This window comes from Amycolatopsis sp. NPDC021455 (genome assembly GCF_040640995.1).
Lineage (GTDB): Bacteria > Actinomycetota > Actinomycetes > Mycobacteriales > Pseudonocardiaceae > Amycolatopsis.
The window spans coordinates 1-50,941 of the sequence record NZ_JBFACT010000039.1 but is presented as its reverse complement, the minus strand read 5'-3'; the positions used below and the strand labels follow the sequence as shown (position 1 = coordinate 50,941).

Here is a 50,941-nt window from a genome sequence, read left to right as displayed (position 1 = left end):
CAACGAGCAGGCCTCCACGGGCGGTCACGGGAGCATCTTCCAGAACGAGCAGGGCTCGGGTGGCCACGGTGGGAACCAGTTCAACGAGCAGGCCTCCACGGGCGGTCACGGGAGCATCTTCCAGAACGAGCAGGGCTCGGGTGGCCATGGCGGGAACCAGTTCAACGAGCAGGCCTCGACCGGCGGTCACGGGAGCATCTTCCAGAACGAGCAGGGCTCGGGCGGCCACGGCGGCAACCAGTTCAACGAGCAGGCCTCGACCGGCGGCCACGGGAGCATCTTCCAGAACGAGCAGGGCTCGGGCGGCCACGGCGGCAACCAGTTCAACGAGCAGGCCTCCACGGGCGGCCACGGGAACATCTTCCAGAACGAACAGGCCCACGGGCACCACGGCCACGGCGGCGACCAGTTCAACGAGCAGGCGGCCACCGAGCACGAACACCACCACGAGCACGAGCACCACCACGGCGGCGGGCACGACCACCACGCCGACTACCACCACCACGACGTCGACCCGCACGTCTGAGCCGGCGTAAGCAGCAAGGAGCGGTCATGCAGGAGCCGAGCGGCGGGGGGCGCATCGCCCTCGACACTCTCGACCTCGCCGTCAAGGGTGCCAACGCCTACGGGCGGGACGACCTCGTCCAGCGACTCACCGACGCCCGGCGCCTGCTGTCCGAACCCGACGTCACCGTCTACGTGGTCGGCGAATTCAAGCAGGGCAAGAGCTCTCTCATCAACGCGCTGCTGACCGCCAAGATCTGCCCGGTCGACGACGACATCGCGACCGCGGTGCCGACCGTCGTCCGCTACGCGCCGGAGTCCGGGGCTCTGGCGACCTACGAACCGGCCGACCCGTCGTCGCCGCCGTGGACCGAGCGGATCTCCCTCGAAGACCTTCCTACTCACGTGAGCGAAGCCGGGAACCCCGGCAACGTCCGCAAACTCAAGTCGGTCACCGCGTCGATCAGCCGCCAGCTGCTTTCCGGCGGGCTGGTGCTGGTCGACACCCCCGGCGTCGGCGGGCTCGGCTCGCTGCACAACGCCGTCACCGTCAGCTCGCTGCCGCGGGCGCACGCCGTCCTCTTCCTCTCCGACGCCTCGCAGGAACTCACCGGTGCCGAGCTGCGGTTCCTCCGGACCGTGAAAGAACTCTGCCCGACCGTGTTCTTCGTCCTCACCAAGATCGACCTCTACCCGCACTGGCGGCGGATCCTCGAACTCAACGCCGGCCACCTCGACGCGTGCGGGATCACCATCGACACCGTCGCCGTCTCCTCCGAGCTGCGCACCGTCGCGGCCCGTTCGGCCGACCAGGAGATGAACGTCGAATCCGGCTTCCCGCAGCTGGTGAAGCGGCTGCAGGGCGTGGTCGGGGACGCCGAGCGCTCCGCGCTGAACGCCGTCGGCCTGCACGTCGGGTCCGCGGTCGGGCAGCTGCACGCGGCCCTGCGCGCCCGCCGCACCGCGCTCGCGCACCCCGAGCAGTCCGCCGCGCTCGTCGAGGAACTCGGCCGCGTGAACGACCGCGTCGACGCGCTGCGCAGCCAGTCCGCGAAGTGGCAGCAGCTGCTCTTCGACGGCTTCGCCGACATCTCGTCCGATGTGGACTACGACCTGCGCGCCCGCTCCCGCGGCGTGCTGCACGAGGCCGAAGAGGCCATCGAAGAGGGTGACCCCGCCAAGAACTGGGCGGAGTTCGAGAAGTGGCTGCGCCAGCGCCTCGCCAACGAGACGCTGGAGAACTACGCGGCCTTCGTCAAGCAGGCCCGCGGCCTCGCCGGCCGCGTGGCCGAGCACTTCGAGCTCGCCGAGTCCCAGGCCGTGCTGCCGCGCGAGGTCCAGGCGCCCGTCCAGGTGGTCGAGGAGATCGACATCGACTCCTCCTTCACCGGCGTCAAGACCCGCGGCGCCACCGGGATGGCCGCGTTCCAGAAGGCCTACAGCGGCTTCCTGATGTTCTCCATGCTCACGAAGATGGCCGCGCTGGCCATCCCGACCCCCTTCGGCGTCGCCGCCGGCCTGCTGATGGGGCGCTCCGGCTTCCTCGACGAACGCAAGCGGCAGCTGGAAAAGCGCCGCAGCCTGGCCAAGACCGCCGTGCGCCGGTTCGTCGACGAGTTCAACCTCCAGGTCGGCAAGGACTCCCGCGACGCGATGCGGACCGTGCAGCGCGAACTCCGGGACGCCTACGGCTCGCGTGTCGAAGAACTGCAGCGGTCCCTGACCGAAGCCCTGGCGAACGCGAAGAAGGCCGTCGTCGACGACGACGCCGAGGCGGCCGAACTCAAGCGGCTGGAGGCCGACATCGAAGCCCTCGAGGTGCTCGGCCGCCGCGCCGAGGAACTCACGGTGCGCAGCGCGCCCAAGCCCGTCCCGGCGGTGACGCGATGACACCGCCGCTGTACTTCCAGGTCCGCGGGTTCGTCGCCCGCGCGTGCGCCGGATACGCCGGCACCCCGGCCGAGCCGGTGCTGCGGCAGATCGCCGGCCGGCTGGCCGAGCCGCTGCGCGTCGCGATCGCCGGCCGGGTCAAGGCCGGGAAGTCCACGCTGCTCAACGCACTGGTCGGCCAGGAGCTCGCGGCGACCGACGCGGGGGAGTGCACCCGCGTCGTCACCTGGTACCGCAACGGCCCGACCTACCGGATCATGCTGCACCCGCTGCGCGGCATGCCGCGGCAGCTGCCGTTCGGGCGCCTGTCCGGCACGCTCGGCGTCGACCTCGGGATGGCGCCCGACCAGGTCGAACGGCTCGTCGTCGACTGGCCGTCGCCGGCGCTGCGCGCGATGACCCTGATCGACACGCCCGGGCTCGGCTCGGCCCGTTCGGCGGTCTCCGAACGCACCGAGGTGGCGCTGGTACCCGAGGGCGACGGCGTGGGCACCGCGGACGCGGTGATCTACCTGATGCGGCACGTGCACGGTGACGACGTCCGGTTCCTCGAGGCGTTCCACGACGACCCCGCGCAGCGGCGCCCGGTGAACACGATCGGCGTGCTGGCGAAGGCCGACGAGGTCGGGCACGCCCGGACCGACGCGCTGGACTCGGCGGCGAAGATCGCCGACCGCTACGCCCGTGACCCCCGGGTGCGGGGTCTCTGCCAGACCGTGGTCCCGGTGGCCGGCCTGCTGGCCAGCTCGGCGGCGTCGCTGAAGGAGTCGGAGCACCACGCGTTCCGGGTGCTGGCCGGCGCGCCCGAAGCCGAGGTGGCGCGGCTGCTGACGTCCGCCGACCGGTTCGCGCGCGCGGAGTCCGAAGTGGAACTGCCGGCCCGCGAACGCACCGAGCTGCTGGGCCGCTACGGGCTCTTCGGCGTCCGGCTGGCGGTCGAGCTGACCCGCGGCGGCCACGTGAGCGGCGCGCGGGCGTTGTCGGGCGAGCTGCTGGCCCGCAGCGGCCTGCACCGCCTGCGCGCGCTGCTGACCACCCAGTTCGCCGCGCGGGCCGACGTGCTCAAGGCCCGCTCGGCGCTGCAGGCCGTGGAACCGGTGCTGCGCGCCTACCCCGACCGCACCGGCGGGCTGCTGCACGAATGGGAGCGGATCGTCGCCGGCGCGCACGAGTTCGCCGAGATCCAGCTGATCGACTCGATCCGGCTCGGCGTCGTGCTGTTCACCACCGACGAGGCCCGCGACGCGGAACGGCTGCTCGGCGCGGCCGGGGTGGACGTGCCGAGCCGGCTGGGCCTGCCGGCGGACGCGGGCCGCACCGCGATCCGGCAGGCGCTCGGCGCGCAGCTGCTGAGGTGGCAGCGGCGTGCCGAGCACCCCGCGTCGCCGCGCGATGTCCGCGACGCCGCCCGCGTTCTCGTGCGCACCTGCGAAGGAATCCTGCTCAGCGAAGCGCGGGCGGAGGTCTTGTCGTGAACGAACTGCCGAAGAAGATCAAGCGGGCGGCCGGTGCCGTCGCCGGCGCCGTCGCGTCGGAAGTCGCCGGCAACCTGCTCACCCCCGGCGGACCGTCGCCGGCGCCCCCGCCACCGTCCCCACCGGAACCGGTCGCGGCGGAGACGGCGGCGCACGAGACCGGCGGGCACGAGTACGTGCCCGAGGTGGAGACCCACACCGTCACCCGCGGCGAAGACGGCTCGGTGGAAGCGCGGACGGGCACCGTCTGGCATCCGGAGACGACGAGCGGCACACCGGTCGAAGAGCTGCCGACCGTCGAGGAGTTCGAGCAGATCGACGTCCGCGAGGACGAGTTCGGGAACTTCATCATCGACGCGACCGAACGGTTCGTCGTGCACAACCACGGCCACGACGAGGTGTACGTCGACCACCAGCACCTCGTCGTGCCCGGCGACGGGACGCCCGGCGACACGGACATCGACATCGTCCAGGACGCCGGCATCGTGGTGCACGAGAACCCGGACGGCACGATCAGCGTGGAACACGAGGGCTCGCTGACCTACGAGCTCACGCCGGACGCGCCCGGGCACGGCGACATCGAGGTGTTCCAGGAGGAGACGGTCGTCCTCGACGAAGCCGAGACCGGTCCGCCGGGCATCGACGTCGGGATCAGCGTGGACGAGCAGGCGAAGGCCGAGGACCCCTTCGGGGAGCCGGCCGGGCCGGCCATCCACCAGACGGAGACCGTCGGCGACAAGGCCCGCGGCACCACGGTGACCACCTCGGTCACCGCTCCGGCACCGTCGCTGCCCGGGCCGCCGTCGCCACCGGTCGTCACGTTCGGCCGTCAGCCGTCCACAGTGGACACGACACCGCCTCCGGTCGCCGTCGAGACGACGACGCTGGCCGCCTCGAACTCGCTCGCCGAGCACCCGGCGCCGAAGCACAGCTTCGTCACCGAGCCCGAGCCGAAGCACCACGACGCCGGAGAGGTGACGGGCGCCCGGCCGCACCCGGCCGAGCAGGAGCACCCCTTCGAGCCACCGCCGCGGCACGAGCCCGGCCCCAAGCCGGACGTGGGCCACCTGCCGGACCACGGCCGCGTGCCGGACGAGCCGCCGCCCGAAGCCCCGCCGCCGCCCGAGCAACTGCCGTCGGCGGAGCCGCCGCCGGAGCACGAAACACACCACGACCACCTCGAAGACCCGGAACCGGTGCAGGTTCCGGAGGAACACCCGACTTTGGACCACGCGCACACCGGCGGCGGAGGCTGACATGGGCTACGGACTGGGCATCGACCTCGGCACGACCTTCACGGCCGCTGCCGTCGACAGTGCCGGCCACGTCGAAATGGTGTCGCTCGGCGACCGCACGGCGGCCATCCCGTCGGTGGTGCTGCTGCGGGCCGACGGCGGGGTGCTGGTCGGGGACGCGGCGAGCCGGCGTGCGGCCGTCGAACCCGACCGCGTGGCGCGGGAGTTCAAGCGGCGCCTCGGCGATCCGACGCCGGTGCTGCTCGGCGGCGCGCCGCATTCGGTCGCGTCGCTGATGGCCCACCTGCTCGGGTACGTGGTCCGGACGGTCACCGGGCAGCAGGGCGGCCGCCCGGACCGGATCACCCTGACCCACCCGGCGAACTGGGGGCCGTACAAGCGGGAGCTGTTCGAGCAAGTGCCGCGGCTGACCGGGATCGACCGCGTCGCCCTGATCACCGAGCCCGAAGCGGCGGCGGCGCACTACGCGGCCCAGGAACGCCTGGACGACGGCGCCGTCGTCGCGGTGTACGACCTCGGCGGGGGCACCTTCGACGCGACCGTGCTCCGCAAGCGCGGCGGCGGCTTCGAGATCCTCGGGACCCCGGAAGGCATCGAGGGCCTCGGCGGCGTCGACTTCGACGAAGCCGTCTTCGGGCACGTCGACCGGGCGCTCGACGGGAAGCTGTCGCAGATCGACCCCGACGACGCGGGGGCGGTGGCCGCGGTCGTGCGGCTGCGCCAGGAATGCGTGCTGGCGAAGGAAGCCCTGTCCGCCGACACCGAAACCGCCGTCCCGGTGCTGCTGCCGTCGGTGCAGACGGAGGTCCGGCTGACCCGGGGCGAGTTCGAGGAGATGATCCGCCCGTCGATCACCGCGACGATCGGCTCGCTGCACCGCGCGCTGCGCTCGGCGAACCTCCGCCCGGCCGATCTCGGCGCGGTGCTGCTGGTCGGTGGGTCGTCGCGGATCCCGCTGGTGTCCCAGCTGGTGTCGGCCGAACTCGGCAGGCCGACCGCCGTGGACATCCACCCGAAGTACGGCGTCGCGCTCGGCGCCGCCGCGCTGGCCTCCGGACGGTCGGGGCTGGTGCAGGCGACGCAGTCGCACCCGGCGATCCGGCCCGTCGCGCCGCCCCCGCAGCCCGCCGCGCCGCGCGTGCCGGCGCCGCGGGAGGAGACGCGGGTGCAGGCCGGCCCGGGGTTCGGAGCGGGCGCACCGCCGCCCTCGCTGGGGCGCGGCAAGGCCGGCGGCCCGACCCCGGGACGGCGGGCCTCGCGCCGCGGGGTCGTCATCGGCCTGTGCGCGGTGGCGGTCGTGGCGATCGGCGGGGTGGCCGTCGCGGTGAGCAGTTCCGGCGGCAGGCCGTCCGGCACCACGACGACGCCGGCCACGAGCGCGGAGAGCGAGACGCCGACCCTGGTGACGCTGGCGTCGCCGGAGGAACCGCAGACGACGCACGCGACGGTCGTGCCCCCGCGGACGAACCCGCCGGCGACGACCAGGCACAAGACACCGCCCCGGACCACCACGCCGACCCGCACCACGACACCCACGACGACCACCACGCCCACCACCACGACGGACACGACGAGCGCGAAGCCGACACCCTGAGCCAGTAGCCTCACGGCATGACCGCAGAGCACGTGATCGTGACGTCCACGACCGACTCGGAGCCGGCGGCGCGGGAGCTGGCCGCGCGGGCGGTGGAAGCCCGGCTGGGGGCCTGTGCCCAGGTCGTCGGCCCCATCACCAGCGTCTACCGGTGGGACGGCGCGGTGCGGACCGATCAGGAGTGGCGCGTCGAGATCAAGACGACCGCGGACCGCGTGCCGGCGCTCACCGAGCGCCTGGGGCAGCTGCACGGCTACGACCTGCCCGAGGTGATCGCCACCCCGATCGTCGGCGGCAGCGCGGAGTACCTCGCGTGGCTGACCCGCGAAACCCGGGACGCTGGCTAGGTTCGCGGCATGGAGCACGAAGGACTCAGGCAGCGCTTCGCGACGCTGACCACCGCCCACCTCGCCGACGCCTGCATCCGCGCCGGGCTCCCGGTGCGCTGCGCCCCGGCGCCGACCCGTGCGGTGGTCCCGGGCAGCCGCCTGTGCGGACCGGCCGTGCCCGCCCGGCACGTCGGCAGCGTCGACGTCTTCCTGGAGGCGTTCGAGGGCGCTCCCGAAGGCGGCGTGCTGGTGGTCGACAACGGCGGCCGCCTCGACGAAAGCTGCGTCGGCGACCTCGTGGTGCTCGAGGCACGCGCCGCCGGGCTCGCCGGGGTGGTGATCTGGGGCCTGCACCGCGACACCGCGGACATCCAGGCCATCGGGCTGCCGGTGTTCAGCCTCGGCTCGATCCCGACCGGCCCGCTCGGCCTCGGCCCGCGCGTCGACGGCGGGCTGGCCGAAGCGATCGTCGGCACCTGGCGGATCGGGCCGTCGGACCTCGTGCTGGGCGACGACGACGGCGTCCTCTTCGTCCCGCTGGCCCGCGCGGGCGAGCTCTTCGGGCTGGCGGAGGGGATCCGCGACACCGAGCGCCGCCAGGCCGACCGGATCCGCGGCGGCGAGCCGCTGCGCCGTCAGGTCCGGTTCGGTGAATTCCTGGCGGCCCGGGAAACCGATCCGGCCTTGACTTTCCGCGCGCACCTGCGCGCCGTGGGCGGGGCGATCGAGGAATAAGCCGCATCGAACCCGAAAGTGTGATCGCGCCCCGAATCGGGTATTCCGGCCTGCAGCGGGTGCGGGAGGCGGAACCATGAACACGCTCATCGGCTTCGGCAGGGACATCGAGTACCACTTCGCCCGGGGACTGCGTGCCTACCTCGCCCGGGTCGCCCGGGCCGTCGGCGTCGGCTTCGAGTCGTGTTCGCTCGACCTCGACGTGCCGACGTCGGGGTACATCGCCCTGGACCGCACCCTCCCGGACCGGCCGGGCCACGACCTGGCCCTGATCTGGGACGAGGTGCACGGCTGGTCGGCGGTCGCCGAGCCCGCGGGCGGGGGCGCGGCGAAGGTGTTCGCCTACCTCGGCGGCCCCCAGATCCTGCCGCCGCCGCGCGCGGTCGCCCGGTTCCTCGAGGTGCTGCGGATCGCCGGGCCACCGGCTGGTTCCTTCCGCCCGCCGGTGTTCCGGCGCGCGGGCCACCACGAAGACCTCCTCGACTGGCTGCCGGCCACCGGCCCCGAAGGGCTGTTGCGGCCCAGTTCGCCGGCGTGGTGATCCGCGGCACCGCACCGGAGGCGCCGAGCGCCTAGGATGGGCCGTCAGCCACCCGTCCAGTGAGGGAACCCGTGAGCAGCGCCGATGAGCCCGATTCCGTCCGCGTCCTCCTCGTCGAGGACCACGACATGGTGGCGGAGGCGCTGCAGCTCGCGCTCGACCGCGCCGACGGGATCACCGTGGTCGGCCGCGCCCGCTCGCGGGCGGAAGCCGTCGCCGACGCGCGCGAGCACGCCCCGGACGTCGTGGTGCTGGACCGGCGGCTGGCCGACGGCGACGCCCTCGGCGTCATCGCGGAGCTCGGCTCGGCCGGCGCGCGGGTGCTGGTGCTGACCGGCGACGCCACCCCGGCGGTCGCCGTGCAGGTGGCGCAGGCGGGCGGCGCGGGCCTCCTGCTCAAGTCGTCCCAGCTCGGCAAGCTGGAGGCCGCCGTGCGGGACGTCGCCGCCGGCGCCGTGGTCTTCGAGCCGGAGCTGCTGCCCGGCGTCTTCGACCGGCTCACCGGCCGGGGCCCCGCCGGCGGCTCGGCGCTGACCGCGCGCGAGCGCGAAACCCTCGACCTGCTCGCCGAGGGCGCGACGACCGACGAGATCGGCCGGCGCCTGGGCGTGTCCCGCAACACCACGCGCAACCACGTGCAGCGGGTACTGGAGAAGCTCGGCGCGCGGTCGAAGCTCGAAGCGGTCGCCGTCGCCCGCCGGGAGGGCCTCATCGGCTGATGCACCTGCACCAGGCGCGCGGTGGTGGTTTGCATCTCGCGCGGCCCGGCGCCGTCGGCCAGGCTGGGACCGTGAACATCCCTGCCCCGCTCACCGCGGAGTGCACCCTGACCGACGTGGCGGCCGAACTGGCCGCCGTGCGCCGGTTCACCCGGCTCACGCTGCTGGCCTGGGCGAGTGAGGTCTCGGTCGACGACGCGCTCTTGATCGTCACCGAGCTCGCGACCAACGCCCTGCAGCACGCGGGCGGGAACCCGGTCCTCCGGTTGAGTGTGACCGGCGCGGAGCTCCGCATCGAGGTCTTCGACGACAGCCCGGCGCTGCCCGCCCGGCGGCCCGCGGGCGCCGACGGCGGCTGGGGTCTCGCCCTCGTCGAACGCCTGTCTTCGGCGTGGGGTACCGCGCGCCACGGCCGGGGAAAGCTGGTTTGGTGTGCGCTGCCCGCCACGTCCGCCGAACTCGCCGGCTGAGCACCGGAGGCCATGGCGTGCCGGACCGGGCGCGATCCGGCAAAGTGACCGCATGGACGACGCGCGCCGGCCGGACGACGGCCGGTTCCGCCTGCTGGTGCAGGGAGTACTGGACTACGCGATCTTCATGCTGGACACCGAAGGCCGGATTTCGAGCTGGAACGCCGGTGCGGAGCGGATCAAGGGGTATGCGGCGGAGGAGATCATCGGGAAGCATTTCTCGGTGTTCTACCCGGCCGAGGACGTGGCCGCGGGAAAACCGGCGCGGGAGCTGGAGGTCGCGGTCGAGCAGGGCCGGCTGGAGGACGAGGGGTGGCGGCTGCGCAAGGACGGCACCCGGTTCTGGGCGAACGTGGTGATCACGGCGTTGTACGACGAGCAGGGACGATTGCAGGGCTTCGGCAAGGTCACCCGCGACATGACCGAACGCCGCATGGCCGAGCTGGCGCTGCGGGAGAGCGAAGAGCGGTTCCGCCTGCTGGTGCAGACCGTCCAGGACTACGGCATCTTCATGCTGGACACCGAAGGCCGGATTTCCAGCTGGAACGCCGGTGCGGAACGGATCAAGGGATACACGGCCGCGGAGATCATCGGGAAGCACTTCTCGGTGTTCTACCCGGCCGAGGACGTGGCCGCGGGAAAACCGGCGCGGGAGCTGGAGGTCGCGGTCGAGCAGGGCCGGCTGGAGGACGAGGGGTGGCGGCTGCGCAAGGACGGCACCCGGTTCTGGGCCAACGTGGTGATCACCGCGTTGTACGACGAGCAGGGCCGCCTGCACGGTTTCGGCAAGGTCACCCGTGACATGACCGAGCGCCGCAACGCCGAGCAGGCCCTGCGCGAACGCCGGCGGCTGGTCGGGCACCTGGTCGAGGCGCAGGAGGTGGAGCGGCGCCGGATCGCCTGGGACGTCCACGACGAGTCGATCCAGTCCATGGTGGCCGTCGGCATGCGCCTGCAGCTGCTGGCTTCCCGCCTGCCGGAACCGCAGGCGAGCGCCGTCGGCAGCCTCGACGAGTCGGTGCAGGCGGCCATCGCCCGCCTGCGCGGCCTGGTGTCCCGCCTGCGGCCACCGGAACTCGACCGGCACGGGCTGGTGGAGGCGGTGTCGGCCTACGTCGACGACGTCGCCGGCCGCTGGGGGCTGGCGCACTCGGTGCGTGACGAACTGACGGCCGAGCCGTCGCCGGAAGCGGCGATCACCGTGTACCGCATCTGCCAGGAGGCGCTCAGCAACGTCCACAAGCACGCCCGGGCCACCAGGGTCGGCGTCACACTGTCCACTGTAGACAACGGAACGCTCGTGCGGATCACCGACGACGGCGTCGGCACGGCCGGGGGAGACGCGGGCGCGGGCCACTTCGGGATGGTCGAAATGCACGAACGGGCCGAAGCCGCCCACGGCTGGCTTTCGGTGACCAGCACACCCGGCGAAGGGACGACGGTCGAGTTCTGGCTGCCGATCCTGCCCGACGCGACGGGACTCGAACCATGACCGAGCTGCGGGTGCTGATCTCCGACGACGACGTGATGATCCGCGACGTCCTCCGGGAAGTCCTGGACTCCGAGTCCGACATCGCCGTGGTCGCGGTCGCCGGCGACGTCGACGAGGCGATCCGGCTCGCCGAGCGGCACCGCCCCGCGGTCGCCGTCCTCGACGTCCGGATGCCGGGCGGTGGCGGTGCCAGGGCGGCCCGCGAAATCGCCCGGTGCAGCCCGGGTACCGCCATCCTCGCTTTCTCCGCCTACGCGGACCGGGCGTCGATCGCCGGGCTCGCCGCCGCCGGCGTCACCGAATACCTGGTGAAGGGCGCGCCGAACAGCGCGATCGTCGAGGCCGTCCGGCGGCTGGGTGGTCAGTCGTCTTCGTAAGGCGCGTCTTCGTAAAGCGCGTCTTCGCGAGCGGTCAGCGGACCGGCCGGACGTTCGAGACGCCGTCGAAGTCCGTCGGGAGCAGCGTGAACAGCCGCCGCACCGCGCGCGACTGCCCGGCGTCCACCGTGAGGTGTGCCCCGGCCGTGTCGGCGAGCAGCTGGGCCCGCAGCAGCGAGTTCAGCCCGGCGACCGAGAAGAACGTGACGGCGGAGAGGTCGATGACGACCTCGTCGACCTGGCTGCGGATGCGGGCCTGGAGGACCTCGTCCAGGCGGCGCGCGGTGCTGAGGTCGATTTCGCCGGTGACCTCGACGATCACGGTGTGGAGTCCGGGGCGCAGCACGCGCAGCGACATGTGACCGCCGGCGTTCAGCCAGTCGGTGGTGGTGAGCTCTCGGTCGGCCGAGCGTGGCTGGGGAACCATCGCGGCACACCCTTTCGTCGGGCAGCGGGGGCGGACCGGACGTGGCGGGACGGCGTGCCGGAGAGGCATCCTGCCGGCCCGGGCGCGGAACGTCCGGCAGCGGCTGACGGCTCAACCGTAGGCCTTCAGCATAGTGCATATGCACTAGATGGACCACCGGGGATCGCCGGGTGGACGGCTGGGATCCCGGTCCGGTGGGACGCCGCCCCGCGCGCGGTCGGCGTCCGGCGATGAAGACGGTAGTGCGGTGCGGGTGCTCGGAGGAAAGAGTCGTAGTGGTCATGGCAACGACGCTACCGAACAGGCGTGCGAATAAAAATCGCTGAATCCGGTGAAACGATCGAGGCGGCCTCCAGGCGCGCCGAAGACGTGATTTTCCTTGTGGGTCAAGTAAAGTGGCCGACATGGGCGCGTGGGAGCCCCCGATTTCCACTCTATCGCCGAGCACCGACAAAACCGTCCACGGAAGCACCGGGAATGCGAGGAGGGACGCCATGGCGACCACGGTCGTCAACCTGAAAGGGCACCGGGACGACCCGGAGTACGCCGACGTCGTCTACGTCGGGCGGGCGATGCACCGCGGTGGCTGGCACCTCGCAGGCTCGAAGCTCGCCAGCCCGTTCCGGCCGGGCCCGGACGGCTCCCGCGAGGAAGTTCTCGCCAAGTACCGCGAGTACCTCCTCGCCCGGCCGGACCTGCTCGCCCTGCTGCCGGAGCTGCGCGGCCGGCGGCTCGGGTGCTGGTGCGTGCCCGAACCGTGCCACGCCCAGGTGATCGCCGACCTCGCGGATCACGGCCCGTAACGAATCGCACCCCCTCCGCGAGTACTCTGACACGAAGGGGGGTGATCGATGGTGTCCGCACGACGACACCGGGGTTTCGACCAGGCCGAGCTGCCGGAAGCGCACCGGATCCGGTGGTGGCTCGCCGCGGTGACGGCCGGGCTCGTCGCGGCCGGCTTCGCCGTCGTGCCCTACCTGCCGTTCTTCCAGACCTGGACGTTCGTCCGGGATCCGAAGGTCGCCAGTGTCGTGACCTGGACCGTGCTCCAGACGTCCGTCGTGCTCGTCTCCGTCGTCCTCACGCTGTACTTCACCGGCCGGGCGCGCCTCGAAACCGCCGCCTACCGGGCCAACCAGATCGACATCCGGCTGTTCGTCGACGAACGGCCGCCGGACAGCCACGACCGCGAGATCGACTCCGCGGTCGAGCTGACCGCCACCTTCAAGCGGTTCCTCAACGACTCCCGCCTCTACACCCCGACATCCGTCCCGGGGGCGGGGACCTCGTACGACTTCATCCAGATCGTCGAGCACGCCGGCGACTCCGCGGACGGCTGGTGGAAGGCCGTCACCAAGCTGATCCGCCTCGCGCAGCCACCTGCCGCGTTCACCGTCACCGGCACCGTCCGCCCCGGCAACACCCCCGGCCGCCACCAGCTCATCCTGGAGCTCGTCCGCGTCCCGCGCTTCGCCGCGAGCCCGCTGGTGATCGAGGACGAGAACTGGCCGCGCGTGCTGCACCGCGCCGCGAACGCGGTCGCCGCGCTGGTCATCCCGCGCAGCGCCTACGTCCGCACGAACATCCACTGGGCCGCCTGGCGCGACGCGAAGATCCCCTACGAGCTCTTCGACGCCTACCAGCGCGCCAACCACTTCATCACCTACCGCCGCTACGACGAAGCCCTCGCCGAGTACTACCGCGCGGTCAGCCTCGACCCGTCCAACGTCTACATCAGACTCGAAATCGCCGCCCTGCAGGAACAGCTCGACCTGCACCTCGACGCGCTCGCCACGTACGACGACGTGATCACCGTCTGCAGCCGCGGTCACCCGGCCCTCGCCCGGTGGTGGATCGGCCCCGACTTCGCGCGCCAGCCCCGCCGCCACGGCCGCGGCCGCGACGTCGCCCTGCTGATCGCCCGCTACCGGCACGCGCTCGTCCTCGGCCACGGCGACTCCGTGGCCGGTTCGTGGTGGGTGCGGCGCACCACCGCGGGCACCCCCGGCGACGCGCGGGCCCAGCGCCGCGCCGAACTGCGGGCGGCGATCGAGCTGCGCTTCCGCCGCTACGTCGACCTGGACGTCCGGACCGGGCCGAAGGCGAGCCCGCGGGCGGACCGGCTCGAACTGCACCGCCGCGTGCTGCGTGTCCCGGTCGAGGAGCTCCTCGTCCACGAGGCGACGCCGGAGCAGCTGGCCGAGTACAACCAGCGCGCCGCCGAGATGCGGTCCTACTTCTGCGCGCTGTCGCAGTACGAAATCGAACGGCTCGTAGAGGACTACGGCCGGTTTTGGCGGCGCTGGCGCCGCAGCCGCCGTCAGCTGACGAACCGCGCGCTCGACCTGTCGCTGGTCTGGGCGGTGCTGCGGCGCGCGATGGCGGACGTCGATCCGGGCACCGGCGCGGTGCCCGAACCGCGGCCCGCCTACCCCGGCAGCCGCGTGCGGCTGGCCGACGCCTGCCCGGACCGGCGCTGGCCGCCGGATCCGCGGGCCCTCGACGCCACCGTCGAAGCCGCCGGGACCCGCAGGTCGTGGGAGGAGTGCTACAACGCCGCGAGCGTGTACGCCGTCGCCATGCTCGAGGTCGGTCCCCGTGGTGAACGGGATCTCCGCGACCACGCCCGCAACCCGCGTCTCGAAGGCGAAGCCCGCGACGAGGTGGCCCGCCGCGCGGTGCGCGAGCTGTACCACGCCGCGACGATCAGCCACAGCGGACGGCTGCCGGAACGGCGCTCGTGGGTGATGGGGGAGGACCCCGACCTGGCCGCGCTGCGCGGCCACGAGCTGTTCCGGGTCTTCGAGATGATCACCTTCTCCCCGGACCGCGCCGCGCCGCTGCGGCCGCAGCGCGCCCACGTCTGGGAGCAGGTGAGCTACGTCCGGCAGCTCGTCGGCGAGATCGCCGCCTGCCGCGCGCACTTCTGGCGGACCCGCGCCCTCGAGCCCGCACCGCCGGACGCCCGCACCCTCGACCGCTGGCGCTCGGCCGACCGCGACGCCTGGCGGAAGCTCACCCAGCTCGCCGCCGGCAAGCAGGACTGGTACACCCGCTACCAGGCGATCTGCGCGTTCCGCGAGTGGGCGGCCGAGTGCGGCTACCCGGGCTCGATCTCCGGGTTCCCGTTGTACTGCGAGGAACGGCTGCACGCCCAGCTGCGCGGCGCGGCCGGCCCGCGCGCGAAGACCGGCTTCGACGCGAACATCGTCGTCCGGGAGTACGTGCGGCTGTGCGACCAGCGCCTCGACCACCTGGTCGCCGACATCGCCGAGCTCGAAGCCGCGCTGGTCACCGACAGCGGCTTCGCGGCCCGCGCCGAGCTGTGGACAGAGCTCAGCGCGTGGTTCGACGACGACATCGCCGACGGCTCGTCGGCCGGCGAGCGGCGCGAACGGTTCCGCAAGCTCGCCCGGCCCTAGGACCGCCGCGTGTACCGGTGCTTCACCCCGGCCGGGAAGTACTCGGGATCGCCCGCGGGCCGCAGGACGACATCGGGCAGCTGCCGCTCCGGCGGGACGTAGTGCGCGAACTCGCTGTTGAGCCGCACCAGCTGCGCGCGCACGGATTCCGCGATCCGCCCGGCGTCGGCGCTCGCCCCCGGCGCGGTCTCGACGGTGATCAGCAGCCGCCGGTCCCGGTCGGTGTCCTCGATGGCCTCGATGACGAACTTGCCGGTCACGGTGTCGCTGATGCCGGGCTGTTCCAGGCCCACGGTGACGTTTTCCAGGTACACGTTCGCGCCGAAGAACGACACCGTGAACAGCGAACGGCCGAACACGTACACGAACGGAAGCTCCGGGCCGGCCGGCGGCGTGAAGCCGTGCCGGGCGCAGAAGGCGAGCAGCTCGGCGTGCGGCAGGATCCCGCCGTCGTCGGCGATGTGGTAGCGGACGAGCGGGATGCCGCCGTCGGCGGTGAGGACGAGCGTGCCCTCGTGCACCTCGAAGAAGCGGCTCGCCGGGTCGTACTGCACCAGCGTCGGCAGCCGCGCGTCGCCGAAGACCTCCCGCGCCAGGTCCGGGCGGCCGGCGAAGAACCGGCGGATGCCCGCGGACAAGGGGGTTTCGGTGCCGAGCACCCCCGCGTCGGCCGTGCCGTAGAGCGACGCGATGTCCCGGACCGGGTCGGCGATCCCGGCGCGCTGAGCCATCAGGTCCCGCCACTGCTCGCTGAACACTTCGCCCGCCAGCACCAGCTTGATCGCGTACGCGGGCCAGTCGACGCCCTCGGCGAGCCCGGTGTCGACGACGTCTTTGACGAACGGCGGGTAGCCGAGCAGCACGACCTGCTCGAAGTGCGGCGCCAGCTCGGGCAGCACCCGCAGGATTTCGGCCTTGTTGTTGCCCGGCGCCACCACGGTGATCGGGCAGCCCTTGGCCGCGAGGTGGCGCACGCACGCGGTGGTGAAGAGCCCGCCGACCCAGGTGCCGAGCGGGAAGCAGACGACGGCGAGGGTGCCGCGCCGGTCGGCTTCGAAGGCGTCCACGAGCACCTGCTCGAACCGCCGGGCCACGTGCAGCTCGTCTTCGAGGGCCCGCGGCCACACGGTCGGGTGACCGCTGGAGCCCGACGAAACGGCGATCATGTCGCAGCCCGCGAAAGTCCCGCCGCGGCACAGTTCCGGCAGCGGGTACTTCCGGTGGTAGCCCGCCTTGTCGACGAGCGGCAGCCGCCGGAAATCGGCCATCGTGGTGACGTTATCCGGCGCGATTCCGTGCTCCCGCAGGAACTTTCGGTACGCGGGCACGGTCTCCGCGGTGCGGCGGAAGAGGTCGAGGACCTGTGGTTCGGACGGGGGTTCCGCCGGCCCGAAGAAGGAGTCGAGCGCCTGCCGCACGCGCGTCTGCCGGCCGTGGTCCATGATCGGAGCATAGCCGCCGGGCGCCCCTGCCCGGCGGCGCGGAAGGTGCCATGATGGGCGGCGTGAGCACTTCCGCCCAGCAGCAGCCAGCCGGTGCGCCGTTGACCCTGTACCTGGTCAAGCGGCTCGAGCTGGTGATCAGGGCGCTGCTGGACGACGCGCTGCGGCCGCTCGGGCTCACGACGTTGCAGTACACGGCGCTGACCGTGCTCGAAGCCAGCGGGGCGCTTTCGTCGGCGCAGCTGGCCCGCCGGTCGTTCCTGCGCCCGCAGACCATGCACGAAATGGTGCTGGCCCTGGAAAAGCGCGGGCTGATCGCGCGGACGCCGAAGCCGGACAACAAGCGCGTCCTGCTCGCCGGTCTCACCGACGCCGGCCGGGCGCTGCTCGCCGACTGCGCGCCGCCGGTCGCGGAGGTGGAGCAGGCCCTGCTCGCCGACATGAGCCCGGGCCAGCGCGCGACGTTCCGGGAAGGGCTGCAGCACGGAGTCACCGCGCTCGGCGCGCTGTCCGGCCACCGCCGCTCTCAGGAAGCCTGATTTCGCCAAGACGCATCGCGGACCGGTCGACTGGCGGATCGTCCTCCGCCGACTGGCCGTGTCCCTCAGGGTTGCTGACACCGAAGGACTAGTCCGGACGAGTGGAAGCGACGAGCGGCCCGTAGCGCGGGTGTGGGGTGCCGCGTTGGAGGGTACGTCCCAGACCTGCTCAAGCATCTGGAGGTTCGCCAACGTGACCGGGGCTCGCGACGTGGGCGGCGCATCGGTCGCCGCGCGCCGGCTGCTGGTACTGGCCGGAGCCGTGGCGGGCTTCTGGCTGGTGTCATGGCTGACGTCATCCCACGCCGACGCGGCCACGCTGCCCGCCCTCCCGGACCCGATCGGCGTGGTGCTGGGTGAGCCGGCCCAGGCCGGAGGGACGGCCGCGGCCGCCGAGCGGCGAGTGGACGGCGGGACTGTCGGGCGGAGCGCGGCCGGTACCGCGGCGGCGCGCCCGGTTGTGACTCCGCGGGCCGCGGCTGCCGCGGTGGCGGGGCGGGCGGCGGGAGTTGTTGTCCCGCCTGGGATCGGCACCGGTGGTGCGGTGGTGGGTCCGGGGTCGGGAGCTGCTGTCCCGTCTGCGGTCGGCGCCTCGGTCGTGGGGGAGCCGGTGTCGCGCGTGGTGCGTTCCGCCGAGTCGGTGTCGCGGGCTGCGGGTGCTGCGGTTTCGCCGGTGACCGGCGCTGCAGGCGCGGTGGTGTCGCAAGTGGCGGCTTCCGCCAAGCAGGTTGTCGCGCCGGTGTCGCGGGCCGCAGGAGCTGTCGTTTCGCCCGTGGCCGGTGCTGCCGCGGCGGTGGTGTCGCCGGTGGTGGCTTCCGTGAAGCCGGTCGTCGCGCCGGTTTCTGGGGTTGTCGGTGCTGTGGCCTCGCCCGTGACCGGTGCGTTGGCGCCCGTGTCGGAAGTCGTGCGTTCGGTCGAACCGGTCCTCGCGCCCCTGACCCGGCCGGTGGCCGGGCTTGTCGCTCCGGTGACCGGCGCCGTCGGCGGGCTCGTCCGCCCCGTGCTCGGCTCCACCACTCCCGGGCTGACGGGCCTCCTCGCCCCGGTCGCCGCCGACCTGCCCATCGTCGCGCCGGTGACCGGCGTAACCGGCCCGGCCGGCCGTGAACCCGGCGCCCAGCCGGCCCGGCAGATCAAGCTGATCCACCCGGCCGATCCGGTGGTGCCCTCCGGTGGTGCGGCGGTCACCCCTCTGCCGTCAGGGAAGTTCGTTCGCGCCGCAGTCCAGCCGGCCGATGTGGCGCGGCCGATGGCGTCCGGACGGGACCGCGGGGCCGCCTCGCACCGCGCACCCGCCTCGGCACTCCGAACGGGAGGTCCTGCCGGCATTCCCGGGCACGTGCCGCCGCCGGCTCCGGTGCCGCCCGCGCCGTCCGATGTCGGCTGCGGTGGCGGGTCGCCGATTCCGCCCGCTTTCCTGACTTCCGGCCACGGGCCCCGCGACTTCAGGGTCTTCACGCGGGCGCACGAGGTCTTCGTGCCGCTCTGGCGGCCCTGCGAGCCGGGCACCGGCCCGGGTTAGTCCCGTCCCGTTCTTCCGCCCCGTCGTGCGCTCCGCGGCGTGTTTCGCGCTGCCCGCGACCGCAAGAACCCGAATCGGAAATCACGCTTGGAAGAGGGACGCAATGGAAGCGAAGGTGTTCGACCTGGGGAAGGTGCGAAGAGACGCGGTGGTCACCATCCGCCTGGACGCGATGGCCAACGTCAGGCTGCTGACCAAGGTCAACTTCCAGGCTTACCGGCGCCGGCAGTACTACCGGATGCACGGCGGGGTGGCCACCGCACCGATGTTCAAGATCCACATCCCGGCCAACGCCCACTGGTTCCTGGTGCTCGACGTCGAGGGGCTGGAAAACCTGCCCCTGCGCCCGCGGGTGACCGTCGAACCCGAAGCGGCGGTCACGGCTCGTGGACACGTCGGCCGCCGGTGAGTGTCGTCGCCCCTTCGCGGCTTCGATCCCGGTCGGGGCCGCGAAGGGGTGTGGGACACCGGCGGCCGGGTAACCCGGCGTCGATGCAGACGTTCCTGCCCTGTGCCGACTTCGCCGCCAGTGCTCGCACGCTCGACCGGCGCCGGCTCGGCAAGCAGCGCGTGGAGGCGCTGCAGGTCCTGCGCGCCCTGGTGATCCCCGGCTACGGCTGGCGCCACCACCCGGCGGCGAAGATGTGGACGGGGTACGAGGAGGCGTTGACGCGCTACGGCCTCGAGGTCTGCGCGGTGTGGTGCGCCTCGGGTGGAGCCGACACGTGCGCGGCGAAGCTGGCCGACGAGTTCACTCGGTCGGGGGGCACGGTGATCCGGACGCAGGCCGAGCTGACGGCGGCCGGAGACGTCCCGCCCTGGCTGGGTGACGAGGCGCTGCACCGCAGCCACCAGTCCGCGCTCGTGCGGAAGGACCCGGACCACTACCGCGCGCAGTTCCCGGGTGTGCCGCCGGATCTGCCGTACGTGTGGCCGCCGTCGGATCGTCCGCGCCGCGTGGCCTGGTCCGGGCGGCTCCAGCCGCGCGCCAAGGCCGATCGCGGGTCGAGGGGCTGAGCCGGGCGCCATCTCGCCGGGCCGAGGCGTTCGCGGCGCTTCGGAAGCGCACCGGACCTGCGGCTTCACTGGTCCGGTGCCACCGCGCGCACCGACCATCGGCGGATTTACAACGTTGTACCAACGATGCAAAAGTGCGTTGTCCGCCGTTCGGCTCGCCCGCCGTGGAAGGGGCCACCGATGTCCTCCCCAGAACGCGCTCACCTCACCCGCCGCGACCTGCTCCGCCTCGCCGGGGGCTCGGCCGCCGCCGTCGCCGCGGCGCTCTGGCTGCCCGGGGCCGCGGCCGCCGGGACCTTCAGCCCGATCCGGCCGCCCGCCACTCCGCTCATCGTCCGCTCGCCTTACCTGTCCACCTGGCAGCCCGCCGACAACCTCCCCGGTACCTGGTCGAGCTTCTGGACCGGCCACATCACCGCGCTGTGCGGCCTCGCCCGCATCGACGGCGCCGCCTACGTCTTCGCCGGTGCGCCCGCCCTGCCGTCCGGGCCCGCGCTCACCCCGATGACCCAGGTGAGCCTGCAGGTCACCGGCACGCGCTCGAGCTACGTCCTGAACGGCGGTGGCGTGAACCTCACCGTCACGTTCTTCTCGCCGGTCGATCCGGCGAACCTGCAGCGCCAGTGCGTCCCCTTCGGCTACGTGACCATCCAGGCCGCCAGCGCCGACGGCCGTGCGCACGCCGTCGACCTGCATTTCGACGCCTCCGCCGAGTGGGTGCACGGCAACACCTCGACCCCCGTCACCTGGACGCAGCAGCAGTCCGGCGGCTACACCCTGCTCAGCTGCACCCCGGCGAGCCCGGGAGTACTGCAGGAAAACGGCGACCAGGCGAGCTGGGGCTCGCTGGTCCTGGCCGCGCCGACGTCCGGCACCAGCTGGCAGATCGGGCAGGACACCGTCGTCCGCGCCGCCTCGGCCGGACAGGGTGTCCTGCCCGGCACGAGCGACACCGCGCAGCCGCGCGCGATCAGCGACCGCTGGCCCGTGCTGGCTTTCAACTCCGACCTCGGCACCATCCCCGCCGGTGGCACGTCGGCGCCCTTCACGGTGGCGATCGGGCACGTCCGCACCCCCGCGGTCCGCTACCTCGGCACCGAGCTGCGGCCCTGGTGGACGCACTACTGGGGCAGCTGGCAGGACATGGCCGTCTGGTTCGCGAACGACTACGCCGCCGCGCTGTCGGCCGCCACCGCGATCGACCGGCGCCTGCACGACGACGCCGTCGCCGCGGCCGGTGGCGGCAGCACCGGCGAGCACTACGCCGGGATCTGCGCGCTGGCGCTGCGCCAGGCGTTCGGCGGCACCGAGCTGGTCGACCGGGGCGGCGCGCCGTGGGCGTTCCTCAAGGAGATCTCCTCCAACGGCAACATGTCCACAGTGGACGTCACCTACCCGGCGTTCCCGGCCTACCTCTACCTCTCGCCCGCCTACCTGCGGCTGTTGCTGGAGCCGCTGCTGGACTACGCCGAGCGCGGCGGCTGGCCGATGCCGTTCGCCGAGCACGACCTCGGTACCCACTACCCGGACGCCACCGGGCACAACGACGGCAACGAGGAGAGCATGCCGGTCGAGGAGTCGGCCAACCTGCTGATCATGGCGGCCGCGCTGGTACAGCGCCTCCCGTCGGCCGAGGCCCTCGCCTTCGCGAACAGCCACTACCGGATCCTGCGGCAGTGGGCGGAGTACCTGGTCGCCAACACCCTCGACCCGGGCTTCCAGAACCAGACCGACGACTTCACCGGCTTCATCGCCCACAGCGCGAACCTCGCCTTGAAGGGCATCATCGGCGTCGGCGCGATGGGGATCATCGCCGCCGCGACCGGCAACGCCGCCGACGCGCAGCGGTACCGGTCGACGTCCCGCAGCTACGTCAGCCAGTGGGTGACCCTCGCCGAGGACGGCTCGCACCTGCGGCTCGCCTACGACCAGCCCGGTACGTGGAGCCTCAAGTACAACGGCTTCGCCGACCGCGTGCTCGGCCTCGACCTGGTCCCGCTCGGTGCCGCGGCCCAGGAGGCCGCCTGGTACCAGTCCCACGCGGGCGCCCACGGCGTCCTGCTCGACCCGCGCAACAACTACACGAAGGCCGACTGGGAGCTGTGGACCGCGGCGTGGCTCACCGACCAGCCGACCATCCGCACCACGCTGGTCGAGGGCGTCTACAGCTTCGCGAACACCACGCCGCAGCGCGTGCCGTTCACCGACTGGTACGTCGTCGCCGACGCCACCCAGCGCGGCTTCCAGGCCCGCCCGGTCGCCGGCGGCTACCTCGCGCTGCTCACCCGCCCGGCGGCGTCGGCGACGGTGTGGCGGAAGCTCCAGAACCAGCGGTCGGGCAAGGTGCTCGCCGTGTCGGAGATGTCGCTCGCCGACACCGCCGAGGTCACCCAGTGGTCGGACAACGGCACAGCCGACCACCTGTGGGCGGTCGTCGAAAACGGCGACGGGACCGTCCGGATCGTCAACCGCAACAGCGGCAAGGTCCTGGCCGTGCACGACCAGAGCCTCGACAACGGTGCCCACGTGCAGCAGTACCGCGACAACGGCACGCCCGACCACAACTGGCGCATCGTGGACGCCGGCGGTGGCTGGTCGAAGCTCGTCAACGTCCGCAGCGGCAAGGTCATGGCGGTCGACCGGCAGTCCACCGCGGACGGCGCCCAGGTGACGCAGTGGGACGACAACGGGACACCGGACCACCTGTGGCGGTTCGTCTGACGCCGTTTGCGACACTGGCGCCGTGTGCGCCGACCCCATCCGCCGGTTCCTCGACGAGCGGGACCCGCCGACCCCGTGCCTGGTCGTCGACACCGACGCCGTCGCGGCCCGGGCGCGCGAGTTCCGCTCGGCGTTCCCCGGCGCGCTGGTCCGGTACGCGGTCAAGGCGAACCCGGCGCCGCCGGTGCTCGACGCGCTGGTGGCGGCCGGGATCGGCTTCGACGTCGCCGGCCCGGCCGAACTCGCCCTGTGCCTCGGCCGCGGCGCCGACCCGGCCGACATCGCCTACGGCAACCCGATCAAGAAGCCGCGCGACATCGCCGCCGCGTTCGGGCGCGGCGTCCGCGAGTTCACTTCGGACGCCCCCGCCGACGTCGACCACCTGGGCCGGTACGCGCCGGGCTCGGCCGTGTCGATCCGAGTGGTCCTCGACGCGCCGGACTCCGCGACGCCGTTCGGCCGGAAGTTCGGCTGCGAACCGGCCGAGGCCCTGGAGCTGGTGGCACGCGCGGCCGCGCTCGGGCTGCGGCCGGGCATCGCCTTCCACGTCGGGTCGCAACAGCCGGACGTCACCGCGTGGGAGATCGGGATCGCCACGGCGGCGAAGCTGTTCGGCGAGGCCGAGGCCCACGGCGTCCGGATGACGCGGCTCAACCTCGGTGGTGGCTTCGCGACCCGGCACCGCACCGCCGTCCCGCCGCTGACGGCGTACGCGAAGACGATCGCCTCGGCGCTCGACGCGTCCTTCCCGGCCGGGCCGCCCCAGCTGCTGCTGGAGCCGGGCCGGGTGCTGGTCGCGGACGCGGGCCTGCTGCGGACCGAGGTGGTCCTCGTCGCGAACCGGGGCGGGCGACGCTGGGTGTACCTCGACATCGGCCGCTACAACGGGCTCGCCGAGGCCGAGAACGAAGCGATCGCCTACCGGTTCGACCCGGCCGGCCACCACGACGGCCCGGCCGGGCCGGTGGTGCTCGCCGGGCCGACCTGCGACGGCGACGACGTGCTGTACCAGCGGACGCCGTACGAACTGCCGCTGTCGCTGCGGACCGGCGACCGGCTCGAGCTGCCGGGGACCGGCGCCTACACCGCGAGCTACGCCTCGGTCGGGTTCAACGGGATCGAGCCGCTGCGGACCCACTGCGTCGGGCGGTGGGGCGATGTCTGAGGTCGGCCGGTTCGCCGGGCGGCACGTGCTGGCCGAGCTGCACGGCGTCGACCCGGGCCTGCTCGACGACACAGCGCGGCTGGGCGAACTGCTCCGGGCGGCGGTGACGGAAGCGGGCGCGACGGTCCTGGAGGTCGTGGCGAAGCGCTTCGCGCCGCAGGGCGCCACCGTGATCGCGCTGCTCGCCGAGTCGCACGCGTCCGTGCACACGTACCCCGAGCACGGATCGCTCTTCGCCGACGTCTTCACCTGCGGCGAACGCGCCGATCCCGAGCGAGCGCTGCGGTTGCTGGCGAAGTCGCTGGACGCCGCTTCGGTCCACCTGTCCGTCCTCCACCGGGGAGAACGCCGATGCCCTTGATCCACGAACCGGTCGGCGACGGCCTCACCCGCGTCTGGCAGGTCGGCGACGTGCGGTTCCACGCGCGCACCCCGTACCAGGAGGTGCTGATCGGGAAGACAGCGCAAGGGGTTTCGCTGTTCTGCGACGGCGAGCGCCAGAGCACCGAGGCGAGCCAGCTCGTGTACCACGAGGCGCTGATGGTGCCCGCGCTGCTGCTGGCCGAGCAGGTGCGGCGGGTGCTCGTCATCGGGTCGAGCGAAGGGGTCGCCTGCGAGCTGGCGGTCGCCGCGGGCGCCACGCTCGTCGACCACGTCGACATCGACGCCCGAGCCGTGCGCGCCTGCGCCGAGCACCTGCCTTACGGCTACACCCCGGCGGACCTGACGCGGGCCGAGCGCGGGGACGGCCCGATCCGGGTGTCCTATGAGGACGGATGGGCGTTCCTGGCCGCGGCCGGGGACCGGGGCGACACCTACGACGTGGTCGTGATCGACCTGCCGGACGAGAACGCCGATCCCGGCGCCCAGCACAATCGCCTGTACGGCAAGGACTTCCTCGGGCACTGCGCGCGGCTGCTGGCCCCCGGCGGGGTGGTGACCTGCCAGGCGGGCTGCCCGACGCTGTGGCGCAACGAGACGCTGCGTGCGGCGTGGCGGAGGTTCCGCGAGGTGTTCGCGACGGTGCTGTACTTCGGTTCGGACGAGCACGAGTGGGCCTTCCTGTCGGGCCGCGCCGACCACGTCGGGCAGCCGGGCGCGCTGGTGGCGCGGCGGTTCGCGGAGCGGGGGAGCGGGGCGGTGACGCTCGACGCCGCAGCGCTGCTCGGCGGGTCGACCCCGCCGTATTCGCTCCGGCACGCCATTGGTGCAGACCAGTCTTGACCTTGGATTCTCCGTTTATCCCGGCCCGCGAAACGGGAAATTGCGGGAAATGGATTTCCCGTACTCGGGCGTGTCGTGTTACTCCGTTCAGTGGCCGTCGGAAAGGTTGCGATCGCGCTACGATCCTCTCCGCGCGCGATCAGCATCACCACCTAGGCACCGTGGCCCATTTGGAGGAGCGTCATGCTCGGTATGTCGGTCGTAGCCGCCATGATTCTGTCTGCCCTCGTCGCACCCGTCGATTCTCCGGCGGCGTCGGTTCCGACCGAAAAAATCACGCTCGACATCAAGACCATCAACGGCTCCGGCTGCCCGGCGGGCACGGCCACCGCGTCGGCCGACGTCGCGTCGGACAACACGGCCTTCACGGTCCACTACACGAACTTCACCGCCAAGGCCGGCGGTGGCGCGTCCGCGCTCGAGGCCCGGAAGAACTGCCAGATCAACGTGCTCGTCCACGTGCCGCAAGGGTTCACGTACGCGATCGCCTCGGCGGAGTACCGCGGCTTCGCGCACATCGAGAGCGGAGCGACCGCGCTCGAGCAGGCCAACTACTACTTCACCGGGACGTCGCCGACCGCTCGCGTACGGCACACGTTCCCCGGCCCCTTCCACGGCGTGTGGCGGGCCGTCGACACCACCGACGTGGCCGACCTGGTGTTCGCGCCGTGCGGTGAGAGCCGTAACCTGAACATCAATGCGGAACTGCGTGCGGACGCGGGCGGCTCCTCCGGTGCAAGTTTCATCGAAATGGATTCCGAGCACGCGAGCGTGGACACGATTTACCACTTCGCGTGGAAGGACTGCTGAATTCCGCTGCCATTGTCCGCGAACGGCTTGCTCGCCGGAATCCATCCGGCGGGCAAGCCGTTCGTGCCGGCATAAGGCGGCTGACCAGCAAGATCGCGCCCCTTCGCCGCCGCTGAGCGGTCGCCCGTGTCGCTTTTGCCGTGCCACGCATGGTGTTCTCCTCCCTCGAACCCGGTCCGTCGCGCCGGATCTGCTCTGTCGGTCGCCGGCGGGCGCGCCCAGGTTCTCCGTGGAGGAAAATGAGACGTGGATCACATCATGATCGCGCCTACCTCGTGGCGGGCACGCGCTCGCGGTCGGCGTCGGCCACCAGGCGGCATCGTCGTTCGAACCGCTCCATCAGCACGGTAGTGATCAGGACGGCCACTGGGGTGCTCACCGCGATCCACATGAAAGAAGATCTACCCAGCCTCGCGGCCGCTCAATCGCCCGCGGACAGCCGCGTGATCAGGTCCAGCAGCCGGGCGCGAAAGGCGTCGTCGTCGACGCCGCCGAGAACGTCGGGTTCGGCGCGCACGGCCTGCTCGTGCACGGCCCGGCCGCGCTCGGTCAGCCGGGTCAGGTGACGGCGGCCGTCGGCCGGATCGGGCGTGCGGGTGACGAACCCGGCCTTGGCCAGCCGGTCCAGCGTGCGGCTCATCGTCTGGTCGGTCACCTGGCAGCGCTGGGCCAGCGATCGTTGGGGGAGCGGGCCGTCGCGCAGGGTGTGCAGGGCGATCAGCCCCGCGTGGGTGAGCCCCATTCCGTCGAGGACGGCCACCCAGCGTTGCTCCGCCAGTCGTGCCGCCACCGCCAGCAGCCTGCCGGTGGGCCAGGTGCTCAGATCGGGTTCGGGGGTTGTGCTCACCGTCACTCCGGGTCATCGTGCAGAATGTTCAGCTTGCTGAACAATTGGTCGTGTTCACGCTGGAAGGGACCTTAGCGACCATGAACGAGACCCCGCGCCGCCTCCGCTGGCTCATCCCCGCGCTGCTCGTGGTCGCCTGGCTCGCCCTGGGCGGCTTCGGCGGACCGTTCGCCGGCAAGCTCAGCGAAGTCGCGAAGAACGACAACGCCGCGTTCCTGCCCAACTCGGCCGAAGCGACCGAGGTCTCCGACGAGCAGAGGGCGTTCAGCCCGCGCCAGGTGCTGCCGGCGACCGTCGTCGCCGAACGCACGACCGGCCTGACCGCCGAAGACCGCCGGTTCCTCGACGCGAAGGCCCGGGAACTGGCCGGTGTGCCCGGCGTTGTCGGCCCGCTCGGCAAACCCGAGCAGGCTCCCCGCGACGACCAGGCCGTCCAGCTGGCCGTGCCGATCCTGGCCGAGGGCAACCCCGCCGACGTCGTCGAGGAGGTGCGCGCCCGGCTCGCCGGTGCCCCGGCCGGGCTCACCGTGCTGGTCACCGGGCCCGCCGGGCAGATCGCGGACCTGGTCAAGGCGTTCGGCGGGATCGACGGCATCCTGCTGCTCGTCGCGGGCGGCGTGGTCGCGCTGATCCTCGTCGCCGTCTACCGCAGCCCTTTGCTGCCGTTCCTGGTGCTGCTCTCGGCGGTGTTCGCGCTCGGGCTGGCCAGTCTCGTGGTGTACCTGCTGGCCGACCACGACGTCCTCGCGCTCAACGGCCAGAGCCAGGGCATCCTCTCGATCCTCGTGTTCGGCGCGGCGACCGACTACGCGCTCCTGCTGGTCGCGCGGTTCCGTGAACAGCTGCGCGACACGCCGAGCCGGTTCGACGCGCTGAAGCTCGCCTGGCGCGCGACGCTGGAACCGATCGCCGCCTCGGCGGGCACCGTCATCCTCGGCGTGCTGTGCCTGCTGTTCAGCGACCTCAACTCGAACAAGGGTCTCGGCCCGGTCGCGGCGATCGGCATCGGCGCGGCACTGCTGGCGTCCACCACGTTTCTGCCCGCGGCGCTGGCGCTGTGCGGGCGCGCCGCGTTCTGGCCGTTCAGGCCCGCACTCGGCTCGCCGCACCCGGAAACGACGGGAGTCTGGGGCCGCGTGTCGCGCCTGGTCGGCCGCCGCCCGCGCACGGTCTGGGTGGTGACGGCGCTCGTGCTCGGCATCGGCGTCGCGTTCCTGCCGCAGCTCAAGGCCTCCGGCACGGCGCAGTCCGACGTCTTCCTCGACCAGGTCGAATCCGGGACGGGGCAGGAAATCCTCGGCCGCCACTTCCCCGGCGGCCTCGGCGCGCCCGCGGTCACGACAGCCGACGCCGGCGCGCTGCCCGCCGTCCTGAAAGCGTCCGCAATAGACGGCGTGGCGCAGTCCTTCCCGCTGCCCGGCCCGGACGGACGGCCCAAGGTGGTCGGCGGCCGGGTGCAGATCCTGTCCGTGCTCGACGATCCGGCGGACTCGGAGGCGGCCGTCGTGACCGTCGGCAGGCTGCGCGACGCCGTCCACGCGGTGCCCGGCGCGCACGCGAAGGTCGGCGGCCCCACCGCCATCCAGCTGGACACGCAGCAGACGTCCGCGCACGACCGCGCGATGATCATCCCGATCGTGCTGCTGGTGATCTTCGCCGTGCTGGCTCTGCTGCTGCGGTCGCTGCTCGCGCCGCTGCTGCTCATCGCCACGGTGGTGCTCTCGTTCGCCGCGACGATGGGGGTGTCGGCGCTGGTGTTCAACCACGTCCTCGGCTTCCCCGGTGCCGACCCGGGTGTGCCGCTGTTCGGGTTCGTCTTCCTGGTGGCGCTGGGGATCGACTACAACATCTTCCTGATGACCCGGGTTCGCGAGGAAGCCCTGGTTCGCGGGACGCGCGAGGGCACGCTGCGCGGGCTGGCGCTCACCGGTGGGGTGATCACCTCGGCCGGGGTCGTGCTCGCCGCCACTTTCTCCGCGCTCGCCGTCATTCCGATTCTCTTCCTGGCGCAGATCGCGTTCATCGTCGCCTTCGGGGTTCTGCTGGACACCCTGCTGGTCCGGTCGCTGCTCGTGCCCGCGCTGACCGTCGACGTCGGGCGCCGCGTCTGGTGGCCGTCGGCGCTCGCCAGGAGAGCGGGCTCGTGACCTCCGGTCAGCCGTGGGCGCCGGCCGCGTCCTGGTCGGTGGTCAGCTCGGCCCAGAGGATCTTGCCGCCGGCCCGGCGCAGCTGGCCCCACGCCGCGGCGCAGCGCTCCACCAGCAGCAGCCCGCGGCCGCCCTGCTCGGACGGCGCCCGGCGGCGGGCCGGCTCGCCGCCGGCGTCCTCGACCTCGATCCGCAGCTTCGCGGCACCGGTGAGCAGGCGGACGTGGTAGGGCGCGCGGCCGTGGCGCAGCGCGTTGGACGTCAGCTCGTCCACCACCATGACCGCGGTGCCGACGATGTTCGCCGGGAGACCCCCGAGGACCGTGCGGACCCATTGGCGGACCTTGGCCAGCTCGGTCAGCTCGGCGGAGATGCCGAGTTCGTGCCGGATCGCGCGCAGTTTCACGTCCGCCTCCTTCGCCACGGTGGACCCGGAAGAAGAGCCCTCTCCTTCTTCATGCCCGGATCCGGGCCCGTCGACACGGGTATCGGAGGCTGTCATGGTTCTTCGCCCGCACGGAGTGCGGACGTCCGGGTGCGGGGCCGCGTCGCGTCGGTGGTCATACAGGGCTCCAGAATCGGGGACGGGGACGCGGGCTGGCGGCTCAACCTGCTCCGCCCGCAATCTACCAGCGCCGCCGGGCCTGGGCAGCGCGGTGCCGTTCACCGTCCTTTAAGGACTTCCCGGGGCCGCGCGGGTTCGGCCGCCGGCTCGGCGGGCGCGATGCCCGGCGGCACGATGGCGGTGTTGACCGTGCGGGTCAGCCGCTCGTAGGGCGCGCGGTGCTCGTCGTCGAGCAGCACCGCCAGCGGCGTCCAGACGCCGACCACGAACACCGCGACCGCCAGCGCGACGGGCAGGAGCAGCTGTTCCGGGTGCCGGCCGAGGTCCCAGTGGTCCAGGTCCACCACCAGCCAGGTCATCCAGAGCGGCGAGAACAGGACGCCGTTGCGGACCAGCAGCGCGACCGGCCCGGCCCGCCGGCCGCTCCGGCGCGTCACGCGCAGCAGCATCGCCCGCTTGCCGGGCGTCGACCCCGTCACGGCGGGCAGCACCACGAACCACACGACGGCGAGGATGGCGACCGGCGTGTCGCGGTGGTGCGGGTCCTCGCCGAAGAGCGTCAGCAGGCCGAAGAGGAACCCGAGCAGCGCGGCGAACCCGAGCAGGTCCGTGACCAGCGCGAACAGTCGTCGCGTGAAGGTGACCTTGGCGGCGTAGCGGCGCCGGTCGTGCTCCGGTTCCGGCGACGGCAGGAGCCGTCCGAGCGGTCCGGCCAGCAGCCAGCCCGCGACCACGCCCGCGGTGTTGAGCAGCAGGTCGTCGACGCTGAACAGCCGGTACGGGCACGGGTAGACGAACCACAGGCCGGTCAGCTGGGTCAGTTCGAAGAACAGGGAGACGCCGAAGCCCACCAGCGTCGCGGGCACCAGCCGCATCCGCCGGGCATACCGGACGTAGAAGCCGAGCGGCGCCAGCATCACGACGTTCAACGCCGTGGTCCAGACCGCCGGGTTGTGCAGCAGCGCGCCGGGGCTCCAGTGGCCGCGGGCCCGCTGGGAAACCACTTCGACGAAGTAGAACGGCCTCAGCTGCGGAGAGCTGGCGTAGGTGTGGGCCGCGCAGTACCCGGGGTCGGCGGGCAGCGGCAAGACCGTCTGCGTCGCGATCGCCAGCAGGTAGAACAGGAACGCGTAGAAGACGAACGTCGGCCACCCGCCGGCGCGGCCGCGGCGGCGGTAGCTGACGAACGCGGCCGGGAGCATGACGGCCAGCGCGACGAGCGGGAAGAGGAGGAGGGCGGTCCGGACGGGGACGAGGTAGGTGGCGACCACGGTGCCGGTGGTACCCAGCCGGAGGAGGCGTGAAGCGAAGTTCCTCCGGACGGCTGGGCGTCACCGGCTGCGGATCACCGCGGCGGTGCGTCCTGCTGCCCGCCACCCTGCTCGCGAAGGAAGTCCTTCACCTTCTCCGAGCCCTGGTCGATCTTGTCGGCGTGGTCGCCGAAGCGCTGCTTGGCGGCTTCGGCCACCTTGTCGACGCCCTGGCCGGCCTCGTCCGGGTGCTTCCCGAGTGCTTCCTTCGCCTTGTCGAACAGGTTCATCGCCATCGGCCTCCCTTCGGAACTGATCTTCGGACCCCTCGAGGGGAACACCGCGGGCGGAGCCGCGCAACGCTCCTTCACCTGGTACGGGGATTTCGGCGGTTCTGCGAGGGAACGGCCTGTGCGCGTGGTTTGAACTCCGCGGGCGGGGGTACCGGGCGCCGTGGCGCGTGAACCGCGGGCCGCCGCGGCCCGTATAACCGGGTGACGCATCGCCGTCCCGCCGCAGGGACCGGCGGACACCGTGCACCACGACGTGAGGCTCGCCATGGTTGGAAACACCGGTCTGCCGCTGGGGCGGCTCACCCGCCGCACCCCGTACCGGGGCGTGGTCCTGCCCGACTTCGGGTTGTCGCGGCCAGGAGAGCGGCGGCAGGTCTTCGCCGGCCGCGTCCTGACCGTGCTGGCCGCGCTGCTCGTGCTGTTCGGTCTCCTCGCGCCGGACGACCTCTCGTCGTTCTCCGCCGCCGCGCTCGTGCGCGTGCCGGTCGAGGGCCTCATCGTCGCCGTGCTCGTGCTGGTCCTGCCGCCGCGGGCGCGGCGGGTCGTCGCCGTGGCCGTCGGGCTGGTCCTCGGGCTGCTCACCCTGCTGAAGGCCCTCGACACCGGCTTCTACGCGACGCTGGAGAAGCCGTTCGACCCGATCTACGACTGGAGCTTCTTCCGCGCCGGCGTCGAGTTCCTCGCCGGGCAGATCGGGGACGCGGCCACCGTCGCCGCGCTCGTCGGCGCCGGGGTGCTCGCGGTGGCCGTCGTCGTGTTCATGGTCCTCGCCATGCTGCGGCTGAGCCGCATCGCCGCCGGGCGGCGGACCGGGGCGACCCGGGTCGTGGCCGTGCTCGGGGTGATCTGGATCGTCTGCTCCCTGTTCGACGTCGAGATCGCGCCGGGGCAGCCGGTCGCCGCGCAGAGCGCCGCCGCGCTGGCCTACGGCGACCTGCGCCAGGTGCGCGCGGACCTGCGGGACCAGCGGCCGTTCGGCGAGGTGGCCGCCACCGACGCGTTCCGGGCCACCCCCGGCGACCAGCTGCTCAACGGGCTGCGCGGCAAGAACGTCGTCCTCACCTTCGTGGAGAGCTACGGCCGGATCGCCCTCGACGACCCGGGCATGGCGCCGAAGATCGGCGCGACGCTCGACGCGGGCACCGCCGAGCTGCGCGCCGCGGGCGTCGGCGCGCGCAGTGCCTTCCTCTCGTCCTCGACGTTCGGCGGCGGCAGCTGGCTGGCGCACTCGACCGTCCAGTCGGGCATGTGGATCGACAACCAGCAGCGGTACAACGACCTGCTCGCCAGCGACCGGTTCACCCTCGGCGGCGCGTTCCAGCGGGCGGGCTGGAAGACCGTCTGGGACGTGCCCGCCCACACGAAGGACTGGCCGGAGGGGCAGAAGTTCTACCACCCCGACGCCTACTACGACGCCCACCACGTCGGTTACCAGGGCCCGGGGTACGCCTACGCCACCATGCCCGACCAGTTCACGATGTCGATGCTGCAGCGCACCGAGCTCGCGAAGGCGGGACCCAAGCCGGTGATGGCGGAGGTCGACCTCGTCTCCAGCCACGCGCCGTGGTCGCCGCGGCCCTGGCTGGTCGACTGGAACCAGGTCGGCGACGGGTCGGTCTTCAATCCCCAGCCGGCCGCGGGGGAGGCGCCCGAGTCGGTCTGGAAAGACCCCGCGAAGATCCGCGACGCCTACCGCGACGCCATCGACTACTCGTTGAAGACGCTCATTTCCTTCGTCCAGCACTACGGCGACGACAACCTGGTCCTCGTGTTCCTCGGCGACCACCAGCCGCCGGTGGTCACCCCGCAGGGCGCGGTGCACGACGTGCCGATCACCATCGTGGCGAAGGACCCGAAGGTGCTGGACCGGATTTCCGGCTGGGGCTGGCAGGAGGGCCTCCACCCCGGCGCGCAGGCACCGATCTGGAAGATGGACTCCTTCCGCGACCGTTTCCTGACCGCGTTCGCCCGCTGACGATCGGTGAAGGGCACCGGCTAGCCCGGATGGAGCAGTGTCGTGACTTTCCGCTGCGCGCGGATTCACTGGCCCGATGAATTGCCGGTAATTCTCGCGCACTTCTACGCTCGGCGACGTCGGGGTTCTGGCGCGTTGAGGAGTGGGTCATGCGAAGGAAAATTGCGGTTCTCGCGATCGCTGTGTTTTCCCTGTTCGGTCTTTCGGTCGGGTCGGCGGCCGCGGCCGGCGGCGATTTCGCGCCACCCGGCTGCTTCGGTGAGCGCTACGGGATCCTCTTCGGCCAGGGCATTTCGGTCAGCTGCTTTCCCGGCACCGGCTACGGGTACCGCGTGATCGCCCAGTGCGCGAGCGGCAGCGCCTACTGGTTCGTCGCCGGGACGCCGGTGCCCTACGGGTTCGGCCCGGCGATCGCGGAATGCTCCGGCGGGCTGCTCGTCCCGGCGAGCGTGACGGCCTATCGGGTCGTCGAAATCTGATTCGGGCACGGAACCGTCCGGCCACCTGTTTCTCCGGTGGCCGGACGGTGTCGTGTCCGCCGATCGGTAAATACGGGCACATTCGGTGCCCGGCAGACTCCGGACAGAAGACCGGACATGGTCTGGACCAACCGAGGGCAAGCCCGCACACTCGGCGGACGGTGTGTTTCTTTCCCCCGGCCTTGGAGGAGTCCCCATGCGTCGAAGAATCGCCTCGGCCCTCGGCGGTGCCGTCGTCCTCACCGCGTCACTCGCTTCCGCCTCGCTGACTCCCGCCGCCGCGCAGGCGTCACCCGGCCTGATCGCCGCGATGCAGCGGGATCTCGGGCTGACCGCCGCCCAGGCGTCGGCCCGGCTGACCCAGGAGATGACGGCCACCCGGGTGCTGCCCGCCGCGCAGCGTGCCGCCGGTCCGGCCTTCGGCGGCGCGTGGTTCGACCCCGCGCTCGGCAAGCTCGTGGTCGGCGTGACCGACCAGGCCGCGGCCGCCGCCGTCCGCCAGGCCGGCGCCGAACCCGTGACCGCCCGGATCAGCGCGGCGAAGCTCGACGCCGCGAAGGCCGCGATCGACGCCTCCGCCAAGGCGAGCCCCGCGCCGGCCGCCGTCAGCGGCTGGCGGGCCGACCCGCGGGCGGGCAGCGTCGTGGTCACCCTCCGGCCGGGCGCGCACGGCGCCGACGTCGACGCCTTCCTGGCCAGGGCGAGGAAGGCCGGGCCGGTCACGGTGGCGACCGCGCCGGCCGCCGAGCCGGTCTCGGCGGGCACTGTCGGTGGCGACCCGTACTACATCAACGGCAACACCCGCTGCTCGATCGGGTTCTCCGTGCAGGGCGGCTTCGTCAGTGCCGGCCACTGCGGCGGCGTGGGCAGCTCGGTCGTCGGCTGGGACGGCTCGTGGATGGGCACGTTCGCCGGTTCTTCCTTCCCCGGCAACGACTATTCGTTCATCCGCATCGGCGGCGGCTGGTGGACCGCGCCGGTCGTGCTGGGCTGGGGCACGGTCAGCGACGCGCTCGTCCGCGGGTCCTGGGTCGCGCCGCCCGGCACGTCGGTGTGCCGCTCCGGCTCGACCACGCACTGGCACTGCGGTGTCGTGGAAGGGCTCAACGAGACCGTCAACTACTCCCAAGGCGCGGTCTACGAACTGACCCGCACGACCGTCTGCGCCGAGCCCGGCGACTCCGGCGGCTCCTTCATCACCGGTGACCAGGCGCAGGGTGTCACCTCCGGCACCTGGGGCAACTGCAGCTCCGGCGGCGAGACGTGGTTCCAGCCGGTGAACGAGATCCTGCAGACCTACGGCCTCTCGCTCGTCACGGCGTGATCCTGTCGGCGGCGGCCGATGAATCCGGCGGCCGCCGCCGGTAGGTACCGGTGCAGCCGCGCCACCGGGGCGCGGCGCCGAAGCACCGGGAGCAGCCATGGGCGTGATCGTCGTCGAGTTCGTCACCCTGGACGGAGTGGTGGACGACCCGGACGGCTCCGGCGGTACGCCCGCCGGCGGCTGGGCGTTCCGGCACGGGCCGGAGGCGGTGGCCGGGGACAAGTTCCGGCTCGGCTCGCTGCTGGACACCGGGACCCTGGTGTTCGGCCGCACCACCTGGGAGCTGTTCGCGAAGCTCTGGCCGGGCCGGACGGGCGAGTTCGCCGACCGGCTCAACGCGGCCCGGAAACTGGTCGCGTCGCGGACGCTGACGGACGTGACCGCGTGGCACAACTCCTCGCTGCTGCAAGGAGATCTCGTCGAAGCGGTCCGGCGCGAGGAGCGCGACCTGGTCGTCATCGGCTCGGTCGGGATCGCGCGGGAACTGGCCGTACACGACCTGGTCGGCGAATACCGCCTGCTGGTGTTCCCCAGCCTGGCCGGGCAGGGCCGCCGGCTCTTCGACGGCGCGGCGCCCGCGGACCTGCGGCTGGTGTCGAGCACGCAGGTCGGGGCCGGGGTGCTCAGCACCTACCGGACGCGCTAGGTCCGCAGGAGGCTCGAGAGCCAGCCGGCGAGGACCTGCTGGACCTCGGCCCGCGTCCGCGCGGGGTCGTCCGCCGCGGCGATCATCCTCGCGGCTTCCATCACCGCGCTGAGCACGAGCTGGGCCAGGGCGCGCACGGGCGTTTCGACGATCAGTCCGTCCGCCCTGGCCCGCTCCAGCGCGTCGACGAGCAGCCCGAGGCCGTACTCCGCCTCGATCTCCCGCCACGTCTCCCAGCCCAGCACGGCGGGGGCGTCGGTGAGCGAGATGCGGCGGATCTCCTCGCGCAGGCAGGCGTCGAGGAACACGCCCAGTCCGCTCGTCATGCCGGTCAGCGTGTCCGGGGCCCCGGCGAACGCGGCCCCGACCTCTTCGGTCAGTTCGCGTTCCAGCTCTTCGACGACGGCGCGGAACAAGCCCTGTTTGTCGGCGTAGTGGTGGTAGAGCGCGCCCCGGGTGACCCCGGCCGCGCGGGTGATCTCGTCCGCCGGAACCGCCTGGTAGCCGCGGGCGGCGAACAGTTCGCGCGCGGCGGCGACCAAGGCGGCCTTCGTGCCGGCGGAACGGTCCTGCTGGGTACGTCGCACCCGCCTAATCTGCCATGACGCCCGCGAACCCGACGACGTGGCGGGCCAGCGCGGCGGGCTGGTCCTCGGACAGGAAGGTGTAGGAGTCCGGCACCTCCACGAGTTTCGCGTCCGGCAGCAGGGCGGCGAGCCGGTGGGCCAGCCGGATCGGGAACAGCTTGTCCTCCGGCGCCCAGACGAGCAGCACCGGCCGGTCGAACGTGCGCAGGGCCTCGGCGGCGGCCAGGGTGTGCCGCGGGTGCACTTCCCGGAGCAGCTTGCGCAGATCACGGCGGACGCCGGCGGATTTCCGCAGCGGCGCCAGGTAGGCCTGGGCGACGGCGTCCGGCAGCGGCCGCTTCACGACCCAGCCGAAGAGGAACGGCAGCGGGTACAGCGCGCGGATGCGCAGCAACTGCCCGAGCACCGCCATCGAACCCGGGATCCGGGCCAGCCGCGGCAACGGCTTGAAGATCGGCGGGAAGAAGTACTCGAAGCAGTCGGACGGAGTGAGCACCACCCGCCCGACCCGTTCCGGGCGGCGGCTGAGCAGGATCTGCGTCAGCGCGCCGCCGGTGTCGTTCGCCACGAGCGTGACGTCACGCAGGTCGAGCGCGTCGAGGAAGTCCGCGATCACGTCGGCGTTGCCGGCGGGGGAGAGGTCGGCGTCCGCGCGCATCGGGAGCTCGTGCGCGCCCAGCGGCAGATCCGGGGCCAGGCACCGGAACCCGGCCGCGGCCACGTCGCCCACCACCTTCCGCCACAGCTCGGCGTTCGTCAGCACCCCGTGGACGAACACCACGGGGGCGCCGGAGCCCCGCTCGAAGTACCGCACTTCGCCGGCGGGCAGCCGGACCCGGTGCTCTCGACCCAAGGATTCGCTTCGGTTCGTCATGCCGGGCAGCTTACATACATGGTGTATGTATGTAAATCTGTGGAAAATTCACGGCGACAGTGGCGACCGGGGGTGGAAGTGACGTCTGCGCGGCCGGGGTGTTGGGGGAACTTTGGCCGCCCGGTGTCCGCTGTGGACCCCGTCGCCGAACGTCCGGAGGCATCCGTGAGTCCGTCCCGTTTCGACCGCCGAACCTTGCTCAAGACCGGAGCCGTCCTGGCGGGTGGTGTCGCCGCGATGGCGGCGTTCCCCGGCGTCGCCGCGGCCTACGCCTGGCCTTCGTCGCTGCGCTCGGGCTCGACCGGCGCCGCCGTGCGGGAACTGCAGATCCGCGTCGCGGGCTGGGCCGCCGACAGTCCAAAGCAGACATACGTCGCCGTCGACGGGGATTTCGGCCCCGGCACGGCCGCCGCGTTGACGCGGTTCCAGTCCGCCAACCACCTGCCCGCCACCGGTGTCGCCGACGCCGACGACTTCGCGGCGCTCGACGCCCTCGAGTCGGCCGACGGTTCGACCGCGCACTTCGAGTGGGGCGAGTTCACGTCGAAGGACGGCACCGGGTTCGACGGCGGCAAGGCCGGGGCCGCGACGGTCAAGGAGAACGTCCGGCGGCTCATGTACAAGCTGGAAGCCTTGCGGCAGAAGGCGGGCGGCCGGGCGATCACGATCTCGTCGGGCTTCCGCAGCATCGCGCACAACCAGTCCGTCGGCGGTGCGTCGAACAGCATGCACCTCTACGGTGTCGCGGCCGACGTCTACGTCAGCGGGCTGAGCACGCGGCAGGTCTACGTCCTCGCCGAGGCCTGCGGCTTCTCCGGGCTGGAGCGCTACACCCTGTCGGACGCGCACCAGCACGTCGACAGCCGTGTCGAGTACGCGTACGGCTCGCAGAGCTGGTGGTGGGAGAGCGGGACGATCAGCTGAGCTTCGCGGTGGTGCCCCGGACTTGGCTTCGGGGAAAGGTCGGATCCGGGGCCGCCACCGCCCGCGGGACGGCTGACACGACGTCCTGCGGTGGACTCACCCTACGAACCGCCCGGGGCTCTGACCAGGGCCTCGATCCGGTGTCGAAGGTTTGTCGCCCGGTCGGTCACCGGGCGTACCGAGAGTGGGTCCCGGTGAGTGTCTCCCCGGGTTCGGGTTCGTCCGGCGGCCGGTCGGCGTGGCGGTGGACGATCTTCCATTCGCCGTCTTCGCGTCGGTACACGTGCGTGGCGCGCAGGGTGTAGGTCTTGAGTTCGCCGTTGACCGACACGGTGCTGTGCTCGAAGCCGACCGTGTAGGCGAGATCGCCGCTCGCGCCGGCCGCGACGACCTCGAAGCGGTACTCGCGCGACTCGGAGAACTGGGCCGCGACGCGCTTGAACGCTTCGCTGACGTCGGCCCAGCCGGTCCGGACCGGCAGCCAGGCCCCGAAAAGGCTCACGGGGTCGGCGTGGGACCAGGTCGTGTCGCGGGGACCGGCGTCTCCGTCGTGGATGGCTCGTTCGGCGGAGATCTGCCGCGGCAGCATCTCGGCCAGGAAGGCGTCGGCGGGTGATGGCATGATGACTCCAATGCAGTCGGACTGTTTTCAATACAGTGAGGATGTATCGGATGAGCGGGCCCGTCAAGCGCCGGTACGACTCGAGCCGCCGGCAGGAGCAGGCGAGGGAGAACCGGCGGCGCATCCTGGCCGCGGCGCACGAGCTGTTCGTCACCCGGGGTTACGGCCGGACGACGATCGCGGACGTCGCCGCCGAGGCCGGGGTGGCGCCCGAGACGGTCTATTCCGCGTTCAAGAACAAGCCCGCGCTGTTGCACCGCGCCTGGGACGTCGCGGTGGGCGGGGACGACCGGGACGTGCCGCTGCTGGAGCGGCCGGAGGTGCGGGCCCTGTTCGCCGAGCCGGACCTGCGGACCCGGCTGACCGCGTTCGCCGTGTTCAACACCGCGACCATGCGGCGGACCGCGCGGCTGCACCTCGCCGTGCGCGGCGCGGCGGCGAGCGACGTCGCGGCGGCGGCGATGCTCGCCGAGATCGACCGCCAGCGGCTGGTGTCCATGGCCGAGCACGCCCGGGCGGCCGCGGCCACCGGGCAGCTGGCGGTGGCCGAGGACGAATGCCGGGACGTGCTGTGGTCCACGACGGACGGGACGCTGTGGCACCGGCTCGTCGAGTGCCGCGGGTGGCCCGACGAGCGGTATTCGGCCTGGCTCGGCCGGTTGTGGGTGTCGTCGCTGGTGGGTTGACCGGCCGGAGAGGCGCGCCTAGCCTTAAGTTGAAACTTCAACCGATTGACCCGCCCCGCGCGGGCCTGGAGCACCGATGTCGATCTTCCGCTTGAACCACGCCGTCCTGTACGTCAGGAACCTGGCCGAAAGTGTCGCGTTCTACCGGGACGTGCTGGGCTTCGGGTACATCGACGGCGGTGACGCCCACCGCGGCGCGGCCTTCCTGCGGGCGCCCGGATCGACCAACGACCACGACCTGGGCCTGTTCGAGATCGGCGCCGCCGCCGCCGATTCCGGCGCCGGCCGGACGTCGGTGGGCCTGTACCACCTCGCGTGGGAGGTCGACACCCTCGGCGACCTCGAGCGGCTCGCCGCCCGGCTCACCGAGGCCGGCGCGCTGGTCGGCTCTTCCGACCACGGCACCACGAAGTCGTTGTACGCCAAGGATCCCGACGGCATCGAGTTCGAGGTCGTCTGGATCATCCCGCGCGCGCTGCTGACGGACGAAGACCGGGCCAAGAGCATCGGCCGGCTCGACCTGGCGGAGGAGCTGGCGAAGTACGGCCCCGACGCGCGCAGCGGTGTCGGGATCTCCCGCTCCTAAGCTGTGGCGCGTGCCCGCGTCGCAACTCGCCTGACGTTCGGGACGAGCGCCCCAATGTGGCGTTCGGTGCGTCCAACGCACCCAATGTGGCGTTCGGTGCGTCCAACGCAACCAACGCCACATTGGGGCGCATCCCCGGGTTCCTAGGCCGTGGCGCGTGCCCGCGTCGGCTGCGAACCTCGTTGCAGGACAGGCAGGTTGCCGAGCGCGAAGCGGCCGGGGCCGACGAACGCGACGATGAGCAGGCCCCAGCAGAACAGGGCGGCCGCTTCGCCGCCGTTCTGGATCGGGAACAGGCCGGTCGGCAGGTGCACGGCGAAGTAGGCGTAGGCCATCGAGCCGGAACCGAGCACTGCGGCGGGCCGGGTCGCGAGGCCGACGCAGACCAGCACCCCGCAGACGAGCTGGATGACCGCGGCCCACCAGCCGGGCCAGGTCCCGACGGCGGCGGGAGCCTTCGCGCCGAACAGGCCGAACAGCGTCTTGAGGCCGTGGCAGGCGAACAGGAAGCCGATGACGATGCGGTACAGGCCGATGACGTGCTCGCGGGCGAGGTCCAGGCGGTGCATTGGTGCCTCCGGGGGCGGGTGCGGGGCATCGCGCGGACCGGCGTTCGCCGGTCGCGGGTGAGGGGTTTTCAGATATACCGGTAGTCGGGAAAAGTGACACCTCCGAACGGACCATTCATGGAAATTTCGACGAATTGCACAACCGTGTCCACTGCGACCTGGATTCGTCGAAAGGCCAGGTAAACCGCCTTGTGTAGCGAGATGATCCGCCGTTCGGGTGATCTTGTTCGGGGTGGTCCAGACCGGTGTGGAAACCGGTCCGCTGTAAGTTTCGGGAATGTTTCCGATTATTCCCGCGAGTGTGTTCATCGGGGAATTCGGGCCGCCGATCGGCGTAGTGGCGATTCGGTGAGGGTGGCACGGCGGACCGGCATGATCCATCACCCCGTAGGGTGGCTCCATGGTGGACGAAGAAGTCGTCTGGGAGCGCATCCGGCAGATCGCCGCCACCCTCGCGGGCCGCGCGGGCGAACTCACCGGAGAACTGGTCCAGCTGTACGCGACGGACCTGCCGCAGCTGGTCAACGACGACGAGCGCATGGTGAGCCTGCTGTCGTCGAGCGTCTACCAGAACATCGAAACCGCGTTGCAGATCTTCCGGCACGGCATCGACCCGGCGACGGTCGAGCCGCCGGCCGCGGCCGTGGAGTACGCGCGCCGGCTGGCGCAGCGCGGCACGCCGGTGTTCGACCTGATCCTCGCCTACGACCTCGGTCAGGCCGCGATGCTCGACTTCGGGTTCCAGGAGTGCACCCGGCTGGTCGACGACGCGGCCCTGCTCGGGGAGATCATGCGGAAGCTGCTGCGCGTCGCGTACGAGTTCATCACGCGGGTGGTGCGCCAGCTCGTCGGCGTCTACCAGGACGAACGCGACCGGTGGCTGCTCAACCGGAGCGCCGCGCGGGCGGCGAAGGTGCTGGAGCTGCTCGGCGAGAACGGCGGCCCGCCCGACGTCGACGCGGCCGAAGCGGTGATCGGGTACCGGCTGCGCGGGACGCACGTGGGCATGATCGTCTGGCACGCGGCGGAAGCTTTCGCCGAGGACGTGCTGTCGGTGCTGGAGTCGGTGGCGGGCGCGGTGTTCGAGCGCGTCGGCGGGCAGGGGCGGCCGTTGTTCGTCCCCCGTGACGAGGCCGGTGCCTGGGTGTGGCTGCCGCTCCCGCCGGGCGTCGTCGTCCGGCGCGAGGACGTCGACGCGGTGCTGGCGGAAACCGATTCCGGGGTCCGCGTCACGGTCGGCGAACCCGGCACCGGCGTCGGCGGCTTCCGTGACACCCACCAGCAGGCCAAGCGGGCGCACGCGCTGGCGCTGGCCGCCGGCGAGCACTGCGACCGGGTGCTGACCTTCCGGGAGGTCGGCACGGTGGCGCTGATGACGAGCGACCTGAACGCGGCCCGGCTCTGGGTGGCGAGCACGCTCGGACCGCTCGCCGCCGACGAGGAGAACTGCGCGCGGCTGCGCGAGACCCTGCGGGTGTTCCTCGCCTCCGGCGGCAGCTACACCGCGTCGGCCGCCGAGCTGACGATGCACAAGAACTCCGTGCAGTACCGCGTCCGCAAGGCGCAGGAACTGCTGCCGCACGGGCTCGGCGAAGGGCGGCTGGACGTCGAGCTGGCCCTCAACCTCTGCCGGCGGCTGGGCGCGGCGGTGCTGTCCCCGGCGTGACTTTGGTGCCGGGGACCACCGGCGGGGAAGATCTTCGGGCCGCGGGCACGAAGCCTTGATCGCCCGTTCGGCCTACTTTTCGGCTATGGGTGAGAACGGTGGGATGCTCGCGCTGGTGCGGCTGCGCCGAGGTGTCGTCGGCGAAAGCAGACGCGTCTGCCACCTGATCCCCGTCCCGAGAGGCCCGGTGCCCGAGCACCTGACGGCGCTGTGCGGCGAGTCGATCTTCCCCGGCGAAGCCGAGGTGCTCGACGGGCTGCGCGGCATGCCGTGCCATCCTTGCCTGATGCGGAGTGCCCCGGCAGGGCCGGGGTTGCTGGCCAACGCGGGGTGAAACGGGGGCGGCGACGGGCATGGACGGTCCGGTGGTGGTCCTGCTCGCCCATCCGCGGCCGGGCAGCTTCAACCACGCGCTGGCCGAACGCGTCCGCGACACGCTGACCGGCGCCGGGCGGCCGGTGCGGTTCCACGACCTGTACGCCGAAGGCTTCGACCCGGTGCTGACCGCGGACGAGGCCTACACCAGCGGGACCCGGGTGGAGGAGTTCCTCGCCGCCACCCCGGACCCGCTGGTGCGCCGGCATCGTGACGAGCTGCGTGACGCCACCGGGCTCGTCGCGATCCACCCCAACTGGTGGGGCAAGCCACCCGCGATCCTCGGCGGCTGGCTCGACCGGATCCTCGTGCCCGGGGTGGCGTACCGGCTCGACGACGCCGGTGGCGCGCCGGAATCGTTGCTCGCCCTCCGGCAGCTGCTGGTCGTGAACACCTCCGACACGACCGAGGAGCGCGAGCGGACGCTGTTCGGCGATCCGCTCGACGCGATCTGGCGGCGCTGCCTGGCGCCGTACCTCGGGGAGCCGCAGGTGAGCCGGATGGTGCTGCGCGTGGTGGCCGACGCCGGCGAGCGGCGGCGGGCCGGGTGGCTCGACGACGTCGAAGCGGAAGTGCGGCGGCGGTTCGGCGGTCGTTAGCCCCGGGTTCAGCGCAAGCTGTCGAGTGCCAGCTTCGCGGCCCGCGCGATCAGCCGGTCGTCGTGGCCGGCGTGCTCGGTCTTCCGGTCGGACATGACCACCAGCACGATCGGCGCCCGCCCGGGCGGCCAGACGACCGCGATGTCGTTGCGCGTCGCGTACTCGCCGGTGCCGGTCTTGTCGGCCACGGTCCAGCCGGCGGGCGTGCCCGCGCGGATCAGCGCGCCGCCGGTCAGGTTGGCGCGCATCGTGTCCGTGAGCAAGGCCCGCTGCTCCGGCGGCAGCGCGGTGCCGAGGAGGAACGCGCGCAGGTCGGCCGCCATCGCGTGCGGGGTGCTGGTGTCCCGGACGTCGCCCGGCGCGAGGTCGTTGAGGCCGGGCTCGATCCGGTCGACGTGGGTGGTCGTGTCGCCGATCCCGCGCAGCGCGGCGGCGAGCCCGGCCGGCCCGCCCAGTTCGCGGAAGAGCAGGTTCGCGGCGGTGTTGTCGCTGTAGCGCAACGCCGCGTCGATGGCGTCGCGCACGGACAACCCGCTCTCGACGTGCTTCTCGCCGACCGGCGAGTTCGCCTGCACGTCGGCTCGGGTGTAGGTCAGGACCTTCGCCAGCCCCGCGATGCTGGTGCGCTGGAGGACGGCGGCGGCGGAGAACGCCTTGTGCGCCGAGGCGTAGCCGAAGCGCTCGTCGGCGCGGTGCGCGAGCTCGCGGCCGGTGCCGGTGTCGAGGGCATACACGCCGAGGCGGGCGTCGAAGTCGCGTTCGAGCGGGGCGAAGTCCGGTCGCGGCGCCATGGTGGCCGGCGCCGGTGCCGCCGGGGTGGGGGCCGGAGCCGGGGCTTCGGCGGTACAGGCGGTGAGCGGCACGAGGGCCAGCGCGGCGAGCGCGGCCAGCCGGACGCGGGGGAACGGCACAGGACTTCCTTCCGGTCTTGATCGACATCCGCAGTCTCGCCGAGTCCGGTCATGCCGTCCAAGACGGAAACAGACAGTTCGATGCCGGAATCGCATAAAGTGAGGTCGTGGACCTGATCGGTGGCTGCAGGGCGTTCGTGAGCGTGAGCGAGACGGGGAGTTTCACGGCGGGTGCCGCGCTCGCCCGCATCCCGCAGCCGGTCGCCAGCCGGCGCATCGCCGCACTCGAACGGCACTTCGGCGAACGGCTCTTCGACCGCTCGACCCGCCGGGCGCGGCTCACCCCGTTCGGGCGGGACGTACTGCCCTCGGCCAAGCGGCTGGTACGGCTGGCCGACGCGATGGAACACGACGCGCGGCGCGCCAAGCTGCGGCCGATGCGAGTGGCCGTGCCGGGCACCTGCGGGGTGCGGGCCCTCGCCGAGCTCGCCGCCGAAGCCCGTGAGCTGGGGATCCACCTGGAGTTCCGGGCCGCGGCGCCGGCAGAGCGGGCCGAGCTCGTCCGCACCGGCGAGGTGCGGGCCGCGCTCACCGCCGTGCCGGCCGAGGAAGGAGCGTGGTCCGTGCCGCTGGGCCTGGCCGCGGTCACACCGCCGCCCGGCCGGATCGCGTACCTGGAGACGTTGCGGACCGGGCGGTCCGCCGTCCCGCGGCGACGCGTCTGGATCCAGCCCGAGGACGACGTCCCGCACGTCCGCGACCGGGTGCTGCGGGTCCGCGACGCCGTCGGGCTGTCCCCGGCGCAGGTCGCCGTGGCCGGCTCGCTCACCTCGGCGGCCGCGGAGGTCTTCGCCTCGGCGGACCTGCTGCTGTGCTCGGCCGCGCAGGCCGGGGAGCTCGGGGTGAGCTGGCGGCCCCTCGGTGAGCTCACCCTCGCCCGCGGCTACGGTGTCGCGGCGGCGCTGGGCGAGGACGCGGACCGGTTGGGCACGGTGCTGCGGGAGGCCGTCGGACGCTGCCTCGGAGCCGGCGCATGACCGCCGAGGCGCTGGTCCGGGACTTGCGGGCCGAGCTCGACGACGGTGGGCTGCGCGGGTCGTTCCTGGTCCGCGACCTGCGATCCGGTGCCGAGCTCGGGATCGACCCGGACCGCGAGTACCCGATCGCTTCGCTGGCCAAGGTTCCGTTGGCGGCGGCGACGCTGGAGCGCATCCGCCGGGGCGAGTTGGACGGCGCGGCACAGCTGGAGGTGGCGCCCGGCGGCGTCACCACACCGGGGCCGATCGGGCTGACCCGGTTCCGGCACCCGGCCCGCCTCGCCGTCGACGACCTGCTCTACCTCAGCACGGCGCTGAGCGACGGGGCGGCGGCCGACGTCCTCTTCGGCCTGACGCCGCCGGCCGACGTCACGCGGATGCTGGGCGAGTGGGGGCTGGGTGGCGTCGCCGTGCGTCACCCCATGCGGGACCTCGTCGAGACCCCGGCCGAACGCTTCGACGCCGGCGAGGCCGATCTGGCGCACGCGCTCGCCATCGGCGCGGCGACCGCGGGCCAGGGCCACCGGCTCGCCCAGCTCGACGTCACGCGCGCGAACGCCGCGTCGGCGCGGGCGCTGCTCGACCTGCTGCAGGCGCTGTGGACGCCGTCGAAGATCGACCCGTCGGTGGCCGCGGGCGTGCGGGAGCTGATGGCGAACAACGTCCTCCGCCACCGGCTCACGCCGGACTTCGCCTCCGACGCGGCTCGCTGGTCGTCGAAGACGGGCACGCTGCTGAACCTGCGCCACGAAGCCGGTGTCGTCGAACACTCCGACGGCGGCGTGTTCGCGGTGGTGGCGCTGACCGAGTCGCGGGTCCCGGCGGTCCTGCAGCCCGAGGCGGACGTGCTGATGGCCCGGGTGGCGCGGGCCCTGCGCGACCATCTGCGCGGGGCCCGGCCCGCCGGGTGACGGTTCCCCCGGCGGGCCGGGGGCGCGCTCAGACCGGTGCCTTCACCCCGAACTCCACCTCGGCGGTCCGCACCGTGCCCGCCGTCCGGCCGGGCGCGGTCTGGTACTGCCAGTAGAGGTTCGTGTGCGCGATGACCTGCTCCGGCGGCGGGGCGCCGTACGCCGACAGGTCCTCCGTCGTGTGCGCGTCGGCGACCAAGGTCGCGTCGTAGCCGCGGGCGATCGCGCCGTGCAGGGTCGAGCGGATGCACGCGTCGGTCTGGGCGCCCGCCACGATCAGCGTGCCGATGCCGCGGGCCGCCAGTACCTCTTCGAGGTCGGTGTCCTCGAACGAGTCGCCGTAGGTCTTGTGCACCAGCGGTTCCGCCTCGCGGCGCGCCAGTTCCGGCACGTACTCCCAGGTTTCGGTCCCGCGCGGCAGCTCCTCGCTGGTGTGCTGCACCCACACCACCTCGGTGCCCGCCGCGCGGGCTTTTTCCACCAGCGTCACGATGTTGGCGATGACGGCTTCGGCGTCGACGGACGCCTTCATGACACCGTTCTGCACGTCGACGACGAGCAGGGCGGTGTTCGGACGGTCGGTCAGCGTGGTCATGGGCTCACCTTAACCGCGCCCACCGACAGTTTCCGGAAGTAGCATGCCGGGTCATGGACTACGGGATGCTGCTGCTCGGGGTGGTCGTGCTGGTCGTGGTCGTCGCGCTGGGGTCGTCGGCCACGGACCGCAGGCTGACCCGGGTCGACCGCCGCCTCGCGCGGGTGGAACGGAAGCTCGACGCGATCGCCGACCGGCTCGGGGTCGCCGTCGTGGAGCCGGAACTGGCCGAGGTGACGGCGTTGCTGCGGCAGGGCAAGAAGATCCAGGCGATCAAGGCCTACCGCGAAAGCACCGGCGCCGGTCTCGCGGAAGCGCGCGACGCCGTGGAGCGGCTCGGTTAAGGCGCCCCGCCGATGTGCTTGGCGGACACCGCCTCCCAGACGGCGTCGAAGTTTTCGTACCGGTCGCCGTCCGGCAGGCCGCCGAGCGGGCCGAGCACGGAGTCGCCGCCGCCCGCCGCGGCCGCCCGCCGCAGGAGCTCCTCGCGGCCGCAGGGGTACTCGGTCTCCGACAGGTGCTCTTCCAGGCTGGTCCGGTCCGGAGCGGGCATGGCACACCTCCTGTTCGTCTCTTCCCCCGCGTACCCGGCGCGGCGGGCGAAGAAACTCAGCCCACGACGATCGTGTGGCCCGACCGCGGCTCGAGCGAGCCGATCACCGGGTGCCCCGGCAGTTCCCCGGCGACCAGCAGGCCGCCGGAAGTCTGTGCGTCGGCCAGCAGCAGCGCTTCGTCTTCGGAGATCCGGGACAGGTCGGCGTGCGGGCGCACCCAGTCGAGGTTGCGCCGGGTGCCGCCGCTGACGTACCCGTCGCGCAGGGCTTCGCGCGCGCCGTCGAGGTAAGGCACGGCCGCCGGGTCCACCCGAGCCGTGACCCCGCTCGCGCGCGCCAGCTTGTGCAGGTGGCCCAGCAGGCCGAAGCCGGTGACGTCGGTGGCGCACACGGCCCCGGCGGCGAGCGCGGCACGGGACGCCGAGGCGTTCAGCGTCGTCATCGCGTCGATCGCCTGCTCGAACCGTTCCCCGGTGGCCTTGTGCCGCGAGTTCAGCACCCCGACGCCGAGCGGCTTGGTGAGCGTCAGCGGTAGGCCGGCGCGGCCCGCGTCGTTGCGCAGGAGCCGCGCGGGGTCGGCGATCCCGGTGACGGCCAGGCCGTACTTCGGTTCCGGGTCGTCGATGCTGTGCCCGCCGGCGAGGTGGCAGCCCGCCTTCGCGCAGACGTCGAGGCCGCCGCGCAGCACTTCGGCGGCGAGCTCGAACGGCAGCGTCCCCCGCGGCCAGCCGAGCAGGTTGACCGCCACCACCGGCGTGCCGCCCATGGCGTAGACGTCGGAAAGCGCGTTGGCCGCGGCGATCCGGCCCCAGTCGTAGGCGTCGTCGACGACCGGGGTGAAGAAGTCCGTCGTGGCGATGAGCGCGGTGCCGCCGGAAATCCGGACCGCGGCCGCGTCGTCGCCGGTGTCGAGGCCGACGAGCAGCTCGCCCGCGGGATCGGCGGGCGCCGGACCGGTCAGCCCGGCCACGGCCGCTTCCAGTTCGCCGGGCGGGATCTTGCACGCGCAGCCGCCGCCGTGCGCGTACTGCGTCAGCCGGTAATCCACCATTTCATCCTGCCCACCCGCGACGGACTTGGCAGGATGGCTGCCATGGTGCAGGGAGGCGTATCCGGCCTGGTGACCGGCGCGGTCTTCAAAACCGTCGAACGGCAGGTCCTGCCGCTGGCGGGTTCGATTCCCGTCCGCCTCCGCCATGCCTGACCCGCGCCGCGCGATCCCGCGGACCGACGCGGTCCTGGCCGAGCCCCGGATCGCCAAGGCCGCCGGGGCGCTCGGGCGGGACCTGGTGAAGTCCGTGGTCACCGAGGTCCAGCGGGCGGCGCGCGCCGGGGAGGTCACGCCGGCCGACGTCGTCGAAGTGGTGCTGGCGCGGCTCCCGGCGAGCGCGTCCTCGCTGCGGCCGGTGGTCAACGCGACCGGGGTCGTCGTGCACACCAACCTCGGCCGGGCGCCGCTTTCGGCGGCCGCGCTCGACGCCCTCGTCGCCGCGGGTGGCGCCACCGACGTCGAATTCGACCTCGCGACCGGCGACCGGGCCCGCCGCGGCCGTGGCGCGCTGGCGGCGTTGAAAGCGGCCGTGCCGGACGCCGGCGCGGTCCACGTGGTCAACAACAACGCGGCCGCCCTGCTGCTCTGCGCGCTCGCGCTGGCCCCCGGCCGGGAGATCGTCGTCAGCCGGGGCGAGCTGGTCGAGATCGGCGACGGCTTCCGCATCCCGGACCTCCTGGAATCGGCCGGCGCGCGGCTGCGCGAGGTCGGCACCACGAACCGGACGTCGGTCCGCGACTACGCCGCCGCGATCGGCCCCGGGACCGGGTTCGTGCTCAAGGTCCACCCGTCGAACTACCGGGTCACCGGGTTCACCTCGGAAGCGGCGCTCGGCGAGCTGGCCGGCCTCGGCGTGCCGCTGGTCGCCGACGTCGGCTCCGGCCTGCTCGCCCCGCACCCGCTGCTGCCGGACGAGCCGGACGCGGCGAGCGCGCTGCGGGCGGGCGCCACGGTCGTCACGGCCAGTGGGGACAAGCTGCTCGGCGGCCCGCAGGCCGGTCTGCTGCTGGGCGACGCGGCCGTCGTCGAACGGCTGCGGCGGCACCCCGCCGCGCGGGCCCTGCGCGTCGACAAGCTCACCCTGGCCGCGCTCGAAGCGACCTTGCGCGGGCCGGAACCGCCGGTGCGCGCCGCTCTCGAAGCGCCGGTCGAGACACTCCGGCAGCGAGCCGAAACCCTGGTCAGGGCACTCGAGAACGTCGACGCTCGCGCAGTGGACTCGGTGGCGGCCGTCGGCGGCGGGGGAGCGCCCGGCGTCGAACTGCCGAGTGTCGCGGTGAGCCTGCCCGCCCGGTACGCGGCCGCGTTGCGGACGGGCGAGCCCGCGGTGGCCGGCCGGGTCGTGAAGGATCGCTGCCTGCTCGACCTGCGGACCGTGCGGCCGGAAGAGGACGCGAAGCTGCTGGAAGCCGTCCGCCGATGCGGGTGATCGTCACCGCCGGGCACGTCGACCACGGGAAGTCCACGCTCGTGCGGCGGCTGACCGGGATGGAACCCGACCGCTGGGCCGAGGAACGCCGCCGCGGGCTCACCATCGACCTCGGGTTCGCCTGGACCCGGATCGGCGGCGAGGACGTCGCGTTCGTGGACGTGCCGGGCCACGAACGGTTCGTGCCGAACATGCTCGCCGGGGCGGGCCCGGCGCCGGCGGTGCTGTTCGTCGTCGCCGCCGACGAGGGCTGGATGCCCCAGTCGGCCGAGCACCTCGCCGCGCTGGACGCGTTCGGCGCCGACCGCGGCCTGCTCGTCGTCACCAAGGCCGACCGGGCCGACCCGGCCGCCGCGACGGCCGTCGCCCTGCGGGAGATCGCGGCGACGTCGTTGGGTGCCGTGCCGAGCGTCGCCGTCAGCGGCACCACGGGCGCCGGCCTGGACGAGCTGCGCGCGGCGATCGGCGAGCTGACCGCCGGACTGCCGCCGCCCGACACGGGCGCCGACGTCCGGCTGTGGATCGACCGCGCCTTCACGGTGTCCGGCGCGGGCACGGTCGTCACCGGCACGCTTTCCGCCGGCGCGATCGCCGTGGGCGACGCGCTGGGGCTGGGTGACGCGCGGGTGAAAGTCCGCGGCCTGCAGGCGCTCGGCGAACCCCGCGACCGCGTCGAGGCGGTGGCCCGGGTGGCGGTGAACCTGCGCGGCATCCCGCGCGCCGACGTCCGGCGCGGCGACGTCCTGCTCACCCCCGGCCGCTGGCGCACCACGACGGAGTTCGACGTCCGGTTGCGCGGCGCGGCAGCCCCGGACCTGCACCGGTACCTCGTCGTCCACCTGGGGACGGCGGCGGTGCCGGTCCGCGTCCGTCCACTCGGGACGGACACCGCCCGGCTGGCCACGACGACCGCGCTGCCGCTGCGCGTCGGCGATCGAGGCCTCCTGCGCGACCCCGGCGAGCACCGGATCCCCGCCGGGTTCGACGTCCTCGACGTCCAGCCGCCCCCGCTGGCCCGCCGCGGCGCGGCCCGGGCGCGCGGCCGGGAGCTGGCCGGACCCGACCTGGCCTGGACTTACTTGCGCCGCAACGGTTTCGTCCCCGCCGGGGACTTCGCCGTGCTGGGCCTGCCGGAGACGGGCGAGCGGGTGGGGGACTGGTGCGCGGACCCGGAGCGGTTCGCCGCCGTGCGCGCGGAGGCCGCCGCGATCGTGGGCGCGTGGGACGGCACGGCCGCGGGCGTGCCGGTGGAGGCCCTGCGGCAACGGCTCGGCCTGCCCGCCGCGGACCTGGTCGTCCCGATGCTGGCGGGCACCGGCCTGGAGGTGACGGGCGGGCTCGTCCGGCGGCCCGGCGCCGGCCTCACCCCGGCCGTCGAAAAGGCCCTGGAAAAGGTGGCGAAGCAGCTCGCGGAACACCCGTTCCGCGCGCCGGAGGCGGACGAGCTGCGGGCGCTGGGCCTCGGCAGGCGGGAACTGGCCGCGGCCGTCCGGCTCGGCCGGCTGACGGCGGTCGCGGAAGGCGTCGTGCTCGGCCCGGACGCGGACGAGCGGGCGGTGGCCGAGCTGCGCCGGCTGCCGCAGCCGTTCACGGTGTCGGCGGCCCGCAAGGCCCTCGACAGCACCCGCCGCGTGATGATCCCCCTGCTGGAACGCCTCGACGCGGCGGGCCGGACGGAACCCCTCGGCGACGGCACCCGCCGCACGACGGCCTAACCCCGCCCCACCGATGCGCCCCAATGTGGCGTTGGTTGCGTCCAACGCACCGAACGCCACATTGGGTGCGTTGGACGCACCGAACGCCACATTGGGGCGTTTGTCGACCGGCC

The 50,941-nt window shown here is 72.7% G+C and carries 53 protein-coding genes and 1 tRNA gene; 40 read left to right on the top strand and 14 right to left on the bottom strand.

The genetic code is table 11. The features are described 5' to 3' along the window. The 12 genes from AB0G28_RS32380 to AB0G28_RS32325 all read left to right on the top strand — a co-directional run. The coding region (locus tag AB0G28_RS32380) for a glycoprotein (protein ID WP_361097703.1) at positions 1-526 on the top strand (526 nt) is incomplete at its 5' end. A 26-nt stretch (positions 527-552) separates the two neighbouring features. Further along, on the top strand, positions 553-2,394 hold the full coding sequence (locus tag AB0G28_RS32375; RefSeq protein WP_361097700.1) for a dynamin family protein: 1,842 nt from the start codon (positions 553-555) through the stop codon (positions 2,392-2,394). Further along, complete coding sequence (locus AB0G28_RS32370) at positions 2,391-3,869, top strand: dynamin family protein (protein ID WP_361097696.1); 1,479 nt, start codon at positions 2,391-2,393, stop codon at positions 3,867-3,869. The genes AB0G28_RS32375 and AB0G28_RS32370 overlap by 4 nt, the downstream gene beginning before the upstream one ends. After that, entirely contained in the window at positions 3,866-5,125 is a 1,260-nt protein-coding gene (locus AB0G28_RS32365) for a hypothetical protein (RefSeq protein WP_361097693.1), read from the top strand. The genes AB0G28_RS32370 and AB0G28_RS32365 overlap by 4 nt, the downstream gene beginning before the upstream one ends. A 1-nt stretch (position 5,126) precedes the next feature. Then, complete coding sequence (locus AB0G28_RS32360) at positions 5,127-6,719, top strand: Hsp70 family protein (RefSeq protein ID WP_361097690.1); 1,593 nt, start codon at positions 5,127-5,129, stop codon at positions 6,717-6,719. A 17-nt stretch (positions 6,720-6,736) separates the two neighbouring features. Then, positions 6,737-7,066, top strand: coding sequence for a divalent-cation tolerance protein CutA (gene cutA, locus AB0G28_RS32355; protein ID WP_361097687.1), 330 nt, complete (start codon positions 6,737-6,739; stop codon positions 7,064-7,066). 9 nt (positions 7,067-7,075) lie between these two features. Next, on the top strand, positions 7,076-7,783 hold the full coding sequence (locus AB0G28_RS32350; protein ID WP_361097684.1) for an RraA family protein: 708 nt from the start codon (positions 7,076-7,078) through the stop codon (positions 7,781-7,783). A gap of 76 nt (positions 7,784-7,859) precedes the next feature. Continuing rightward, a complete protein-coding gene (locus AB0G28_RS32345; RefSeq protein ID WP_361097681.1) occupies positions 7,860-8,324 on the top strand; it encodes a DUF6292 family protein in 465 nt (154 codons plus the stop codon). A gap of 71 nt (positions 8,325-8,395) precedes the next feature. Next, positions 8,396-9,043 carry a response regulator transcription factor gene (locus tag AB0G28_RS32340; protein WP_361097678.1) on the top strand — a complete coding sequence of 216 codons (648 nt, stop codon included), beginning with the start codon at positions 8,396-8,398 and terminating at the stop codon, positions 9,041-9,043. A 71-nt stretch (positions 9,044-9,114) separates the two neighbouring features. After that, positions 9,115-9,513, top strand: a complete 399-nt coding sequence (locus AB0G28_RS32335) for an ATP-binding protein (RefSeq protein WP_361097675.1) — start codon at positions 9,115-9,117, stop codon at positions 9,511-9,513. A 52-nt stretch (positions 9,514-9,565) separates the two neighbouring features. Beyond that, positions 9,566-11,005, top strand: coding sequence for a PAS domain S-box protein (locus AB0G28_RS32330; protein WP_361097672.1), 1,440 nt, complete (start codon positions 9,566-9,568; stop codon positions 11,003-11,005). Next, the gene (locus AB0G28_RS32325) at positions 11,002-11,382 is read left to right on the top strand and encodes a response regulator transcription factor (RefSeq protein ID WP_361097669.1); all 381 of its coding nucleotides are present in this window, start codon (positions 11,002-11,004) and stop codon (positions 11,380-11,382) included. The genes AB0G28_RS32330 and AB0G28_RS32325 overlap by 4 nt, the downstream gene beginning before the upstream one ends. Before the next feature lie 34 nt (positions 11,383-11,416). Here AB0G28_RS32325 and AB0G28_RS32320 read toward each other — a convergent pair whose 3' ends face one another. Then, positions 11,417-11,809, bottom strand: coding sequence for an STAS domain-containing protein (locus tag AB0G28_RS32320; RefSeq protein ID WP_361097666.1), 393 nt, complete (start codon positions 11,807-11,809; stop codon positions 11,417-11,419). 494 nt (positions 11,810-12,303) lie between these two features. On the opposite strand from AB0G28_RS32320, the gene AB0G28_RS32315 reads away from it, so the two are divergent. After that, positions 12,304-12,612 carry a DUF4326 domain-containing protein gene (locus AB0G28_RS32315; protein WP_361097663.1) on the top strand — a complete coding sequence of 103 codons (309 nt, stop codon included), beginning with the start codon at positions 12,304-12,306 and terminating at the stop codon, positions 12,610-12,612. Between the two features lie 48 nt (positions 12,613-12,660). Then, positions 12,661-15,231 carry a hypothetical protein gene (locus AB0G28_RS32310; RefSeq protein WP_361097660.1) on the top strand — a complete coding sequence of 857 codons (2,571 nt, stop codon included), beginning with the start codon at positions 12,661-12,663 and terminating at the stop codon, positions 15,229-15,231. On the opposite strand, the gene AB0G28_RS32305 is transcribed toward AB0G28_RS32310, so the two are convergent. Next, a complete protein-coding gene (locus AB0G28_RS32305; protein ID WP_361097658.1) occupies positions 15,228-16,673 on the bottom strand; it encodes a phenylacetate--CoA ligase family protein in 1,446 nt (481 codons plus the stop codon). The genes AB0G28_RS32310 and AB0G28_RS32305 overlap by 4 nt on opposite strands. A 50-nt stretch (positions 16,674-16,723) precedes the next feature. Here AB0G28_RS32305 and AB0G28_RS32300 point away from each other — a divergent pair, with 50 nt between their 5' ends. The 9 genes from AB0G28_RS32300 to AB0G28_RS32260 all read left to right on the top strand — a co-directional run bounded on the left by AB0G28_RS32300 (position 16,724) and on the right by AB0G28_RS32260 (position 25,671). Further along, entirely contained in the window at positions 16,724-17,212 is a 489-nt protein-coding gene (locus AB0G28_RS32300; protein ID WP_361097655.1) for a MarR family transcriptional regulator, read from the top strand. A 610-nt stretch (positions 17,213-17,822) separates the two neighbouring features. Further along, complete coding sequence (locus AB0G28_RS32295; protein ID WP_361097652.1) at positions 17,823-18,734, top strand: hypothetical protein; 912 nt, start codon at positions 17,823-17,825, stop codon at positions 18,732-18,734. 103 nt (positions 18,735-18,837) lie between these two features. Continuing rightward, entirely contained in the window at positions 18,838-19,143 is a 306-nt protein-coding gene (locus AB0G28_RS32290) for a DUF1883 domain-containing protein (RefSeq protein WP_361097649.1), read from the top strand. Between the two features lie 83 nt (positions 19,144-19,226). Further along, entirely contained in the window at positions 19,227-19,751 is a 525-nt protein-coding gene (locus AB0G28_RS32285; RefSeq protein WP_361097646.1) for an MSMEG_6728 family protein, read from the top strand. A 180-nt stretch (positions 19,752-19,931) separates the two neighbouring features. Beyond that, a complete protein-coding gene (locus AB0G28_RS32280) occupies positions 19,932-22,472 on the top strand; it encodes a DUF5127 domain-containing protein (protein WP_361097643.1) in 2,541 nt (846 codons plus the stop codon). Between the two features lie 22 nt (positions 22,473-22,494). Beyond that, entirely contained in the window at positions 22,495-23,637 is a 1,143-nt protein-coding gene (locus AB0G28_RS32275) for a type III PLP-dependent enzyme (RefSeq protein ID WP_361097640.1), read from the top strand. Beyond that, complete coding sequence (gene speD / locus AB0G28_RS32270) at positions 23,630-23,998, top strand: adenosylmethionine decarboxylase (protein WP_361097637.1); 369 nt, start codon at positions 23,630-23,632, stop codon at positions 23,996-23,998. Before AB0G28_RS32275 ends, speD begins: the two co-directional genes overlap by 8 nt. Beyond that, the gene (locus AB0G28_RS32265) at positions 23,989-24,861 is read left to right on the top strand and encodes a spermidine synthase (protein WP_361097634.1); all 873 of its coding nucleotides are present in this window, start codon (positions 23,989-23,991) and stop codon (positions 24,859-24,861) included. Before speD ends, AB0G28_RS32265 begins: the two co-directional genes overlap by 10 nt. A 210-nt stretch (positions 24,862-25,071) precedes the next feature. Further along, positions 25,072-25,671, top strand: a complete 600-nt coding sequence (locus AB0G28_RS32260) for a DUF4360 domain-containing protein (RefSeq protein WP_361097631.1) — start codon at positions 25,072-25,074, stop codon at positions 25,669-25,671. 421 nt (positions 25,672-26,092) lie between these two features. Here AB0G28_RS32260 and AB0G28_RS32255 read toward each other — a convergent pair whose 3' ends face one another. Beyond that, on the bottom strand, positions 26,093-26,524 hold the full coding sequence (locus AB0G28_RS32255) for a MarR family transcriptional regulator (protein ID WP_361097628.1): 432 nt from the start codon (positions 26,522-26,524) through the stop codon (positions 26,093-26,095). A 74-nt stretch (positions 26,525-26,598) separates the two neighbouring features. Between AB0G28_RS32255 and AB0G28_RS32250 the strand changes: the two genes are divergently transcribed. Beyond that, positions 26,599-28,665, top strand: a complete 2,067-nt coding sequence (locus tag AB0G28_RS32250) for an MMPL family transporter (protein WP_361097625.1) — start codon at positions 26,599-26,601, stop codon at positions 28,663-28,665. A gap of 7 nt (positions 28,666-28,672) precedes the next feature. Here AB0G28_RS32250 and AB0G28_RS32245 read toward each other — a convergent pair whose 3' ends face one another. The 3 genes from AB0G28_RS32245 to AB0G28_RS32235 form a co-directional block, all read right to left on the bottom strand. Continuing rightward, positions 28,673-29,071 (bottom strand): ATP-binding protein, encoded by a 399-nt coding sequence (locus AB0G28_RS32245; protein ID WP_361097622.1) that lies wholly within the window; start codon positions 29,069-29,071, stop codon positions 28,673-28,675. 257 nt (positions 29,072-29,328) lie between these two features. Further along, positions 29,329-30,501 (bottom strand): VanZ family protein, encoded by a 1,173-nt coding sequence (locus AB0G28_RS32240; RefSeq protein WP_361097619.1) that lies wholly within the window; start codon positions 30,499-30,501, stop codon positions 29,329-29,331. Positions 30,502-30,575: 74 nt separating this feature from the next. Further along, on the bottom strand, positions 30,576-30,770 hold the full coding sequence (locus AB0G28_RS32235) for an antitoxin (RefSeq protein WP_361097774.1): 195 nt from the start codon (positions 30,768-30,770) through the stop codon (positions 30,576-30,578). Between the two features lie 268 nt (positions 30,771-31,038). Here AB0G28_RS32235 and AB0G28_RS32230 point away from each other — a divergent pair, with 268 nt between their 5' ends. From AB0G28_RS32230 to AB0G28_RS32215, 4 genes are all read left to right on the top strand, one after another. Continuing rightward, positions 31,039-32,748, top strand: a complete 1,710-nt coding sequence (locus AB0G28_RS32230) for a sulfatase (protein ID WP_361097616.1) — start codon at positions 31,039-31,041, stop codon at positions 32,746-32,748. A gap of 149 nt (positions 32,749-32,897) precedes the next feature. Continuing rightward, positions 32,898-33,227, top strand: a complete 330-nt coding sequence (locus AB0G28_RS32225) for a hypothetical protein (RefSeq protein ID WP_361097613.1) — start codon at positions 32,898-32,900, stop codon at positions 33,225-33,227. A gap of 196 nt (positions 33,228-33,423) precedes the next feature. Then, on the top strand, positions 33,424-34,551 hold the full coding sequence (locus tag AB0G28_RS32220) for a S1 family peptidase (RefSeq protein ID WP_361097610.1): 1,128 nt from the start codon (positions 33,424-33,426) through the stop codon (positions 34,549-34,551). Positions 34,552-34,648: 97 nt separating this feature from the next. Continuing rightward, positions 34,649-35,197 carry a dihydrofolate reductase family protein gene (locus AB0G28_RS32215; protein ID WP_361097607.1) on the top strand — a complete coding sequence of 183 codons (549 nt, stop codon included), beginning with the start codon at positions 34,649-34,651 and terminating at the stop codon, positions 35,195-35,197. Here the strand turns inward: AB0G28_RS32215 and AB0G28_RS32210 are convergent. Together AB0G28_RS32210 and AB0G28_RS32205 are read right to left on the bottom strand one after the other, a co-directional pair. After that, positions 35,194-35,784, bottom strand: coding sequence for a helix-turn-helix domain-containing protein (locus AB0G28_RS32210; protein WP_361097604.1), 591 nt, complete (start codon positions 35,782-35,784; stop codon positions 35,194-35,196). The two genes, AB0G28_RS32215 and AB0G28_RS32210, sit on opposite strands and share 4 nt — an antisense overlap. A gap of 4 nt (positions 35,785-35,788) precedes the next feature. Then, a complete protein-coding gene (locus tag AB0G28_RS32205; RefSeq protein WP_361097601.1) occupies positions 35,789-36,658 on the bottom strand; it encodes an alpha/beta fold hydrolase in 870 nt (289 codons plus the stop codon). A gap of 165 nt (positions 36,659-36,823) precedes the next feature. On the opposite strand from AB0G28_RS32205, the gene AB0G28_RS32200 reads away from it, so the two are divergent. Next, positions 36,824-37,582 (top strand): D-Ala-D-Ala carboxypeptidase family metallohydrolase, encoded by a 759-nt coding sequence (locus tag AB0G28_RS32200; RefSeq protein WP_361097598.1) that lies wholly within the window; start codon positions 36,824-36,826, stop codon positions 37,580-37,582. A 166-nt stretch (positions 37,583-37,748) separates the two neighbouring features. Here AB0G28_RS32200 and AB0G28_RS32195 read toward each other — a convergent pair whose 3' ends face one another. Continuing rightward, positions 37,749-38,204, bottom strand: a complete 456-nt coding sequence (locus tag AB0G28_RS32195) for a nuclear transport factor 2 family protein (protein ID WP_361097595.1) — start codon at positions 38,202-38,204, stop codon at positions 37,749-37,751. Positions 38,205-38,254: 50 nt separating this feature from the next. Here AB0G28_RS32195 and AB0G28_RS32190 point away from each other — a divergent pair, with 50 nt between their 5' ends. Further along, positions 38,255-38,890 carry a helix-turn-helix domain-containing protein gene (locus AB0G28_RS32190; protein ID WP_361097592.1) on the top strand — a complete coding sequence of 212 codons (636 nt, stop codon included), beginning with the start codon at positions 38,255-38,257 and terminating at the stop codon, positions 38,888-38,890. A 76-nt stretch (positions 38,891-38,966) separates the two neighbouring features. Then, positions 38,967-39,476, top strand: coding sequence for a VOC family protein (locus tag AB0G28_RS32185; RefSeq protein WP_361097588.1), 510 nt, complete (start codon positions 38,967-38,969; stop codon positions 39,474-39,476). 143 nt (positions 39,477-39,619) lie between these two features. On the opposite strand, the gene AB0G28_RS32180 is transcribed toward AB0G28_RS32185, so the two are convergent. Then, on the bottom strand, positions 39,620-40,045 hold the full coding sequence (locus AB0G28_RS32180) for a DoxX family protein (RefSeq protein ID WP_361097585.1): 426 nt from the start codon (positions 40,043-40,045) through the stop codon (positions 39,620-39,622). A 400-nt stretch (positions 40,046-40,445) separates the two neighbouring features. Between AB0G28_RS32180 and AB0G28_RS32175 the strand changes: the two genes are divergently transcribed. From AB0G28_RS32175 to AB0G28_RS32165, 3 genes are all read left to right on the top strand, one after another. Then, the gene (locus tag AB0G28_RS32175; RefSeq protein WP_361097582.1) at positions 40,446-41,711 is read left to right on the top strand and encodes a helix-turn-helix domain-containing protein; all 1,266 of its coding nucleotides are present in this window, start codon (positions 40,446-40,448) and stop codon (positions 41,709-41,711) included. An 85-nt stretch (positions 41,712-41,796) separates the two neighbouring features. Continuing rightward, positions 41,797-42,045: a hypothetical protein gene (locus AB0G28_RS32170; protein ID WP_361097579.1), complete on the top strand. Its 249-nt coding sequence runs from the start codon at positions 41,797-41,799 to the stop codon at positions 42,043-42,045. 19 nt (positions 42,046-42,064) lie between these two features. Then, on the top strand, positions 42,065-42,685 hold the full coding sequence (locus AB0G28_RS32165) for an NAD(P)H-dependent oxidoreductase (protein WP_361097576.1): 621 nt from the start codon (positions 42,065-42,067) through the stop codon (positions 42,683-42,685). Positions 42,686-42,693: 8 nt separating this feature from the next. On the opposite strand, the gene bla is transcribed toward AB0G28_RS32165, so the two are convergent. Then, positions 42,694-43,596 carry a class A beta-lactamase gene (gene bla / locus AB0G28_RS32160; protein WP_361097573.1) on the bottom strand — a complete coding sequence of 301 codons (903 nt, stop codon included), beginning with the start codon at positions 43,594-43,596 and terminating at the stop codon, positions 42,694-42,696. Between the two features lie 107 nt (positions 43,597-43,703). Between bla and AB0G28_RS32155 the strand changes: the two genes are divergently transcribed. Both AB0G28_RS32155 and AB0G28_RS32150 read left to right on the top strand, forming a co-directional pair. Beyond that, on the top strand, positions 43,704-44,573 hold the full coding sequence (locus tag AB0G28_RS32155) for a LysR family transcriptional regulator (protein ID WP_361097570.1): 870 nt from the start codon (positions 43,704-43,706) through the stop codon (positions 44,571-44,573). Then, on the top strand, positions 44,570-45,484 hold the full coding sequence (locus tag AB0G28_RS32150) for a serine hydrolase (RefSeq protein ID WP_361097567.1): 915 nt from the start codon (positions 44,570-44,572) through the stop codon (positions 45,482-45,484). The genes AB0G28_RS32155 and AB0G28_RS32150 overlap by 4 nt, the downstream gene beginning before the upstream one ends. A gap of 28 nt (positions 45,485-45,512) precedes the next feature. Here AB0G28_RS32150 and AB0G28_RS32145 read toward each other — a convergent pair whose 3' ends face one another. Next, a complete protein-coding gene (locus tag AB0G28_RS32145; protein ID WP_361097564.1) occupies positions 45,513-46,079 on the bottom strand; it encodes a cysteine hydrolase family protein in 567 nt (188 codons plus the stop codon). A gap of 53 nt (positions 46,080-46,132) precedes the next feature. Here AB0G28_RS32145 and AB0G28_RS32140 point away from each other — a divergent pair, with 53 nt between their 5' ends. After that, entirely contained in the window at positions 46,133-46,423 is a 291-nt protein-coding gene (locus AB0G28_RS32140; RefSeq protein ID WP_093946609.1) for a ribosomal protein L7/L12, read from the top strand. Here AB0G28_RS32140 and AB0G28_RS32135 read toward each other — a convergent pair. Continuing rightward, complete coding sequence (locus AB0G28_RS32135) at positions 46,420-46,632, bottom strand: DUF2795 domain-containing protein (protein WP_361097560.1); 213 nt, start codon at positions 46,630-46,632, stop codon at positions 46,420-46,422. The two genes, AB0G28_RS32140 and AB0G28_RS32135, sit on opposite strands and share 4 nt — an antisense overlap. 56 nt (positions 46,633-46,688) lie before the next feature. After that, positions 46,689-47,681 carry a selenide, water dikinase SelD gene (gene selD / locus AB0G28_RS32130; RefSeq protein ID WP_361097557.1) on the bottom strand — a complete coding sequence of 331 codons (993 nt, stop codon included), beginning with the start codon at positions 47,679-47,681 and terminating at the stop codon, positions 46,689-46,691. Between the two features lie 54 nt (positions 47,682-47,735). Here selD and AB0G28_RS32125 point away from each other — a divergent pair. The 3 genes from AB0G28_RS32125 to AB0G28_RS32115 all read left to right on the top strand — a co-directional run bounded on the left by AB0G28_RS32125 (position 47,736) and on the right by AB0G28_RS32115 (position 50,828). Continuing rightward, positions 47,736-47,830: transfer RNA gene (locus tag AB0G28_RS32125), tRNA-Sec, on the top strand. Further along, the gene (gene selA / locus AB0G28_RS32120; RefSeq protein ID WP_361097554.1) at positions 47,830-49,113 is read left to right on the top strand and encodes an L-seryl-tRNA(Sec) selenium transferase; all 1,284 of its coding nucleotides are present in this window, start codon (positions 47,830-47,832) and stop codon (positions 49,111-49,113) included. Before AB0G28_RS32125 ends, selA begins: the two co-directional genes overlap by 1 nt. Further along, positions 49,104-50,828: a SelB C-terminal domain-containing protein gene (locus AB0G28_RS32115; RefSeq protein WP_361097551.1), complete on the top strand. Its 1,725-nt coding sequence runs from the start codon at positions 49,104-49,106 to the stop codon at positions 50,826-50,828. The genes selA and AB0G28_RS32115 overlap by 10 nt, the downstream gene beginning before the upstream one ends. The last annotated feature ends 113 nt before the right edge of the window (positions 50,829-50,941 follow it).

What these genes read in the sequence shown, in the direction of transcription:
- AB0G28_RS32195 (WP_361097595.1), bottom strand. Translation starts at nt 38,204, where the DNA reads ATGCCATCACCCGCCGACGCCTTCCTGGCCGAGATGCTGCCGCGGCAG.
- AB0G28_RS32150 (WP_361097567.1), top strand. Translation starts at nt 44,570, where the DNA reads ATGACCGCCGAGGCGCTGGTCCGGGACTTGCGGGCCGAGCTCGACGAC.
- speD (WP_361097637.1), top strand. Translation starts at nt 23,630, where the DNA reads ATGTCTGAGGTCGGCCGGTTCGCCGGGCGGCACGTGCTGGCCGAGCTG.
- AB0G28_RS32190 (WP_361097592.1), top strand. Translation starts at nt 38,255, where the DNA reads ATGAGCGGGCCCGTCAAGCGCCGGTACGACTCGAGCCGCCGGCAGGAG.
- AB0G28_RS32280 (WP_361097643.1), top strand. Translation starts at nt 19,932, where the DNA reads ATGTCCTCCCCAGAACGCGCTCACCTCACCCGCCGCGACCTGCTCCGC.
- AB0G28_RS32205 (WP_361097601.1), bottom strand. Translation starts at nt 36,658, where the DNA reads ATGACGAACCGAAGCGAATCCTTGGGTCGAGAGCACCGGGTCCGGCTG.
- AB0G28_RS32315 (WP_361097663.1), top strand. Translation starts at nt 12,304, where the DNA reads ATGGCGACCACGGTCGTCAACCTGAAAGGGCACCGGGACGACCCGGAG.
- AB0G28_RS32360 (WP_361097690.1), top strand. Translation starts at nt 5,127, where the DNA reads ATGGGCTACGGACTGGGCATCGACCTCGGCACGACCTTCACGGCCGCT.
- AB0G28_RS32170 (WP_361097579.1), top strand. Translation starts at nt 41,797, where the DNA reads ATGGGTGAGAACGGTGGGATGCTCGCGCTGGTGCGGCTGCGCCGAGGT.
- cutA (WP_361097687.1), top strand. Translation starts at nt 6,737, where the DNA reads ATGACCGCAGAGCACGTGATCGTGACGTCCACGACCGACTCGGAGCCG.
- AB0G28_RS32300 (WP_361097655.1), top strand. Translation starts at nt 16,724, where the DNA reads ATGATGGGCGGCGTGAGCACTTCCGCCCAGCAGCAGCCAGCCGGTGCG.
- AB0G28_RS32310 (WP_361097660.1), top strand. Translation starts at nt 12,661, where the DNA reads ATGGTGTCCGCACGACGACACCGGGGTTTCGACCAGGCCGAGCTGCCG.
- AB0G28_RS32265 (WP_361097634.1), top strand. Translation starts at nt 23,989, where the DNA reads ATGCCCTTGATCCACGAACCGGTCGGCGACGGCCTCACCCGCGTCTGG.
- AB0G28_RS32145 (WP_361097564.1), bottom strand. Translation starts at nt 46,079, where the DNA reads ATGACCACGCTGACCGACCGTCCGAACACCGCCCTGCTCGTCGTCGAC.
- AB0G28_RS32350 (WP_361097684.1), top strand. Translation starts at nt 7,076, where the DNA reads ATGGAGCACGAAGGACTCAGGCAGCGCTTCGCGACGCTGACCACCGCC.
- AB0G28_RS32250 (WP_361097625.1), top strand. Translation starts at nt 26,599, where the DNA reads ATGAACGAGACCCCGCGCCGCCTCCGCTGGCTCATCCCCGCGCTGCTC.
- AB0G28_RS32225 (WP_361097613.1), top strand. Translation starts at nt 32,898, where the DNA reads ATGCGAAGGAAAATTGCGGTTCTCGCGATCGCTGTGTTTTCCCTGTTC.
- selA (WP_361097554.1), top strand. Translation starts at nt 47,830, where the DNA reads ATGCCTGACCCGCGCCGCGCGATCCCGCGGACCGACGCGGTCCTGGCC.
- AB0G28_RS32115 (WP_361097551.1), top strand. Translation starts at nt 49,104, where the DNA reads ATGCGGGTGATCGTCACCGCCGGGCACGTCGACCACGGGAAGTCCACG.
- AB0G28_RS32290 (WP_361097649.1), top strand. Translation starts at nt 18,838, where the DNA reads ATGGAAGCGAAGGTGTTCGACCTGGGGAAGGTGCGAAGAGACGCGGTG.
- AB0G28_RS32330 (WP_361097672.1), top strand. Translation starts at nt 9,566, where the DNA reads ATGGACGACGCGCGCCGGCCGGACGACGGCCGGTTCCGCCTGCTGGTG.
- AB0G28_RS32235 (WP_361097774.1), bottom strand. Translation starts at nt 30,770, where the DNA reads ATGAACCTGTTCGACAAGGCGAAGGAAGCACTCGGGAAGCACCCGGAC.
- AB0G28_RS32140 (WP_093946609.1), top strand. Translation starts at nt 46,133, where the DNA reads ATGGACTACGGGATGCTGCTGCTCGGGGTGGTCGTGCTGGTCGTGGTC.
- AB0G28_RS32185 (WP_361097588.1), top strand. Translation starts at nt 38,967, where the DNA reads ATGTCGATCTTCCGCTTGAACCACGCCGTCCTGTACGTCAGGAACCTG.
- AB0G28_RS32230 (WP_361097616.1), top strand. Translation starts at nt 31,039, where the DNA reads ATGGTTGGAAACACCGGTCTGCCGCTGGGGCGGCTCACCCGCCGCACC.
- AB0G28_RS32180 (WP_361097585.1), bottom strand. Translation starts at nt 40,045, where the DNA reads ATGCACCGCCTGGACCTCGCCCGCGAGCACGTCATCGGCCTGTACCGC.
- AB0G28_RS32260 (WP_361097631.1), top strand. Translation starts at nt 25,072, where the DNA reads ATGATTCTGTCTGCCCTCGTCGCACCCGTCGATTCTCCGGCGGCGTCG.
- AB0G28_RS32305 (WP_361097658.1), bottom strand. Translation starts at nt 16,673, where the DNA reads ATGGACCACGGCCGGCAGACGCGCGTGCGGCAGGCGCTCGACTCCTTC.
- AB0G28_RS32285 (WP_361097646.1), top strand. Translation starts at nt 19,227, where the DNA reads ATGCAGACGTTCCTGCCCTGTGCCGACTTCGCCGCCAGTGCTCGCACG.
- AB0G28_RS32135 (WP_361097560.1), bottom strand. Translation starts at nt 46,632, where the DNA reads ATGCCCGCTCCGGACCGGACCAGCCTGGAAGAGCACCTGTCGGAGACC.
- AB0G28_RS32320 (WP_361097666.1), bottom strand. Translation starts at nt 11,809, where the DNA reads ATGGTTCCCCAGCCACGCTCGGCCGACCGAGAGCTCACCACCACCGAC.
- AB0G28_RS32175 (WP_361097582.1), top strand. Translation starts at nt 40,446, where the DNA reads ATGGTGGACGAAGAAGTCGTCTGGGAGCGCATCCGGCAGATCGCCGCC.
- AB0G28_RS32375 (WP_361097700.1), top strand. Translation starts at nt 553, where the DNA reads ATGCAGGAGCCGAGCGGCGGGGGGCGCATCGCCCTCGACACTCTCGAC.
- AB0G28_RS32220 (WP_361097610.1), top strand. Translation starts at nt 33,424, where the DNA reads ATGCGTCGAAGAATCGCCTCGGCCCTCGGCGGTGCCGTCGTCCTCACC.
- AB0G28_RS32325 (WP_361097669.1), top strand. Translation starts at nt 11,002, where the DNA reads ATGACCGAGCTGCGGGTGCTGATCTCCGACGACGACGTGATGATCCGC.
- AB0G28_RS32215 (WP_361097607.1), top strand. Translation starts at nt 34,649, where the DNA reads ATGGGCGTGATCGTCGTCGAGTTCGTCACCCTGGACGGAGTGGTGGAC.
- AB0G28_RS32345 (WP_361097681.1), top strand. Translation starts at nt 7,860, where the DNA reads ATGAACACGCTCATCGGCTTCGGCAGGGACATCGAGTACCACTTCGCC.
- AB0G28_RS32370 (WP_361097696.1), top strand. Translation starts at nt 2,391, where the DNA reads ATGACACCGCCGCTGTACTTCCAGGTCCGCGGGTTCGTCGCCCGCGCG.
- AB0G28_RS32165 (WP_361097576.1), top strand. Translation starts at nt 42,065, where the DNA reads ATGGACGGTCCGGTGGTGGTCCTGCTCGCCCATCCGCGGCCGGGCAGC.